Source organism: Amycolatopsis mediterranei (assembly GCF_026017845.1).
GTDB lineage: Bacteria > Actinomycetota > Actinomycetes > Mycobacteriales > Pseudonocardiaceae > Amycolatopsis > Amycolatopsis mediterranei.
The window spans coordinates 8,977,712-9,034,159 of record NZ_CP100416.1 but is presented as its reverse complement, the minus strand read 5'-3'; the positions used below and the strand labels follow the sequence as shown (position 1 = coordinate 9,034,159).

Below are 56,448 nucleotides of genomic sequence, written 5' to 3'. Positions count from 1 at the left end.
CTCCATCGACGGTCAGCCACGGATCGGCCCGGAGCACCTCCAAGACCTGCCAAACGGCTTGCCGCCAGTAGGCGAATTCGAAATGGGCGATCCGTTGGAACGGTTCACCTTCGAGCCGGGCGAGTGCTCGCCAGAACGCCGTGACGCCGAAAAAGGCATACACACCTTGGAAAACGCCGCCGACCGGTCGAGGGTCGTCGCGCCAGGCGGTGTAAAACCGTTCGGTGGGGTCGTCCCCGTGCAGCTGCCGCAGGTGCATCAACCCGCTGAGCCGGTTGTGCTGGAACTCGTGCACCAGTGACGCGGCAAGCGACGCGCCGTCGGCGGGGCGGGAAATGACGGCGCTGCCGAAGGCCTCTCCACTCGACGCACTGGTGGTGCGGAACGGCTGCATCGGCCGCGGCACGAGAGAACTGAACCCGATCGGGAACGCGTCCGCCGTGTCGGGCAGGCAGCGGACGATCAGCCGCCAGGCCTCGTCGAGCAGGTGCCTCCAGTTCTCCAGCTCGTCCGCCGGAAGGCGTTGAGGGAGCACGGGTTCGAAGGAACCACGGTACGGATCGAGGTCGTCGAGGCATAGGGACAGCACGCGGTCACCGGAAACAGCCGTCACTTGGCGCAAACCCCACCAGCCGGGTCCGTCCGTCGCCGGGTCGGCAGGCACCCGGACGATCTGACGGCCGTTGTCCAGTTCCAGGACGGTCCCAGTCCGGCGCACCTCGGCAACCATGTAGGTTTCCGGTGGTTCCGGGTAGCGGAAGTCCCGGCCCGTGGCTAAGCCGCGGTTGTCGCGACATTCGGAGCCGTCCTGGAACCGGGCCACCCCGAGGCCGGGGAGCATCGCGGTGCTGGCCCAGACCGGGATGGTTGCGGTGAAGTCGAGGCCGGCGCGGATCGCCGCCGCGGCCGCGAGGGCGTGCAGGTGGCCGGTGTGCGTCCAGAGCGGGCAGACACCGGTGATCTGCCTACGCAGCAACCGGATCGTATAACCCGCCCACGTGCCGGTGTACGGGTGGCCGAGCAGGAGGTCGACGGCCTCGGGAGCCGAGTTCTGCGCCCTGGCCAGCAGGTCCCAGGCTTCGTCCGGGGGCGCGAGCGGCCCGCGCGCCACCGGATCCTTCGCGACGAGGTCGGTGATCGCGCGCACGAGAAGCAATCTCCTGCTGCGTTCCGCTTCGCGCAGCAGCCGCAGAGCGGCGATATCGCCTGTTCCGTTCGCGATGGCGTCGAAATCCGCCGTCCCGATCCGGTGGACCGGCAGTTCGCCCGGTGTCATCTGCTTCTGGCCCGCTGGCATGACGTCACAACTAGTGGTGCCAGCTGTTGTCGGCCTTCTGATCGCAGAACTGCGGAGCCGCCGATTGGTCGACCACACGGCGCAGGGCGCGTTGCAGCTCCGGGCTGTTCATGGTGCGCAGCGCGCTGAGCGGCACAGCACTCAAATCGACTAGTGGTGCGCCCGGGCTCGCGTGTTCGAGAACTGTGTTCATGTCCCATCCTCACTCACGAACGGAAAACGGCCGAGTCGCCACGTCAATGATGCCTGACCGGCGGGCCTGGCAGGAAGGGCGGAAGGTAGTGAACTGATCTGCGTTTGGGTTCAGGAGACGCCGAGGACCGTGTGCAGCAATGTCGTCAGCTCCGCCTCGAAGTGTGGCCTCGACGCGACACGGCGTGTCCGGGCCAAGTCGTTCGCGATGGTCAGCGCCGCGTGGACGGTGATCTTCGCTTCGCGTGCCGGCAGCGAAGGGCGCACCGCCGACAGCAGCGTCACCCACTGGGCGACGTAATCACGCTGAACCCGCAGCAGATCCGCCTTGTCGCGGTCGGGCATCGTCACGCGGTCCGCGGAGAACGACACCAGCAGTTCCGGCGTGTGCAGGATCGTGTGCACGTAGGACGCCGCCAAGCGCTGGAGTGCCGAGCGCTCGTCCGGGGCCTGGAGGGCCCGCTCCGCCGCCAGTGCCAGCCTGTCCGCCGCCCGGTGGCCGATGGCCACCATCAGGGCCGCCTTGCTGGGGAAGTGGCGGTACACGCTCGGGCCCGCTATGCCCGCCGCCGCTCCGATGTCCTCCATGCTCACGTCGTGGAAGCCTCGGTGGGCGAACAGGGCCGTTGCCTCCGCCAGCACCTGCTCCCGGCGGGACGGGGTGCCCAGCCGCAGGGAAGGCGGCTCGGGCACGGAAGACGGCGAGGGCAGTGTGGCGTTCAGCACATCGAGCGCCAGCTCGACCAGCAGTTGAGCGAAGCGGCGGCGGGCCACCGACGTGTGGTGGACCGACACGCTGCCGAACACCGACAGCGCTGCCCAGCAGAGCAGCTCGGCGTCTTCGGCCGGTAAATCCGGGCGCCGGGCCAGCAGAGCCTTCGACCACGCCGCCAGTGCCAGCGCCGACCGGCGGGCGATCTCGCGCTGGTCCTCCTTCGGCAGGTGCCGGCCTTCCCAGCGCCAGAGCGCCGCGATCTCACGACGTTCGACGGCCTGGGTGGCGAGCCGGCTCAGCAGGGATTCCAGCTGGTCAGACGTGGGAACCGAGTCCGAAAGCGCCGAAGCCGTCGCCTCCTCCAGATCGTCGAAGCCGCTCAGGACCACGTACGCCAGGATGGCCTGCTTGTCCGCGAAGTGCCGGTACAACGCCGGGCCCGTCACCCCCGCCGCGTCCGCGATGTCCTTGATCGACACCCCCGGGAAGCCGCGGGCGCGAAACAGCTCCGCCGCCACCGCGGCCAGCTGGGCCTTGCGGTCGCGGGGGCGCGAGCTGCGTTCGACGTCGGTCATGGTGAGTGAACGATAGCGGCTGATGGCACACCTGCAACCCATTGACACCATGGGGTTATCCGGCGATATGTTAATGGCCATTAGCCCTACTGGCCGGTATCATCGGCCACGGCACGACGACGTCCGACAGCTCGCGAGGAGATGTTCAGTGAGTAGCGAGGCCTACATCTACGAGGCGATCCGCACGCCTCGCGGCAAGAACAAGGGCGGTGCCCTGCACGGCACCAAGCCGGTCGACCTGGTGGTCGGCCTGATCAACGAACTGAAGGTCCGCCACCCGAACCTCGACCCCGCGGTGATCGACGACGTCGTACTCGGCGTCGTCTCGCCGGTCGGCGAGCAGGGCGCCGTCATCGCGCGCACCGCCGCGCTGAACGCCGGCCTGCCCGACACCGTCGCCGGCGTGCAGCTCAACCGCTTCTGCGCCTCCGGCCTGGAAGCCACCAACACCGCCGCGCAGAAGGTCCGCTCCGGCTGGGACAACCTGATCATCGCCGGTGGCGTCGAGTCGATGTCGCGGGTGCCGATGGGCTCCGACGGCGGCGCGTTGTTCATGGACCCGGCCACCGCCTACGACAACTACATCGTCCCGCAGGGCACCGGCGCCGACCTGATCGCGACCATCGAGGGCTTCTCCCGCGAGGACGTCGACCGCTGGGCCGTCCGCTCGCAGGACCGCGCCGAGGCAGCCTGGTCCGGTGGCTACTTCGCCAAGTCCGTCGTGCCGGTCAAGGACATCAACGGCGTCACGGTCCTGGACCACGACGAGCACCGTCGCCCCGGCTCCACGATCGAGGGCCTCGGCAAGCTCAAGCCCGCCTTCGCCGGCATCGGCGAGCTGGGCGGCTTCGACGCCGTGGCGCTGCAGAAGTACCACTCGGTCGAGAAGATCAACCACGTCCACACCGGTGGCAACTCCTCCGGCATCGTCGACGGCGCCGCGCTGGTGCTCGTCGGCTCCGAGCAGATCGGCAAGACCTTCGGGCTCACGCCGCGCGCCCGGATCGTGGCGACCGCGTCGATCGGCTCCGAGCCGACGATCATGCTCACCGGCCCCACGCCGGCCACCGAAAAGGTGCTGAAGACCGCGGGCCTCAAGCCCGAGGACATCGACCTGTGGGAGCTCAACGAGGCGTTCGCCTCCGTCGTGCTCAAGTGGATCAAGGACCTGCACCTCGACGAGGAGAAGGTCAACGTCAACGGCGGCGCGATCGCCATGGGCCACCCGCTCGGCGCCACCGGCGCGATGCTGGTCGGCACCGTGGTCGACGAGCTCGAACGCCGCCAGGCGCGCCGCGCCCTGGTGACCCTGTGCATCGGCGGCGGCATGGGCGTCGCGACCATCATCGAGCGGGTGTGAGGACCACAATGGCCGAGAGCAAGACCATCCGCTGGGACCAGGACTCCGACGGCATCGTCACCCTGACCCTGGACGACCCGAACCAGTCGGCGAACACGATGAACGCCGCCTTCCGCGAGTCGCTGGGCGTCACCGTCGACCGCCTGGAGGCCGAGAAGGACTCCATCACCGGCGTCGTCATCACGTCCGCCAAGAAGACGTTCTTCGCCGGCGGCGACCTGAACGACCTGATCCAGGCGAAGCCCGAGCACGCGGCCGAGCTGACCGAGGGCAGCTCCCTGATGAAGGGGCAGATGCGCCGGATCGAGCAGCTCGGCAAGCCGGTCGTCGCGGCGATCAACGGCGCCGCGCTCGGCGGTGGCCTGGAGATCGCGCTGGCGACGCACCACCGCATCGCCGCCGACGTCAAGGGCAGCCAGATCGGCTTGCCCGAGGTGACGCTGGGCCTGCTGCCCGGCGGCGGTGGCGTGGTCCGCACCGTGCGGCTGCTCGGCATCCAGAGCGCGCTGCTGAACGTCCTGCTGCAGGGCCAGCGGCACCGCCCGGCCAAGGCGCTCGAGCTCGGCCTGGTGCACGAACTCGTCGGTTCGGTTGAAGAGCTCGTTCCCGCCGCGAAGGCGTGGATCAAGGCGAACCCCGAGGGCGGCGTGCAGCCGTGGGACGTCAAGGGCTACAAGATCCCCGGCGGCACCCCGTCGAACCCGAGCTTCGCGGCCAACCTGCCGGCGTTCCCGGCGAACCTGCGCAAGCAGATCAAGGGCGCGAACATGCCGGCGCCGCGGGCGATCCTGGCCGCCGCGATCGAGGGCGCGCAGGTCGACGTCGACACCGCGCTCCAGATCGAGACGCGCTACTTCATCCACCTCGCCACCGGCCAGGTCTCGAAGAACATGACGAAGGCGTTCTTCTTCGACCTGCAGACCATCAACTCCGGCGGCTCGCGGCCCGACGGCTTCGAGAAGTACACCGCGAAGAAGGTGGGTGTGCTCGGCGCCGGGATGATGGGTGCCGCGATCGCGTACGTGTCGGCGAAGGCCGGTATCGACGTCGTCCTCAAGGACGTCTCGCTCGAGGCGGCCGAAAAGGGCAAGAGCTACGCGGTCAAGCTCGAGGAGAAGGCCCTCTCGCGCGGCAAGACCACGCAGGAGAAGTCGGACGCACTGCTGGCGAAGATCAAGCCGACCGGTGACCCGGCCGACTTCGCGGGCGTCGACTTCGTCATCGAGGCCGTCTTCGAGAGCGTCGAGCTGAAGCACAAGGTGTTCGGCGAGATCGAAAGCGTCGTCAACGCCGACGCGGTGCTGGGTTCCAACACCTCGACCCTGCCGATCACCACGCTCGCCGAGGGCGTGCAGCGGACCGAGGACTTCATCGGGATCCACTTCTTCTCGCCGGTGGACAAGATGCCGCTGGTCGAGATCATCTGCGGTGAGAAGACGTCGCCGGCCACGCTGGCCAAGGTCTTCGACTACACGCTGCAGATCAAGAAGACCCCGATCGTCGTCAACGACAGCCGCGGCTTCTTCACCTCGCGGGTGATCGGCACGTTCATCAACGAGGCCGTCGCCGCGCTGGGCGAGGGTGTCGAGCCGGCGTCGATCGAGCAGGCGGGTGCGCAGGCGGGCTACCCGGCGCCGCCGCTGCAGCTGATGGACGAGCTGACGCTGACCCTGCCGCGCAAGATCCGCAAGGAGACCCGCGAGGCGGTCGAGGCCGCGGGCGGCACGTGGAAGGCGCACGCGTCGGAGTCCGTGATCGACCGGATGGTCGAGGAGTTCGACCGCAAGGGCCGGTCGACGGGCGCGGGCTTCTACGAGTACGACGAAAACGGCAAGCGCACCGGGCTGTGGCCGGGGCTGCGTGACGCGTTCAAGTCGGGCTCGGCCGAGGTGCCGTTCGAGGACCTCAAGGAGCGGATGCTCTTCGCCGAGGCGCTCGAGACGGTCAAGTGCTTCGACGAGGGTGTGCTGACGTCGGTGGCCGACGCCAACATCGGCTCGATCTTCGGCATCGGCTTCCCGGCCTGGACGGGCGGCGTCATCCAGTACATCAACCAGTACGAGGGTGGCCTGCAGGGCTTCGTCGACCGGTCCCGCGAGCTGGCCGCCCGGTACGGCGACCACTTCGAGCCGCCGGCTTCGCTGGTGGAGAAGGCCGCCAAGGGCGAGATCTACGAATAAAGGCTGTCCGACGAAGGCCGTCACCTGTGGGTGGCGGCCTTCGTCGTGTCCGCCAATTTGTCCGCTTCCGTTCGCCCGGAAGCCACCGAACGCGGGTTAATCTCCGCCCATGCGCCGTTCCCTCACGGTGGCGCTCGCCGCCGCCCTGCTCGCCTCGACCTTGACAACGATGTCAGCAGCCGACGGCTTGAGTTCTGCCGACTTCGTCGATCCGCTCATCGGCTCCGCCGGGGACGGCAACACCTACCCCGGCGCCACCGCGCCCTTCGGCATGCTCGCCTGGAGCCCCACCAGCACCCGCGGCGACCAGACGTCCACCGGCGCCGCCAACGGCTACCAGTACGACGTCACCCGGCTCCGCGGCTTCAGCCTCACCCACGTCAACGGCGCCGGCTGCAATCCTGGCGCCGCGGGGGACGTGCCGATCCTGCCCTTCGCCGGTGCCGTCACCTCGTCGCCGACCGCCGACACCGCCGACGCCGTCTACGCGAGCAACTTCAGCCACGCCGACGAAGCCGCGACGCCCGGCCGCTACCGGCTCGGCCTGCAGAACGGCGTCACGACCGATGTCGCCGCCACCGAACGGACCGCGATCGGCACGCTGTCGTACCCGCAGGGCAAGCCGGCCAGCCTGCTCTTCCGGACGTCGAACTCGCTCAACGGCAGTGAGGACGCCGAGACGCACCTGGACGCGGCGAACCGGCGCGTGACCGGGTCCGTGCTCACCGGCGCCTTCTGCGGCCGCCGCGCGAACGGCGGCGTCAACAACCGCAAGTCCTACTACCGCCTGTACTTCACCGCGCAGTTCGACCAGCCCGTCACCGGCACCGGGACGTGGAAGGACGCGACGCTCCAGCCCGGCGGCACCGACCAGACCGGCGGCGAGGGCTACGCCACCGGCAAGGACCGCGCCGGACGCGGTTCCGGCGGCTACGTCACCTTCGCGCCCGGCAGCACGGTCACCATGCGGATCGCGATCTCCTACGTCTCCCTCGAAGGCGCGGAACGCAACCTCCGGGCCGAACAGCCGAAGAAGTCCACTGTGGACAGCCTGGCCGCCCGGACGAAGAAGGCCTGGAACGCCGAACTCGACCGGGTCCAGGTCACCGGCGGCACCGCCAACCAGCGGATCGCCTTCACCACCGCGCTCTACCACAGCCTGCAGCAGCCCAACCTCGTCAGCGACGTCGACGGCCAGTACCTCGGCATGGACCGGAAGCCGCACCGCGTCGAACACGGGCAGGACGCGCAGTACTCCAACTTCTCCGGCTGGGACCAGTACCGCGCGCAAGTGCAGCTTCTGGCACTGGCAGAGCCGCGCGTCGCCGGGAACTTCGCGCAATCGCTGTTCAACTACGCGAAGCAGAACGACGGCGTCTGGGACCGCTGGGTGCACGTCAACGGCGCGACGCACGTGATGACCGGCGACCCGTCGGCGGCGACGATCGCGACCTTCTACGCGATGGGCGTCCGCAACTTCGACTACCGCGGCGCGTTCGACTCGCTCTACAAGCAGGCGACGGTCCCGCGTCCCGAGGGCCTGCAGGACGGCGGCTGCCCCGGGCAGTGCGTCGGCCAGCGGCCCAACCTTGCGCAGTACCTGACTTCGCACTACGCGCCCAACGACGTCTGTCACTGCTGGGGCGGTGCCGCGGAGACGCTGGAAGACTCCGTCGCCGACTCCGCACTCGGACATTTCGCGGACCTGCTGGGTCGCACAAGCGAAGCCGCGGCGCTGCACGCGCGGGGCGCGTACTGGCGCAATGTCTTCAACCCGGACACCGGCTACACGCAGGCCCGCAACGTCGACGGCAGCTGGGTGACGCCGTTCGACCCGGGGAGCGACCGCGGCTTCGCGCAGGGCAGCGCGGCGGCCTACACGTGGATGGTCCCGCAGGACGTCTCCGGTCTCGCCGCCGCGATGGGCGGCAAGGCCACCGCGGTCACCCGGCTCGACGGGTTCTTCCACGACGGCGCAGGCAACTGGCTGCTGAAGGGCGGCGGCCCGCTCAAGTACGACCCGACGAACGAGCCCGACATCCACGCGCCTTGGCTGTACAACGAGCTCGGGCAGCCGTGGAAGACCCAGGAGACCGTCCGGCAGCTGGTGAACTCCGTCTACGGCACCGGTCCGTCCGGGCTGCCCGGCAACGACGACCTCGGCACGATGTCCGCCTGGTACGTCTTCGCCGCGCTCGGCGTCTACCCGCGCACGCCGGGTTCGGGCGAGCTGCTGCTGTCGAGCCCGCTGTTCCCGGGCGCCGTGATCCGGCCGGCGGGTGGCGCACCGATCCGGATCACGTCGTCGGGGAGCGGGAAGTACGTCCTGGACGTCCGCCGGGACGGCCGGCCGCAGCGCGACTGGAAGGTAGACGCGTCCTTCCTGCGCGGCGGCAGCCTGGACTTCCGCCTGTCCGAGACGCCGGCGACCTGGGCGAGTTAGGGCTCCAGCGCGAAGTGCGGGAGCCGGCGGTCCAGCCACCGCGGCAGCCACCAGGCCCTGGCCCCGAGCAGCCGCATGATCGCCGGGACGAGCAGGCAGCGGATCACCAGCGCGTCCAGCAGCACCGCGACCGCCAGGCCGAGACCGAACTGCGCCAGCATCCGGGACGGGTCCAGCAGGAACGCGCCGAACACGAGCACCATGATCGCGCCGGCCGCGGTGATCACGGCGCCCGTCGAGGCGAGGCCTTCGCGCACCGCCAGCCGCGCGTCGCCGGTTCGCCGCCACTCCTCGTGCATCCGGGAGACCAGGAACACCTCGTAGTCCATCGACAGCCCGAAGACGATCGCGAAGATCATCACCGGCACGAACGCCTCGATCGGGCCCGGCTGCGCGCCGAACCAGCCGTCGCCGAACACCAGCGTCATGACGCCGAGGGACGCGCCGATGCTCAGCAGGTTCAGCAGCGCCGCCTTGAGCGGGATCAGGATCGACCGGAACACCACCATGAGCAGCAGCGCCGACAGCCCGACGACGACCAGCACGAACAACGGCAGCCGATCCGCGACTGCGCCGGCGAAGTCCGTCGCGGCCGCGACCGAGCCGCCGACGAGGTAGTGACCCGGCAGCGTCGGCAGGACGTCGGCGCGCAGCCGCGTCACCAGTTCGGCGGTCGCTTCGTCCTGCGGTGACGTCGCCGGGAAGACCAGGACGGTCTTGCCCGTCGGCGGCAGGACCCGGGCGATGCCGGGGGTGTCCGCGAGTTTCCGTTGCAGCGCGAGGGTGTCACCGTCTTCGGTGACGATCGCGAGCGGGCCGGTGAAGCCCGGGCCGAAGCCCTCGGCCAGCAGGTCGTAGGCCTGCCGCGTGGTGGAACCGGCCGGGTCGGTGCTCGCGTCGGCGAACCCGAGGCGCATCCCGGCGGCCGGAATGGACAGTCCGATGAGGACGGTCAAGCCGATGGCGAGCGGCGCCACCGGACGTCGCTGGACGCCGTCGGCGAGCCGTCGCCACGCCTTGCCGTGCTCCTTCCGAAGAGCGTGCCGGCGGATCCCGCGTTCGACCCGCTTGCCGAACAGCGAGAGCAGCGCGGGCAGGAGCGTGACGGACGCGAGCATCGTCATCAGGACGGTGAGCGCGACGGCCAGCGCGACCCCGCGCAGCCCGCCGAGCCCGAGCGCGAGGAGGCCGAGCAGCGCGATGATCACGGTCGTCCCGGCGAACAACACCGAGCGGCCGGCGGTGTCGAGCGCCCGCCGCGCGGCCGAGTCGCGATCGTAGCCGGCGAGGATTTCGGTGCGGTAGCGGGAAAAGATCAGCAACGCGTAGTCGACGCCGACGCCGAACCCGACCAGCATCATCAGCGGCGAGGTGTAGCTCGCGATGTCGACGAAGTGCGAGACGACGGTGATCACGCCCAGTGTGCTGCCGACGGCGAACACCGCGGTGAGCACCGGCAGCCCGGCCGCGAGCAGCGAGCGGAACAGGAACACGAGGATGACCAGCGCGGCGAGCAGGCCGACACCCTCCGCGGGGCCACCGCTCTTGGCCGTCCGCTCGATCGGGTCCCCGGCGAGCGCGACCTCGACCGGGCCGGCCCGCTTCGCGGTGTCGGCGAACTTCACGATGTCGTCGTAGGGCAGGTCGGTCGAAGCCGCGTCGAAGGTGACGGTGGCGTAGCCGATCCGCCCGTCGGCCGAGAGCGTCTCGAGCGGGTCGCTCACCGAGCGCACGTGCGGCAGGGACCGGACCTCGCCGAGCATGGTGGCGATCGGCGCGCGGTTCGCGGCGAGCCCGCCGTCGGCCTTCAGCACGATCTGCGCGCTCGCGCCGGATTGGGCGGTGCTGTGGAGCAGGTCCACGACCTGCTGGGATTCGGTGCCGGGCAACGAGTTGTCGTCGTGGAACGCGCTGCCGGCGAGCTGGGCGGTGAACGTGACGCCGATGAGGACCAGCGCCCAGAGCGCGACGGCGAGCCACCGGTGGCGCTGCGCCCAGCCGGCCAGCCGCGCCAGGGCGCCGCCGGGGGTACGAGTGATGGTGTCCATGGTGGACAAGGATTCGCGAGCGGGGCCCTACCGCGCGTCGCGCAGCGGAGGACACTTCACGTCCTCCCGGTGGTGTCCCTTAAGGCCGTTCCCGTACACCCGGGGGAGTACGGGTCAGGGAGCCAGCCACCGCGGCGTCACCGCGCCGGACTCGTAGGCGAGGACGACCAGCTGCGCGCGGTCGTGCGTGCCGGTCTTGGTCATGATGCGGCTGACGTGCGTCTTCGCCGTCGCCGGGCTGAGGGTGAGCTCGCGCGCGATCTCGTCGTTCGACAGCCCCGCCGCGACCAGGGACAGCACTTCGCGCTCGCGGTCGGTGAGCCGGTCGAGCGCCGGGGACGCTGCCGGGCGGGTGCCGCGCGCGGCGAACTCGGCGATCAGCCGCCGGGTGATCGACGGCGCCAGCAGCGCGTCGCCGCGGGCGACCACGCGCACCGCGTGGATCAGCTCCTCGGGTTCGGTGTCCTTGACCAGGAACCCGCTCGCGCCGGCCCGCAGCGCACCGTAGACGTCTTCGTCGAGGTCGAACGTCGTGAGGATGACGACCCTGGTCGACACGCCCGGGTCTTCGAGGAGGTGGCGGGTGGCGGCGAGGCCGTCGAGCTCCGGCATCCGGATGTCCATCAGCACGACGTCGGGGTGGTGGTCGTGCGCGGCCTGCAGCGCCTCGCGGCCGTCGGCGGCCTCGGCCACGACCGTGATGTCGTCCTCGCCGTCCAAAATGGACCGGAAGCCGGCGCGGACGAGCCGCTGGTCGTCGACGAGCAGGACCCGGATCATCGGCCCATCATCGCACCGGCAGCCGGGCCCGCACCCGGTAACCGCCGTCTTCGCGCGGCTCCGCGGTCAGTTCGCCGCCGAGCGCCCGCGCGCGTTCGGCCATCCCGCGGATGCCGTTGCCCGCCGGGGCCGCGCCGCCGCGTCCGTCGTCGTCGACGGCCACGGTCAGCTCGTCGGCGCCGTAGCCGAGCCGGACGACGACGGTCTTCGCGCCGGCGTGCTTGGCGACGTTCGTCAGCGCCTCCTGGACCACCCGGAACGCCGCGTGCTCGACGTCCGGCGGCAGCTCCCGGGCGACGCCGTCGATCTCGGTGCGCACGGTCAGCCCCGACGCACCGACGGATTCGGCCAGCTCCGCCACCCGCTGCAGGCTCGGGCCGCCGGTCTGGCGAAGCATGCCGAGCGTCGTGCGCAACTCCTGGAGTGCGGTCTTGCTGGCGTCCTTGATGGCGCCGAGCGCTTCCTCGGCCTGCCCGGGGTCACGGCGGTGCAGCGCGGCGCCGGCCTGGACGTTGATCAGCGCGAGGTGGTGGCCGAGGACGTCGTGCAGCTCGCGGGCGATGCGCAGGCGTTCGTCGGTCGCACGCGCCCGGGCCTCGGCTTCCTTGGTGCGCTCGGCCTCGGCGCGGTAGTGCGCGACGGCGCCGCCCGCGACCAGGGCGACGAACCAGCCGGTCATCAGGAAGAACGCGAAGTTGTCGACGTGCCGCCCGGTCCGCGAGCTGATCTCGCCCGCGGTGACACCGGCCATCGCCGCGACGACGAGCAGTGCGGCGCCGCGGATCCGCCCGGCCGCGGCGGCGTTGTAGAGCGCGTAAGCGAAGGCGAGCAGGACGAGGCCGTCGGGGTCGGTCAGGGGGTAGTAGAGCGCGCAGCAGACGAGCGCGAACCCGGCGACGCTCAGCGGGTAGCGGCGCCGGAAGAAGAGGGCGGCGCAGCAAACGATCGTGAGCACCCACCCGATCGTGGCTTGGTGGGCGGGCTTGGCACCATCGTTGAGGACGGCGAAGAGCGAGCCGGCGAGCACCGCGGCGACGACCGCGAGCTCGGCCGCGTACCGCCGTAGCCAGGACATACGCCGAGTCTAGGCGGCGGGGCTTGTAACAAAGGTTCTCCGGGCGCCGACTACGCGGCATTGTTTCGTGGCGCTAAGGAGTCTCGGTGAACAAGAAACTGGCGTGGGTCTTCGCCGCGGGTTTGCTGGTCGCGGGCTGTGGCGCCGGCCCGGTACCCCAGCAGGACACCGGGCACCTCGGTGTGCTGGACGCTCCGACGTCGACCTCTTCGACGCCCGCGTATTCCGTTCCGGTCACGACCGAGGCCCCGCCCACGACGTCCGAAGCGCCCAGCGTCACCAGCGTGCCGACGACACCGCAGGCCGTCGCGCCGAAGGCGGCCGTCCCGAAGACGACGGCCCCGAAACCCGCGGCGCCGAAAACCACCGCACAGGCCGCGCCCGCGCCTGCCGAATGCGGCGCCGACTACTACCGCAACTCGGACGGCAACTGCGTCCACCGGCCCAGCGACAACCCCGCCGGCGCGACGGCCCTGTGCAAGGACGGCACCTACAGCTACAGCCAGCACCGCTCGGGCACCTGCTCCGGCCACGGAGGCGTCCGAACCTGGTTGTGACGAGAACACCATCCGGGCGGTAATCCCCCAGTGCGTAGGTACAGTGCACGAAGTTGCATGACGTGTACTAAGTACCCACTGGGGGTGTGGTGGTGTCCCGTTCCGCGCCGTCCGGCCGCGCGATCGTCGTGGTGCTCGCCTCGTGCGGGCTCGTCGCGTCGTTCATGCAGACGCTGGTCGTGCCGCTGATCCCGGTCTTCCCGCGGCTGCTGCACGTCCCGGCGGCCGACGCGTCCTGGGTGGTCACCGTCACGCTGCTGGCCGCGTCCGTGATCACCCCGGTCAGCGGGCGGCTCGGCGACCTCTACGGCAAGCGGCGGATGATCCTCGTCAGCCTCGCGCTGCTCATCGTGGGTTCGGTCGTCTCCGCGACGACCAGCGCGCTCGCGTTCCAGATCCTGGGCCGCGGGCTGCAGGGCTGCGCGATGGGCGTGATCCCGCTCGGCATCAGCATCATGCGCGACGAACTCCCGCCCGAACGCGTCGGCGGCGCGATCTCGCTGATGAGCGCGACGCTCGGGGTGGGCGGCGCCATCGGCCTGCCGGTCGCGGCCGTGGTGGCCGAGAACGCAGACTGGCACGTGCTCTTCTGGACCGCCGCCGGGCTCGGGCTGGCGTGCGCGCTGCTGATCATGACCGTGGTGCCCGAGTCGCCGCTGCGCACGCCCGCGCGGTTCGACTACTTCGGGGCGTTCGGCCTGGCCGCCGGGTTGCTCTGCCTGCTGCTGCCGGTGGTCAAGGGCGGCACGTGGGGCTGGGGCAGTGCCCGGACGCTCGGGCTGGCCGCGGCCGCCGTCGTCGTCCTGGTGGCTTGGGGCGCCTACCAGCTGCGCCGCCGCGATCCGCTGGTCGACCTGCGGGTGTCCGCCCGCCGCCCGGTGCTGTTCACGAACCTCGCCTCGATCATGGTCGGCTTCGCGCTGTACGCCATGGCGCTGTCGTTCCCGCAACTGCTGCAGGCGCCGGCGTCGACCGGCTACGGGCTGGGCCAGACGATGGTCGAGTCCGGCCTCACCCTGGCCCCGAACGGCCTGGTGATGATGCTGCTTTCGCCGGTTTCGGCACGGCTCATCGCCCGGTTCGGCCCGCGCCCGACGCTGATGAGCGGTGCGCTGGTGATCGCCGCCGGGTACGCGTTCGCGATCGTGCTGATGGACAACGCGCTGGAGCTGATCACCGCGTCGGTGATCATCGGCGCCGGTGTCGGCATCGCGTACGCGGCGATGCCCGCGCTGATCATGGGTTCGGTACCGGTCACCGAAACGGCGTCGGCGAACGGCCTGAACTCCCTGATGCGCTCGGTCGGCACGGCGATCTCCAGCGCGGTGATGGCGGCGATGCTGGCCCAGCTGACGATCAGCGTCGGCGGGCTGGCGGTGCCCTCGCTGTTCGGCTTCCGCGCGACGTTCGCGGTGGCGGCGGGCGCCGCACTGGCGGGCGCATTGCTGGCGGCGCTGGTCCCGAAGCGGCGGACCGCGCCGGAGCTGGTCGCCGCCTAGTCCTTGCGCGCCACCAGGGCCAGGCCGCCGCACTCCGCCGGGTTCGGCGGCATCTCCGCGGGGTCGTCCGGGCGCCACTCGGGGATGAACACGATGCCCGGGTCGACGATTTCGAAGCCGTCCACCAGGGCCCGCAGCTCGTCGGCCGAGCGCGGCGTCACCGGGTTAGCGCTCTTCTGGTACATCGCGACCGCGCGGGCCGTTCCGTCGCTCTGCTGCTCGTAGGTGGCCGACGACAGGGCGAGGTAGCTGCCGGGCGCGAGCGCGTCGCGGTAGGTAGCGATCAGCCGGGCCGGGTCGCGCTCGTCCGGGATGAAGTGCACGAACAGCGCCATCACCACCATCACCGGCTGGTCCAGGTCCAGCATCATCTCGGTGATGTCGTGTTCGAGGACGTCGTCGGGGAACTCGGCGTCGGCGTGCACCATGGCCGCGTTCTCGTTGTCCTCCAGCACGATCTCGCTGTGCGCCACGGCGACCGGCTCGTTGTCGACGTAGACGACCCGCGCCTTGGGGTCGACGGCCTGGGCCACCTCGTGCACGTGCCCCACGGTCGGCATGCCGGAGCCGATGTCGAGGAACTGCCGGATGCCCTGGTCCATCCCGAACCGGATGGCCCGGCGCAGCCACTGCCGGTTGAGCCGCGCCCGCTCACGCGCGTTCGGCTGCGCGGCCAGCACCTGCTCGGCGAACATCCGGTCGACGGCGTAGTTGAGCTGCCCGCCGAGGATGTAGTCGTACACGCGCGCGGCGTTGGGCTTGTCGAGGTCGATGCCCCGCCGCGCGTACTCGTCTTCGCTCATCCGCCGCTCCCCGGAGTCAGGTGTGACGCGAGAATAGCCGTCAACCGGCGCGCTGGTCCTTGCGGACCACCAGCGCGAGCTGGCTCGCCTGCTCCGGGTGGTCGCCGACCTGACCGGGGTCGTCCGGCCGCCACTCCGGGGTGAACACGATCCCCGGCGGCACGAGCTCGAAGCCGTCCACCAGCGCGCGCAGCTCGTCACGTGAGCGCGCGACGACGTCGGTGCCGCTGCTGCGGTACATCTCCGCCGCGCGCCGGACCTCTTCGCCCTGTCCCTCGAACGTGCCCGACGACAGCGCCAGGCAGCTGCCCGGGACCAGCGGGTCGAGGTAGGCGGCGATCAACCCGGCCGGATTGCGCGAGTCCGGGACGAAGTGGATGAACGCCGCCATGATCACCATCACCGGCTTGCCGAAGTCCAGCAGCCGCTCGGTCGTCGGGTGCTCGAGGACGGTGTCCGGGAACTCGGCGTCGGCCTGCACCATTTCCGCGTTGTCGTTGTCCTTCAGCACGATCTCGCTGTGCGCGACCGCGACCGGCTCGTTGTCGACGTAGACCACGCGGGCTTCCGGGTCGATCGCCTGGACGACTTCGTGCACGTGTCCCACGGTCGGCATGCCGGAGCCGATGTCGAGGAACTGGCGGATGCCCTGCTCGGCGCCGAACCGGACGGCGCGGCGCAGCCACCGCCGGTTCAGCAGGGCCAGGTCCCTGGCCTCCGGCCGCACCTCGAGGATCCGCTCGGCGAACTCCCGGTCGATGGCGTAGTTCAGCTTGCCGCCGATCAAGTAGTCGTACACGCGAGCCGCGTTCGGCTTGTCGAAGTCGATTCCGCGCTTCGCGTGCTCCTCGGTCATCGGGTGAGGATAGTCGGGTTCAGAGCAGCGGCGGCACCGCCGCATCGATGAGATGCGGGCCGGGTTCGGCGAAGGCCCGCTCGAGTTGTTCGGCGAGTTCTTCGGCGGTGGTCGCGCGCGACGCGGGTACGCCCATGCCCTCCGCGATCTTCACGAAGTCCATGTCCGGCCGGGAAAGGTCCAGCAGGTCGTTCGCCTTCGGGCCGCCCGAAGCCGCGCCGACGCGCTGCAGTTCCAGCCGCAGGATCGCGTACGCGCGGTTGTTGAGCAGCACCGTCGTGACGTTCAGGTTCTCCCGCGCCTGCGTCCACAGCGCCGAAATCGTGTACAGCGCACTGCCGTCGGACTGCAGGTTCAGCACCGGCCGGTCCGGCGCCGCGACGGCCGCCCCGGTCGCCACCGGCATGCCGTAGCCGATCGCGCCGCCGGTCAGCGTCAGGACATCGTGCCGCGGCGCGCCGGCCGTGGCCATCGGCAGCATCAGGCCGGAGGTGTTGGCCTCGTCGGCGATGATCGCGTTGTCCGGCAGCAGCGCCCCGATCACCTCGACCCAGTTCTGCGGTGTCAGCGGCCCGCTCGGCAGCGCCGGCCGAGACTCGGGAGCCAGCACGGGTTCGGTGTCCGCGGCGACCAGGTCGGCGACCTCGGTCAGCGCGCGCGTGACGTCCTGCCCGACCGACGCAAGCGTGTGCACCTGGGCGCCTTCGGGCACCAGGTCGCTCGCTTTGCCCGGGTAGGCGAAGAACGACACCGGCGCCTTCGTGCCCGCGACGACGACGTGCTTGATCCCGTCGAGCTGGTAGGCGACCTGCTCGGCGAGGTAGCCCAGCCGCTCGATCGACGGCAGCCCGGCGCCGCGCTCCAGCCGCGCCGGGAACGTCTCGACGAACACCTTGGCGCCGGTCGCGGCGCCGATCCGGCTGGCGGCGCGCAGGCCTGCTTCGCGGCACGCGCTCCCGCCGACGAGCAGCGCCACCGGCTCCCCGGTGCCGAACACCGCGGCGACGTCCTTGACGGTCGTGGCGTCGACGGCCTGCGGCACGCGCGGCGGGATCGGCGCGCAGGTCTCGCCGCCCTCGCCCCACGACGCGTCGGCGGGCAGGATCAGCGTGGCGACGCGGCCGGGCGCGTCCTGCGCGGCGGCGACCGCGGCGGCGGCGTCCGCCCCGACGTCCTTGGTGTGCTCCGAGCGGCGCACCCAGCCTTCCAGCGAGCCCGCGACGGCCTCGATGTCCGACTCCAGCGGCGCGTCGTACTGCTTGTGGTAGGTCGCGTGGTCGCCGACGACGTTGACGATCGGCGTGTTCGCGCGGCGCGCGTTGTGCAGGTTCGCCAGGCCGTTGCCCAGGCCGGGACCGAGGTGCAGCAGCGTCGCGGCGGGCTTGTCCGCGATCCGCGCGTACCCGTCGGCCGCACCGGTGACGACGCCTTCGAACAGCGCGAGCACGCCCCGCATTTCGGGGACGGTGTCCAGCGCGGCGACGAAGTGCATCTCCGACGTGCCGGGGTTGGCGAAGCACACCTCGACACCGGCGTCGACCAGCGTGCGGATCAGGGACTGGGCGCCGTTCTGCTCACTCATGCGTTTCCTTCGGGGAAGAGAACGCCGGGGTTGAGGATCCCGGCGGGGTCGAAGCTCTGCTTGATCCGGCGCATCAGCTCGATCTTCGCCGGGTCTTCGAGTTCCTGGTGGTAGTGCGCCTTGGTGCGGCCGAGGCCGTGCTCGCCGGAGATCGCACCGCCGAGTTCCATGGCGTACGCGAAGATGTCGGTGAGCAGCTGCTTCCGCTTGGCGTCGTCCTTGCAGAAGATGCCGAGGTGGACGTTGCCGTCGCCGGCGTGCCCGCAGCCGAGCGCGCCACCGCCGGCGGCCATCGCCAGCTCACGCGCCTTCGTGATGAACTGAGGCATCGCGGTCCGCGGCACGACGACGTCGATCACGTCGTCGGCGCCGACGGCCTTTGCGGTCCAGAAGGCCTTCTCGCGGGCCTCGATGAGCTTGCGCGCGGCACCGCCGTCGAGGATGTAGACATCGACCGCGCCGAGTTCGCCGAGCAGCTCGCCGACGGTCTCGACGTCCTCCTCGAGGCGGCCGGTCTCGCGGTTCTCCAGCGCCACCACGAGGTACGCCTCGCAGGTCTCGCGGATCTTGTCCGGCACGCCCAGTTCGAGCTTCTCGTTGTAGACGATCGCCGCCATCGTCAGGTTGTCGATGTACTCGAGGATGTGCGGCGCGAGCCCGCTGGAGAGGATCTCCGGCACGGCGGCCATCACCTGCCCGAAGTCGCCGAAGGGAGCGAGCACCGTGGCGCCGTGTGCCAGCCGCGGGTGCAGCTTGACGGTGATTTCGGTGGCCAGCGCGAGGGTGCCCTCGGAGCCGATGATCAGCTGCGTGAGGTCGTAGCCGGTGGAGATCTTCGACGTCTTGCCGCCGGTCCGGATGATCTCCCCGGTCGGCAGCACGGCCTGCAGGCCGAGCACGTTGTTGCGGGTCACGCCGTACTTGACCGCGCGCATCCCGCCGGCGTTGGTCCCGACGTTCCCGCCGACGCTCGCGCTCAGCTCGCCGGGGTAGACGGTGTAGCCGAGGCCGGCTTCGGCGGTCTTGGTGTCGAGCTCGGCGAGCGTCACGCCGGGCTGGACGACGGCGACGTGGTTTCCGGTGTCGACTTCGAGGACGGTGTTCATGCGCTCGAACGAGATCAGCAGCCCGTCCGCCACCGGCCGGGCCGCCCCGGACAGCCCGCTGCCGGAGCCGCGGGCGGTCACGGGGACGCGGTGTTCCGAAGCGGCCTTCAGCAGCTCCGCGACTTCTTCGGCCGTTGCCGGCTTCGCGACGTACGCAGGCTTCTGCGGCTCCGCCGTCAGCGCTTCGTCGTGCGCGTAGTCCTCCGAGATCGCTTCGCCGGTGAGCAGGTTTCTGTCCCCGACGATCTCGGCCAGCCGTGCTGCCACGTCGCCCATCGGCAGTGTCTCCTCCGCGCCGTCGCTGTGGTTACCGCAGCGTAGTACGTACCGGCGGTACGCCGCCATGAAGGATTTTCACGTTTCGGCGCGGAGGAGTCCCGCTGGTCAGTTCGCCGTGTTCAGGGCGTCTTGGAGCAGCGTCAGCGCCTGCCGGGCGACGACGTTGAACAGGCCCATGGTCGTGTCCGGCCGGGCGAACACGACCAGCAGGACGGACCCCTGCACGGGGAAGACACAGACGTGGCCGAGCGAGCCCTGGAACATCGCGCCCCGGGCCTCGCCGAGACCGGCCTGCCCGATGAACCTCGTGGCCAGCCCGACCGCGGCGGCGGACATGGCCGCCACGCTGTCGTCTTCGATCTCCTGGGTGTCGCTGGCCAGCAGCAGGCCGTCCCGGCTGGCCACCAGCAGCCCGGTGATGTTGGCCCGGTCGACCTTGTCGCGGATCTCGTCGAGGGCCTTGGCCGTGGCCTTGGCTTCGGGGTGGGCTTGCCGGATGCCTTGCCGGACCGGAAAAGCGTGGGCCGCGCCTTGCGTGCGCATCGGCAGTGGCAGGGGAGTGCCGGGTACTTCGGCGGGCATCCCCGTCACACGACCAGCTCGGCTTCGATGTTCTTCAGGTAGTGCCGAGCCAGCGCGAGGTTGGCCCGTTCCCGGTCCAGGACGAGGTACAGGAACAGCGCGGAGTCGACCTTGGCCGGCCGCAGCAGGCGGATCAGGTGGTACTGGCGGCCCAGCGTGATGAGGATGTCCTCGATCTCGTCGTTGAGCCGGAGGGCGGAGATCACCCGCAGCTTGGAGCGGACGACTTCGGTGTTGCCCGCGGCCGCGGTGTCCAGGTCCAGCCGGTCGCCGCCACCCAGTGTGCCGAGCGCCATCCCGCTTTCGTAGTCGACCAGGGCGGCCCCCACCGCGCCGGAAATGGAAAGGGCTTCCTTCAACGCCGTTTCGATGTTCATGTGGCTCGTCTTCTCCTTGGTCCCGACGCCTCGACGTGCCGACCCCAGTGGTCAGGTCCGATCACCCTAGGGTCGGCTGATGCGTTCGGATATCCCCGAACGGCCTAATCGAACTGGTCTGTTCGCGCTATCAGGTCACGCAGCGTAGACACCATGGATTTAGCTCAGGCTAAATCTCTGGCGGGTGACGACGGCCGCGGCGAAGCTTCCGGCATGACCTACGCCTTCGAAGACGGCCTTTCCGTGCACCGCTTGGGTTTCGGTGCGATGCGGTTGACCGAGTGGGACCACGTCAAGGACGGCGCCCGGTCCGTCGCGCGCCGCGCGGCCGAACTCGGCGTGACGTTCTTCGACACCGCCGACGCCTACGACCTGGGCCTGAACGAAGAGCTGCTCGCAGACGCGCTCCACCCGTACCCCGGGCTGCTCATCGCGACGAAGTGCGGGCACGCGCGCCCCAGCCGCGGCGAGTGGGTGCCGCTCGGCCGGCCCGAATACCTCCGGCAGCAGGCGGAACTCTCGTTGCGGCGCCTGCGCGTCGACCGTCTCGATCTGCTGCAGCTGCACCGGCTCGACCCGCAGGTCCCGCTCGCCGACCAGATCGGCGCGCTCGCCCGGCTGCGCGACGAGGGCAAGGTCGCCCGGATCGGGTTGTCCGAGGTCAGCGTCGCCCAGCTGGCCGAGGCGCGAGCCATCGCGCCGATCGCGAGCGTCCAGAACCGCTACAACCTGACCGATCGCGCGTCCGACGACGTCCTCGGTTACTGCGAGCGCGAGGGCATCGCGTTCGTCCCGTGGCTCCCGATCGCCCGCGGTGACCACGCCACGGCGGGTGGGGTGCTGGCCAAGGTCGCCGCCAAAGTCGGCGCGACACCCGCGCAGGTGTCCCTCGCCTGGCTGCTGCACCGGTCGCCGGTCGTGATCCCGATCCCGGGGACGTCCTCGATCCCGCATCTGGAGGAAAACTGTGCGGCCGCGGACATCGTCCTGTCCGACGCCGATTTCGAGCAGCTGACCGCGCCGGCCTGAACCCGGCCCGGCCGCGGGGAATCCGCGGCCGGGGCCCGGTTCACGCGCGTGCGAACGAGAGCGTCTCGCCCTCGACACCCCGCAGCCACAGGTCCTGGGCGGCCGCCGCCATCTCGGCCAGGCCTTCCTCGATGGTGGCGAACACGTTGCCGGGCACCCAGCCCGCGTCGCCGTTGATCAGCAGGTTGTTGCGGCCGTAGAAGATCGCCAGGTCGGTGGCGCCCTGGTCGCTGTGCGCCTCGCTGTCTTCGTCGTAGCCGTACGCCGGGTTGCCGATTTCCCAGGCCTCGAAACCGAAGTAGACGACGTCGCCGGGGATCGGCGTGATCGTCGGGTTCTCCCGGCCCGGCTTGGGTTCCGCGAACGGCGGCACGAGCGTGTAGACCTCGTTGCGCGCGTACTTCGCGTGGTAGGCGGAACCGCTCTGTGGCAACGCGTCCCAGACCGCTTTGCAGGTCCGCGGGGCCTCGTCGTCCAGCAGCCGGGCGCGGCAGGAGACGCCGCGCTTGTCGAGGGTGATCGTGATGTACCGGGCCACGCTCAGCTCCCCGTGACCGAGGCGACGACGTCGCCCCAGATCCGCAGCGCGTCGTCGACCTGCTCGGCGGTGACGACCAGCGGCGGCACCATCCGGACGACGTTCATGTACGGCCCGCAGGTGAGCAGCAGCAGCCCGCTCTTCGCCGCCGCCTGCTGGGCGGCCTGCGCGGTGGGCGTGTCCGGTTCGCCGTCGGCGGTGCTGAACTCCGAGCCGACCAGCAGCCCGAGCCCGCGCACTTCGCCGATCGACGGCGTCTTGTCCGCGATCACCCGCGCGCCTTCGAGCAGCTGGCGCCCGCGCTCGGCGGCGTTCTCGACCAGGTTCTCCTGCTGGATGACCTCGAGCGTCGCGATCGCCGCGGCGCACGAAACCGCGTTGCCGCCGTACGTCCCGCCCTGCGAGCCGGGGAACGCCTTCGCCATCAGCTCCTGCGAAGCGGCGATGCCGGACAGGGGGAAGCCGCTGGCCAGGCCCTTCGCGATGAGGACGATGTCGGGGGAGACGTCGAAGTGGTCGTGGCCCCAGAACTTCCCGGTGCGGCCGAAGCCGGTCTGGATCTCGTCGACGACGAGCAGGATGCCGTGCCGGTCGGCGCGCTCGCGCAGGCCGGCCAGGAACTCGGTGTTCGCCGGGACGTACCCGCCCTCGCCCAGCACGGGTTCGACGAAGAACGCGGCGGTCTCGTTCGGCGCGCAGACGGTCTGGAAGAGGTAGTCCAGCTCGCGCAGCGCGAACTTCGTCGCCGTCTGCTCGTCCCAGCCGTAGTGGTAGGCGTACGGGAACGGCGCGACGTGCACGCCGGTCATCAGCGGGCCGATGCCGGCGCTGAACCGCGTCCCGGACGTCGTCATGGTCGCGGCGGCGACCGTCCGGCCGTGGAAGCCACCCTGGAAGACGATGACGTTCGGGCGGTTCGTCGCCTGCCGCGAAAGCCGCAACGCCGCTTCGACGGCTTCGCTGCCCGAGTTCGCGTAGAAGAGTGAGTCGAGCCCGCCGGGCAGGACCTCGCCGAGGCGCTCGGTGAGTTCGAGGAGCGGCTTGTGCATGACCGTCGTGTACTGGCCGTGGACGAGCTTGCCGATCTGCTCCTGCGCGGCCCGCACCACGTGGGGGTGGCAGTGCCCGGTGCTCGTGACGCCGATACCGGCGGTGAAGTCGAGGTGGCGTTTGCCCTCGAGGTCATAGAGGTAAACCCCTTCACCGTGGTCGACCACGACGGGCGTTGCCTGCTTGAGCAGCGGAGAGAGCTGGGCCACAGCGTGCTCCTCGGTCGGTCCGATCTGGTTGTCGATTGTTGACAATATCCATAGCATGGCTGTCGGGACAACACGTGAGGAGCAAGTCGGGATGAGCGCGAACACCGAGTCCGGCGTCGTCGAGGCGGTCGGCAAGGAACTGTTCATCGGCGGCAAGTGGGTCGCCGCCCAGGACGGCAAGACCTTCCCGGTGGTGGACCCGGCCACCGGCAAGGAGCTTTGTCACGTCGCCGACGCCTCGCCGTCGGACGGCGTCGCGGCGCTGGACGCCGCCGTCGCGGCGCAGACCGAGTTCGCGAAGATGGCGCCCCGCGAGCGCGGCGAGATCCTGCGCCGCGCCTACGAGCTGCTGATGCGGCGCCAGGAGGAACTGGCGCTGCTGATGACCCTGGAGATGGGCAAGCCGCTCGCCGAGTCGAAGGGCGAGATCGCCTACGCCGCGGAGTTCTTCCGCTGGTTCGCCGAGGAAGCCGTCCGCATCGACGGCGGCTACGCGACCGCCCCGAACGGCGCGGGCCGGTTTCTCATCACCAAGCAGCCGGTCGGGCCGACGTTGCTGATCACGCCGTGGAACTTCCCGATGGCGATGGGCACCCGCAAGATCGGCCCGGCGATCGCCGCCGGCTGCACGGCGGTGATCAAGCCCGCCGCCCAGACGCCGCTGTCGATGCTCGCGCTGGCGGGAATCCTCGCCGAGGCGGGACTGCCCGAAGGCGTGCTCAACGTCGTCACGACCAGCGACTCCGGCGGCGTGATGGAGCCGCTGATCCGTGACGGCCGCGCCCGCAAGCTCTCCTTCACCGGCTCGACCGGGGTCGGCCGCAAGCTGCTCGAACAGTGCGCCGACAAGATCCTGCGGACGTCGATGGAGCTGGGCGGCAACGCGCCGTTCCTGGTCTTCGACGACGCGGACATGGACGCGGCCATCGAGGGCGCCATGCAGGCGAAGATGCGCAACATCGGCGAGGCGTGCACCGCGGCGAACCGGTTCTACGTGCAGCGCGGCGTCGTCGACGAGTTCGCGCGGCGGCTGACCGAACGCATGCAGGCGCTGCCGATGGGCCGCGGCACCGAGAAGGACGTCGTCGTCGGCCCGCTGATCGACGAGAAGGCCGTCGACAAGGTGACCGAGCTGGTCAAGGACGCCACCGACCGCGGCGCTCGGATCCTCACCGGCGGCTCGGGCGTCGACGGGCCGGGGCACTTCTACCCGGCCACGGTGCTCACCGACGTCCCGCAGGAGGCGCGGCTGACGCACGAGGAGATCTTCGGGCCGGTCGCCCCGATCACGCCGTTCGACACCGAAGAAGAGGCGGTGGCGAAGGCGAACGACACCGAGTTCGGGCTCGTTTCCTACCTCTTCACCAGCGACCTCAAGCGCGCCCTGCGGGTTTCGGAAGCGCTGGAAGCCGGGATGATCGGGCTCAACCAGGGCATCGTCTCGAACCCGGCGGCGCCGTTCGGCGGGATCAAGCAGTCCGGGCTCGGCCGCGAAGGCGGCTCGGTCGGCATCGACGAGTTCCTGGAGACCAAGTACATCGCGGTCGCCCTGTGACGGCCTACCGCCTGGCGAGCATCCCGGGCGACGGGATCGGCGTGGACGTCACGGTCGAGGCCCGCAAGGTCCTCGACCGGGCTTCTTCGCAATTCGGCTTTTCGGTGGAGTGGACCGAGTTCGACTGGAGCTGCGAGCGGTACGCCCGGCTCGGGGCGATGATGCCGGACGACGGGGTTGGGCAGCTCTCGGCGTTCGACGGGATCCTGCTCGGCGCGGTCGGCTTCCCGGGCGTCCCGGACCACGTTTCCCTGTGGGGCCTGCTGATCCCGCTGCGGCGGGCGTTCCAGCAGTACGTCAACCTGCGCCCGGTGCGGCTGCTGCCGGGCACGACGTCGGTGCTGGCCGGGCGGAAGGCCGAGGAGCTGGAGCTGGTCATCGTCCGCGAGAACTCCGAAGGGGAGTACTCGGCGATCGGCGGCCGGCACAACGCCGGCCGGCCCGATGAATTCGTGCTGCAGGAGTCGGTTTTCACGCGCGTCGGCGTCACGCGGATCATCCGTTACGCGTTCGAGCTGGCCCGGACGCGGTCATCGCGGGTCTGCTCGGCGACGAAGTCCAACGGCCTGATCCATTCGATGCCGTTCTGGGACGAGATCTTCGCCGAGGTCGCGGCGGAGTTCCCGGACGTCCACAGTGAACAGATGCACGTCGATGCCTTGGCGGCGCGGATGGTGCAGGCGCCCGACCGGCTCGACATCGTGGTGGCATCGAACCTCTTCGGCGACATCCTCAGCGACCTCGCGGCCGCGATCACCGGCGGGCTCGGCATGGCGCCGTCCGGCAACATCAACCCATCGGGTGAATTCCCGTCGATGTTCGAGGCGGTCCACGGGAGCGCTCCGGACATCGCGGGGCAGGGGATCGCCAACCCCGTGGCGCAGATCCTGGCGGCCGCGATGCTGGTCGAACACCTGGGCGAAACCGTTGCGGCGCAAGCGATCCGCGCCGCGGTGGACCGGGTGCTCGACGAGGGCCGGGTGCGCACGCCGGACCTCCGCGGCACGGATACCACAGAACGCCTCGGCACGGCGGTGGCCGAAGCGCTGGGCTGAGTTTTTGTCGGTGCCCTCCGGCACGGTGGTTCCCGAGCCCACCGAGGGGGAGGAGACACCGATGTGCTTCGAGTGCGAGAACCGGGACAGATCCGGGTACCTGGAAAGGCTTCGCGGCGGCGTGGCCGCCCGGGGCTGGCTGGTGCAGGGAGTCGAGGGAGCGGGGCCGTACCCGCCGTGGGCCTACACGATCGGCCTGAGCGGGTACGGCCTGCCGGAGCTGGTCGTGACCGGCCTCCCGGCCCTCGCGGCCGGCGGCCTGCTGAACAACCTGGCCGCCCAAGTCCTGCGCGGCTCACCACCCACGGCGGGCGAACGCATCCAGTTGCCCGACGGCCCGCTGGTCGAGGTCGTCGAGCTCACCGAGCCATCGGTGCACCTGGTGTTCGCGGCGGCGCTGTACGGCCCGGAAATCCGTGCGCTGCAACTGGTCCACGCGGACGCCCAGGGCCGCTTCCCCTGGTCCCCCGACTACCGCGACGGCCGCGCCGGCCAGCCAGTCCTGGGACCCCGCCATGCCCACTAACCAGCCCACCCCCGCAATGCCCGCCCAATCACGCGAGTTCCGGCTGGAGTCACGCGAGTTCCGTCCCGAGTCACGCGAGTTCCGCCCCCTCTCGCGCGTGTCGTCCACCCAGGTACGCGTGTCGTCCGCTCAGGTACGCGTGTCGTCCATCCAGGTACGCGAGTCAACCTTTGGAGTACGCGAACCGACGGTCCAGGTACGCGAACCGACCCCTCAATCACGTGTGCCGACCCCTCAATCACGCGAGTCGACCGTCCAATCACGCGTGTCGACCCTCCGATCACGCGTTCCCCGGCACCGGCGGAGCTTCCCCGTCCGTCAGGCTCGTGCCCGGCGCGAGCCGCTGGACCGCGTCCTCCATGTGGGCCTCCAGCAGCGTCAGCGCCGTCTCCTCGTCGCCGTCCCGAAGCGCCTGGATCAGCTTCGTGTGCTCCTCCACGCGCTCCTCGACCCGCTGGTACGTGCTCTGCAGCGCCGTCAGGCACATCCGCGTCTCGATCAGCAGCGTCCGGGCCATCCGCACGAGCCGCTTGCTGCCGGAGGCGTTGATGAGCGCCTCGTGGAACTTCAGGTCCGCCGTGGAGAGCGCGCCGGGGTCGTCCTCGCTCGCCGCGGTCGCCATCTCGGTGACGGTCTGCTCGAGCAGGTCCGCGATCCGGTCGCGGTCGCCGCCGCGCAGGGCGCGCAGCATGGCGGCCCGCTCGATCGCGGACCTGGCTGCGTAGATGTCGTAGACGTCGCCCGGCTCGAGGTCGATCACGAACAGCCCGCGGTGCCGTTCGCTGCGCAGCAGCCCTTCGGACACCAAGTGCTGCATGGCTTCCCGGAGCGGCCCCCGTGACACCTGGAACCGCGCGGCCAGCTCGCTCTCGCCGAGCTGGGTCCCGGGCGGGAGGGCGCCCGTCATGATCGCGTCACGCAGCTGGCGCGCGATGACGGCGGCCGTCGACTCGCGGCTCACCGGTTCGATCTCGGGCAGCATGCCCGGTGGCAGGGCCATGTCAGGCGCTCCCGCGCAGGGGCCGGAAGAGCGCGCCGAGCGAGCGGACGAGCCGGTGCCGGCCGGTCAGGCGCAGGCCCTCCCAGACCGTGACCTGGTTGGCGGTCAGCACGGGCTTGCCGAGCGCGGCCTCCACGGCGTTGATCTCGGCGAGGGTGCGCATGGCGGTGTCCGGCACGAGCACCGCGTCGGCGTCCGGGTGGTCGTGGCTCACCGCGAGCTCGAGGACGGCCTCCGGGCTCATCGCGCCGACCTCGGCCGCCGTGACGATGTCCGCGCTGGTCATCGAGACGACTTCGAGGCCGCCGGCCTCGAGGAAGTCCGCGAACAGCCGGGCGATGTCGTCCGGGTAGCTGGCGGCGACGGCGACCCGCTTGACGTCCAGGGCACGCGCGGCGTGCACGAACGCGAAGGAGGTGCTGGAGGCCGGGACACCGGCGACGGCGGCGAGGCGGTCGGCCTGGTCGCGGGCGCCCTCCCAGCCGTAGACGAAACTGCCGCTGGTGCACGCCCAGATCACCGCGGCGGGCTCGTGCTTGGCGAGGAGGGCGGCGCCGTCGGCGAGGCGGGCCTCGCTGCCGAGGTCGAGCAGCTCGGCCACCGCGTGCTTGTCGGTGCCGTAGATGTGCTCGACCGCCAGCCGGATGTCGCCCTCGTCGACGGCCATGCCGCCGAGCAGCTGCTCGGCCAGCGGGTAGTCGTCTTCGGCCGCGTGGTCGGGGTAGATGAAACCGATGGTGGTCACGGAACCTCCGAAGGGGACGCAAATTGTCGACAATCCTAGAGGGAAGGTCAAGGAAAACCTTCACGACACGTCACGAAGCCACCTCCCGGGTCCGACGATGGGGAGGTGCATCCGGCGCAGGCACGCCCACATCGTCAGCTGGTTGGCGGTGAGCACCGGCTTGCCGAGCGCGGCTTCCAGGGGCTCGATCAGGTCGTAGGTGGGGAGGTTGGTGCAGCTGACGAAGATCGCTTCGGCGTCGCCGTGGTCGGCGGCGAGGATGCGCTCGGCGATGGTCCGGTAGCTGACCTTCCAGATGCCGCCGCCCAGGCCGAGGTGGTCGCTGGCGACGGTCGCGACGTCCAGCTCGGCCAAGAAGCCGTGCAGGGCGCGGGTCAGGTCGGCGTCGTACGGCGTGAGCACCGAGACGCGGTGGAGATCGAGCTGGTGCAGCACTTCGGCCAGCGCGCCCGAGGTGGTGACGGCGTCCGGCGCGCCGGCGTTGCAGATCGCCTTGGTCAGCGAGCGCTCGTAGTCGACGCCGTTGACGAAGCTGCCGGACGTGCAGAGGTAGGCGACGACCTCGGGCTCGACGTGCAGCACGTCGCGGGTCGCGCTGGCCAGGTGGTGGCTGTCGCTGACCAGGCGGGCCATCTCCATGCTGACCGGCACGGGCTCGTACGGCGTGCGGGCGAGGTGGAGGGACACCTCCATCGGCACCCAGCGCCAGAGCTCGCGCTCCAGCGCGAGGTCGAAGGGGGCGATGACACCGATGCCGCGTTGCGCCAGCGGTCCGTCGAACGCCAGGAAGTCGAAATCCAAGGCTCAGCCTCCGGAATACGTCCGTACTTGACACGTCCGGTGCTCCGGGGGTCGTTCCTCGGATTGTTGACAATCATACGAGTGACTTTTACCGTGTCAACGTGATCGCCTCGGAACACCGGGAAGCTCCCGTCCTGGCCGTGCTCTGCGGCGAGTCCCGCCCACCGGACATGCGTGCAGTCGAATCCGGGGCGGTCGTGCTTTACACGGACGCGGCGGGTCTTGCCGAAGCGTTGCCCGGAGCGGACGCCCTCTTCGTCTACGACTTCCTCTCCACGGCCGTGCCCGGCGCGTGGCACGCGGCCGACCGGCTGCGCTGGCTGCACATCGCCAGCGCGGGGGTCGATCCCGTGCTGTTCCCCGGGCTGCGGGAGAGCGATGTGGTCCTGACGAACTCGCGAGGCGTCTTCGACGACGCCATCGCGGAGTACGTGCTGGGCGTCGTGCTCGCCTTCGCGAAGGACTTCGCGCGCTCGCACGACCTGCAGCGCGAGGGCCGCTGGCTGCACCGCGAGAGCGAGCGGATCGCCGGGCGCGAGGTGGTGGTCGTCGGCACCGGGCCGATCGGGCGGGCCATCGCGCGGCTGCTGCGCGCGGCCGGGATGCGGGTGAGCGGCGCCGGACGCCGGGAGCGCATCGGAGACCCCGACTTCGGCGTGGTGCACGAGTCGGCGCGGCTGACGGAGTTCCTGCCGCACGCCGATTACGTCGTCGCGGTCGCGCCGCTGACCGAGCACACGAAGGGCATGTTCGACGCGCGCGCGTTCGCCGCGATGAAGCCGTCGGCACGGTTCGTCAACGTGGGCCGGGGCGAGCTGGTCGTCACCTCCGACCTGGTCGCGGCGCTCGAAAGCAAGACCATCGCCGGCGCCGCGCTCGACGTCTTCGACACCGAGCCGCTGCCGGCCGAAAGCCCGCTGTGGACGCTGCCGGACGTGCTGATCTCGCCCCACATGTCCGGGGACTTCGTCGGCTGGCGGAACACGCTGGTCGAGGTGTTCACCGAAAACTTCCGCCGGTGGCGCACTGGGGAGCCGCTGCGCAATGTCGTCGACAAGACGCTCGGCTACGTGCCGTCGGGGAACCAGGGAGCCGGATGAACGACAGGATGCTGACCGCCAGCGAGCTCGTCGCCGCCTACGCGACCGGTGAGCTTTCGCCGGTCGAGGCGACGCAGAACGCCCTGCAGGCCATCGAAGCCCGGGACGGCGAGTGCAACGCTTTCTGCCTCGTCGACGCCGATCGCGCGCTGGAGCAGGCGAAGGCGTCCGAGGTCCGCTGGCGCGACGGCAACCCGATCGGGTGGCTCGACGGCGTGCCGTCGTCGATCAAGGACATGTTCCTCACCCAGGGCTGGCCGACCGTCCGGGGCTCGAAGAGCATCGATCCGGACCGGCCGTGGGACGTCGACAGCCCGGTCGCCGCGCGGATGCGCGAGGCCGGCCTGGTGCTGCTGGGCAAGACGACCACGCCCGAGATCGGCTGGAAGGGCGTCACCGACAGCCCGCTGTGCGGCATCACGCGCAACCCGGCCGACCCGTCGAAGACGGCGGGCGGGTCGAGCGGCGGCAGCGCCGCGGCCGTCGCGGCCGGGATGGGCGAGCTGTCGGTCGGCACGGACGGCGGCGGCTCGGTGCGGATCCCGGCGTCGTTCTGCGGCATCGTCGGGCTGAAGCCCACGCACGGCCGGATCCCGCTCTACCCGGCGAGCCCGTTCGGCCCGCTCTCGCACGCCGGCCCGATGGCGCGGTCGGTGGACGACACCGCGCTGCTGCTGGACGTCCTCTCGCTGCCCGACCCCCGCGACCCGGCCGCGCTGGCGCCGCCGGTGGGGTCGTTCCGCGAGGCCGTCCGGCGGGACGTGCGCGGCCTGATCGCCGCGTTCTCCCCGACGCTCGGCTACGTCGACGTGGACCCGGAGGTGGCCGCGATCGTCGCGGCCGCGGTCCGTGCGCTGGGGGACGCCGGCCTGCACGTCGAGGAGACCGACCCCGGGTTCGCCGACCCGAAGCCGGCGTTCGACGTCCTGTGGTCTTCGGGGGCGGCGAAGCTGCTGGACTCGTTCCCGCCCGGGTCCGAGGAGCGGACCGACCCCGGCCTGCGCCGGGTCTGGGAACTCGGGAAGAAGTGGTCGGCGAGCGACTACCTCGACGCGACCGCCGAGCGCGCCGCGCTGGGTATCCGGATGGGCGAGTTCCACACCCGCTACGACGTGCTGATCACGCCGACGCTGCCGATCGCGGCGTTCGAGGCCGGGCACGACGTGCCGCCGGGCAGCGGGCTGAGCGAGTGGCCGGAGTGGACGCCGTTCACGTACCCGTTCAACATGACCCAGCAGCCGGCGATCAGCGTGCCGGCCGGGTGCACGTCGGCGGGACTGCCGGTCGGCCTGCAGATCGTCGGGCCGCGGCACTCGGACGACCTCGTGCTGGCCGTGGCGAAGCTGCTGGAGGAAGTGCGGCCCTGGGCGCCCGCCTGACCACACGTGAGGGTGAAACCCGGACCGGAGCGGGGGAAGCTGTGCCACTGTCGGCCGGGTGAACGCTCAAGGCTGGCGGTACGAACGCGCCATTCCGACCGTCGACGCCACCGGGGAGCCGACGCGGGTGGTCGTCGGCCTGATCGAACAGGGCGATCGGCTGGCCGCCGCGCTGCGGGTGGACGACGGCAAGGCGGCGCTGGTCCCGCTGGAGACCGGCGGCGAGCTGCTGAAGGCGCTGCGCGAGACGCTGGAAAGCTGGTGGCGCCTCGACGGCCACCGCGACCTGACGTCCGGGCCGCGCGTGGGCCGGTAGCTTCAGCCCGGGCCGGCCGGCGGAGCGTCAGCCCGGGCCGGCCGGCACCCGGCGCACGAGCCCCCGCACCTGCGAGCTGCACAGCACCAGCGCCGTCGCGACGACGACCAGGGCCGCGCCCCCGAAGAGCGTCGCGGACCGGCCGGCGTGTTCGGCCAGCGGGCCCGCGGCGATCTGGCCGAGCGGCATCGCGACGAACGAGCCGAGCATGTCGTAGGAGTAGACGCGGGCGAGCTTGTCCGGCGGGATGTTCTCCTGCAGCGACACGTCCCATGCGACGGAGAACTGTTCGAGCGCGACGCCCGCGAGGAACATCGCGGCCAGCAGCGGCAGCAGGGACGGCTTCCAACCCAGAGCCAGCATCGGCAGCGCGCCGGCCGAGACCACCGCGACGCCGGTGAAGAGCATCCGCCGCGGTTGCCAGTGGGCGGCGAGGACGCCGCCGAGCAGCGAGCCCGCGGTCTGCATGGCCAGCGCGAACCCCCAGCCGGTGCGGCCTAAGGTGTCGTCGGCGACGAGCGGGCCGATCACCAGCAGCGCACCGGCGGTCGCCGCGTTGACGATCATGAACTGCAGCACCACCAGCCACACCCACGCCCGGGCGCGGAACTCCCGCCAGCCTTCGGCGAGCTCGGCGAGCGGACGGCTACCGGGAACGCGTTCCCCGCGCGGCAGCCGGATCCGCCGGTACGCCAGCGCGGCGCCGAGGAAGAGCAGGGAGTTCCCGGCGAGCGCCCACCCGGAGCCGGCGAAGGCGACGACCACGCCGGCCAGCCCGGCTCCGGCGATGCGGCCGGTGTTCGCCAGCAACCGGACCAGGGCGTTCGCCTGGGTGAGCTGCGATCCGGGCACGGTCGACGGCGTGAGGGCGGCGGCCGCGGGCAGCGAGATGGCCGAGACGGCACCGTTGACGAACCCGAGCCCGGCCAGCAGCGGGACCGAGGCGAATCCACAGAGGACACTCGCGGCCACCGCGGCCTGGGTGAGGGCGGCCGCGGTTTCGGTGCCCTGGAGGATGACCGATCGCGGCAGCCGGTCGGCCAGCATCCCGCCGAACAGCAGCAGAAGCACGTTGGCGAGCGAACGAGCCCCGACGACGATCCCGAGATCGACGGCGGACCCGGTGAGGTCGACCACGGCGAAGGCGAGCGCGAAGGGCGCGACGGCGTTCCCGAACTGGGCCAGGCTCCGGCCGGTGACGAGGGCGCGGAACGGAGCTTCCCGCAGCGGGGCGACGAGTGACGTGGTCACGGGCGCGGCTCCGGCTGGAGAAGACACGGCCGGCGGCGGAAGAGAGCGCTCATCGGCGCGCGGTACCCGGGAGGCACATGGCTTCAGCCAACCACCGCTGTCAACGGCTTAAAGCACGTACGTCGTGCCATCCGAAGGCAGCGAAGCAGCCGCGGCCAGCACCGCGGCGTGCTCGGCCGACGCCGGGTCCAGCACCGGGTTCGTGTTGTTGACGTGCGTGAACGCCCACCGCCGCCCGTCGATCCGGGGCAGGGTCGCCGTGATCGGCAGGTGCCCCATCGCGAGCTGGTCGGGGCCGCCCACCCCGGCCATCTCGTCCGGCGCGTAGAACGTCCCGTCCAGCAGCACGAGAGAAGCGTCCGCGACGAACGCGTCGAACCCGGCAGGCCAGCTGCGCAGGCACGGCGCGTACACCAGCACGCCGCCCGTCGCCGGGTCCGAGATCCGGTAGGCGACCACCCACGGCCCGCCGGAACCGGCCGAGGCGTACTTCGGCCGCTTGTCGCTCACCGGCAGCACCTCGACCCGCAAGCCCGGAACGTCCACAAGGGACGACCACGTCCAGCCGCCGTAGCCGTCCACGATGGCCCGGAACGGCGACAGCGCGGCCAGCACCGCCGACGGTGCCCACACCGGGAGCCCGCCCGACTCGCGCAGCATCAGCAGGCCCAGCGCGTGGTCGAGTTCGGCGTCGGTCAGCAGCACCCCGCGCAGCGGGATCTCCCGCGGCCCCGGGCCGGCCCGCAACTCCGGCGTCCCGAGGATCTGCGCCCGGATGTCCGGCGAGCAGTTCAGCAGGTACCAGCCGGCGCCGTCCGCGCTGATCGCGACGCAGTCCTGCGAGCGCGGCACGAGCCCGGACGTGCAGAGCCGGCACGCGCAATTCCACTGTGGACATCCGCCGCCCGCCGCGGTGCCCAGCAGGATCACCTTCACCGGCGCATGACCAGGTCGGCCACCGGGGGACGGGACAGGATCAGGTCGACCAGGCCGCGTCCGGGCGATCGCGAGCACACCGGGTCCGTGGCCGCGGCGTCGCCGGTGAGCAGGAACGCCTGGCAACGACAGCCACCGAAGTCGAGTTCGCGCCGGTCGCACGTGCGGCACGGCTCGCTCATCCACTCCTCGCCGCGGTAGGCGTTGAACGACGACGAGTCGTACCAGATCTCGGCCAGCGGCGTGTCCCGCACGGACGAAAGCGAAAGCGTCGAGATCGCCGACGCCGCCGGGCACGGTAGCACGGTGCCGTCCGGCGCCACCGTCAGCTGCCGCGCACCCCAGCCGTACATGCACGGCTTCGGGTACGGCTCGTGGTAGTCGGCGACGACGTAGACGATCTCCATCGTGCCCCGCAGGCGCGCGATCGCCGCGCGCACCACGGGCTCGGCCGCGGCCAGCTGCGCGGGGGTCGGCATCAGCGCGTCCCGGTTGCGCAGCGCCCAGCCGTAGTACTGCGTGTTCGCCAGTTCCAGCCGGTCCGCGCCCATCCGCTCGGCCAGCTCGATGATCCCGGCCAGCTGGTCGTGGTTGCGCCGGTGCAGCACCACGTTCAGCGACAGCGGCAGCCCGAACGCCTTCACCAAGGCGGCCGCGGCGAGCTTCCGGTCGTGCGCCTTCGCGCCGGCCAGCAGGTCGGCCCGCTCCCGGGTCGCGCTCTGCGCCGACAGCTGGACGTGTGCCAGCCCGCGTTCGACGAGGTCGTCGAGCCGCGAAGCCGTCAGGCCGAGCCCCGAAGTGACCAGGTTGACGTAGCAGCCGAGCCCGCTCGCGTGCGCGACCAGCTCGGGCAGGTCCGGCCGCAGCAACGGCTCACCGCCGGACATGTGCACCTGCAGGACACCGAGTTCACGCGCCTGGGACAGCACCGACAGCCAGTCCGAAGTGGACAGTTCGGCGTCCCGGGCGGTCAGTTCCACCGGGTTCGAGCAATAAGGACAGTGCAGCGGACAGCGGTGGGTCAGCTCGGCCAGCAGGCCCAGCGGCGGGCTCACGTCCATGCGACGACCCGCCGTTCGCCCAGCCGGGACAGCACCGCCAGGACGTCCTGCGCGACCACGCCCGAGTAGCGCCGCGAAAGCGCCGTCGTGATCTCGGTGACCGACCGGACGCCGTCGCAGAGCTCGAGCACCGCGGCCGCGGTCGTGTTCGGCACCAGGACGCCCTCGGGGAACAGCAGCACGTGCGTCTCCCTCACGTGGTCGAAGGACAGCCGCACGCCGCGGCGCAGCTGCGGAACCGACTCGGCGGTGATCACGCGGCCGCCCGTTCGACCGCGTCGAGCATCGACCACAGGACGTCGCACTTGAACGCCAGCGCGGCGATCGCGCGGTCCTGCTGTTCGCGCGTGACGCAGTGGCGGACCACGATGTCGAGGGTGTCCTTGCCTTCACCGGCGACCTTGTCGATCCGGTTGGTGAAGTAGGCGAGGTCTTCGCGCGCGATCCATGAATAATGGGCGAGCATGTCCGCCACCCGTTGCTGCATCAGGTGCCCGGCGAACATCTCGGTCAGTCCCGACGCGACGGCCTCCCACCAGGGTTTCGTCCGCGCGAAGGTCACGTAGGCGTCCACGGCGAACCGGACGCCGGGAGCGACGTGCCGTTCATCGAGAACCTCGTCGCGGTCCAGGCCGACCGCCGTGCAGAGGCGCAGCCAGCGTTCGATCCCGCCGGTGCCGGCGCTCACGCCGTCGTGGTAGACGATCCGGTCGAGCCACTGGCGGCGGATCTCCGGCAGCGGGCAGTTGCTGATGATCGCCGCGTCCTTCTGCGGCAGCACGCACTGGTAGTACCAGCGGTTCGCCGCCCAGATCCGCAGCGCGCGCTCGTCGAGCTCGCCCGCGTGCAGCCGGCGGTGGAACGGGTGCGTTCCCCAGTACCGGCCGGAAAGACCGCGCAGCGCGTCGATGAATGCGCTTTCCGGGAGTGGCTCGACCGGCATCACGTCAGTCCGCCATGCGGGCCGCGTAGGCGGTGACCTCCATCGGGGTTTCGTACTCGACGAAGTCCGGGGTCGTCCACTCCTCGATCATGTCCTGCTCCTTCTCTCCGGGGCTGATCGTCGCCACCCTAGGAGCGCGCGGAGCAGGCTGACCAGCCAGTTCGGAAAGATTCCTTCCGATGGGGGAGCCGACGTGTCGGTGAGCGGGCTACCTTACCGCAGCTTCGAGTTCCACCAAGGCCGTGTCGAGGTGTGTCAAGATCCGCTGCAGGTGCGGGACGCTGCGGCGGCAGCCGGTGACGCCGAAGTCGAGGTGGTCGCCGTTGCTGGTCAGCGTGATGTTCACGGCCTGGCCGTCGAGCAGCACCGACGCCGGGTAGATGCCGTCGAGGTGGGCGCCGTTCCAGTACATCTGCTTGCGCGGGCCGGGGACGTTCGAGATCACCAGGTTGAACGGCGGCCGCGTGTTCTTGACGACGCCCGGGATCGGCGAGACGCCGAGCTGGGCGACGTTCACCGCCGAGAGCAGCAGCGTCTGCACCGGCGTCAGCTCCGAGAACAGCCGCTTGCCGTTGCGCATCGACTGGTGGATCGTGACGAGCCGCTTGCCCGCGTCCGGCAGGTCGGTGGCCAGGTTGCACAGCAGCGCGCCGATGTTGTTGCCCGCCGCCTCGCCGGGGTCGTTCTGGCGCCGCAGCGACACCGGCACCATCGCGATGAGCGGCGCGTCCGGCAGCGCGCGCTGTTCGATGAGGTAGTCCCGCAGCGCGCCCGAGCACATCGCGAGCACGACGTCGTTGCGCGAGACCCCGGCCGCGGTCGCCACCTGGCGGACGCGGTCCAGCGGCCACTTCTGCGCCGCGAACCGCCGCGCGCCGCCGATCGGCACGTTGAGCATCGTCTTCGGCGCCTGCCCCGGCAGCGTCAGGGTGTGTTCGCCGAACGCCTCCCGCGCGACCTTCATCGCGGCGGGCGCCAGGCTCGCCAGCTGGTTGGCCGTCTTGCCCGCGGTCTGCAGGAACGACCGCGGGCGCTTCACGCGTTCTTCGCCGGGCTTGCGCCGGCTGCCCCACCACGGCGGGCAGTCCATGTCCGAGGGATCGTCCGACAGCGTGCCCTGCAGCTGGCGCAACGCCGAAACGCCGTCCATCAGCGCGTGGTGGACCTTGGTGTAGACGGCGAACCGGCCGTCGTCGAGCCCCTCGATGAGGTGGGTCTCCCAGAGCGGCCGGTGCCGGTCGAGCAGGGTGCTGTGCCAGCGTGAGGTCAGCTCCAGCAACTCGCGGACGCGGCCCGGCCGCGGCAGCGCCGAGTGCCGGAAGTGGTAGTCGAGTTCGAGCTCGGTGTCGTTCGCCCAAGCCACGTGCCCCATCGTGTTGACCGGACGGGCCGGGCGGCGCCGGAACACCGAGCGGAGGTTGTCCGATTCGAGGAGGCTGCTCCGGACATCGCGGAGGTAGTCGTCGCCGGCGCCCTCGGGTTTCTTGAACAGCTGCAGACCGCCCACGTGCATCGGATGCTCGCGCGTTTCGACGAGGAGGAACATCGAATCGGTCACGGGCATCATCGCCATGGGACATCACCTTCTCCAGCTCGGCACGCCGACTCTACGCGCTCGGCGGCCGCCGGTGGATCACGTTCTACTCTGGCGCTACTCTGGCGAGTGTGACCACCCGCGGCGCCGGGGAAACGTGCTTGCCAGCGACGGCAGGCTGCGTCGTGATCGGCGGTGGGGTGATCGGCGTCAGCTGCGCGTTCCGGCTCGCCGAAGCCGGCGCTGTGACAACCGGAGCTTCGCCCCGGGCCGGGGGCTCCGCCACCCGGAACCCCCGAAAAATTGCGGCGTGCTGCTCCTCGAGCGCGGCGCGCTGGGCGGCGGCTCGACGGCGAAGGCCGCGGGCGGCATCCGGTCGTCGTTCACCAGCCGCGTGAACGTCGAGCTCGGCCTGCGCGGGCCGGCCGCGTACCGCACTTTCTCGCGGGACTTCGGCACCGAGATCGACTTCCGCCGCGACGGCTACCTCTACCTCGTCACCGACCCGGCCGATGTGCCCGCGTTCGAACCCTGCGCCGAGTTGCAGCGCGAGTACGGCGTCCGCAGCCACCTGCTCGACCCCGGCGAAGCGAAGAAGGTGCTCCCGCTGGTGGAGACCGACGGCGTCCGGACGGCCTGGGCCGGGTTGTACGAAATGACGCCGGACCGCAACCAGATCATCGGGGAAAGCGTCCTGCTGTCGCGGTTCTTCTACGCGACCGGCTTCTCGGGACACGGCTTCCAGCTGGGCCCGGCCACCGGCGAGCTGATCCGGGACCTCTACCTGCGACGACGGCCGGCGGTGGACATCGCCGAGCTCGACGTCCGCCGGTTCGAAACCGTCGATACCGCACCGGCGGAACACAACATCGTCTAGGGGCCGATTGCCAGATCGTTCAACGATCTGGCAGTATCCGGGTCGTGGCTGTGAGTGGTGCTCGGGAGCTGGTGGACGCGCTGGAAGCGCTCGGAACGGAGATCGTCTTCGGCCTTCCGGGGGTGCACAACCTGCCACTGTGGGAGGCGCTCGGTGAAACCCGCATCAAGCTCGTCGGGGTCCGCCACGAACAGACCGCCGGGTACGCCGCCGACGGGTACGCCCGCGCCACCGGCAAGCTCGGCGTCGCGCTGGTCACCACCGGCCCCGGCGCGGCGAACACCCTCGGCGCGGTCGGCGAGGCCATGGCCTCCGCGGCCCCGGTGCTGGTCATCGCCACCGACATCCCCTCGACGCTGCGGCGGCCCGGCGTCGTCCGCGGCGTGCTGCACGAGACCTCCGATCAGCAGGCGATGTTCGCGCCGGTCACCAAGGGCGGCTTCACCGTGCGGGCCGCCGACCAGATCGGCACCACCGTCCACCGCGCCGCCCGGCTCGCCCAGCTGCCGCAGAGCGGCCCGGTCTACCTCGGCGTGCCCACCGACTACCTGCGCGAGAGCGTCCCGCACCGGCGTCCGCCCGCGCCGCACCGCAAGCCCGACGTCGACGTCCCCGACCTCGCGCGGGCCGAGGCGATGCTGTCCGACGCGCGGCACCCGCTGATCTGGGCCGGTGGTGGCGCGCTGCGGTCGGGCGCGGGTGACGCGATCGGCGCCCTCGCCGAAAAGATCGCCGCGCCGGTGATCACCACGTTCGCCGCCCGCGGGCTGCTCCCGCTCGACCACCCGTGCCTGGCGCCGAACCCGGTGCACACGCCGGAGGTCGGCGAGCTGTGGGACGAAGCCGACGTCGTGCTCGCCATCGGCACCGACTTCGACGGCCTGATGACGCAGAACTGGCGGATGCCCAAGCCGCCGCAGCTGATCGCGATCAACGTCGACGCCGACGACGCCGCCAAGAACTACCAGCCCGACCTGACGCTCGTCGGGGACGCGCGCTCGATCGTCGAGCGGCTGCTGCCGAAGCAGCGGTCCGGGCTCGACGACATCACGCTGCGGCTGGCCGGCATCGGACGGCGCGTGCGCCAGCGGATCCGCGACGAGGAACCGCAGGCCTACGACTTCCTGTCCACTTTGGACGAGGTGCTGCCGACGGACGCCGTGCTGGTCTCGGACATGTGCGTCGCCGGGTACTGGGTCGGCGGCTTCCACCGGGTGCGGGCGCCGCGCAAGCTCGCCTACCCGATGGGCTGGGGCACCCTCGGCTACGGCTTCCCGGCGTCGCTCGGCGCCGCCGCGGCCGGCACCGGGCGCGCCATCTGCATCACCGGCGACGGCGGTTTCCTCTACGCCTGCGGAGATCTGGCGACGCTCGCGCAGGAGCAGCTGCCGGTCACGGTCGTCTTGGTCGACGACGGCGGGTACGGCATGCTCCGCTACGACCAGGACCGCGAGGGCCTGCCGCACCGCGGGGTCGATTGGGACAGCCCCGACTTCGTCGGCCTGGCCCGGTCGTTCGGGGTGCACGCCGACCGCGTCTCCGGCTTCGGCCGGGCGTTCCGGCGGCTGCTCGGCGAGTTCGTCGAGTCGGACGAGCCGAACGTGCTGGTGGTGAAGGCCAAGCTGAAGCCGCCGCTCAACACCTCGCCGCGGTGGTACCGGACATGAGGATCGGCGTCGACATCGGTGGCACGTTCACCGATCTCTGCGCGGTGGACGCGACCGGGATCGTCGCCGTCGGCAAGGTTCTGACCACGCACGACGAGCCGGCCCGCGCGGTCGAGGAGGGCCTGGCCGCGCTGCTCCCGGACCTCGGCGCCGTCGAGCAGGTGGTGCACGGGACGACCCTGGTCACGAACGCCCTGATCGAGCGCACCGGCTCGCGCACCGCGCTGCTGGCCACCGCCGGCTTCCGCGACGTGCTGGAGATGCGCCGTGAGCACCGGTACGAGCTCTATGACCTGCACCTGGAACTGCCCGCGCCGCTCGTGCCCCGGCACCTGCGGTTCGACGTCCCGGAGCGGATCCTCGCCGACGGGTCCGTCCACACCGGACTCGACGAGCGGTACGTCGGCCGGCTCGGCCGGGAACTGGCCGACCGCGGGATCGAGGCCGTCGCGGTCTGCTTCCTGCACGCCTTCACGAACCCGGCGCACGAACGCCGGGTGGCCGAGATCCTCGCCGAGGTCGCACCCTCGCTGCGGGTGGCGCTGTCTTCCGACGTCGTCCCCGAGATCCGCGAGTTCGAGCGAGCCTCGACGACGGTCGCCAACGTCTACGTCCAGGACCTCACCGAACGGTACCTGCGCGACCTCGAACAGCGGCTGCGCCGGCTGGGGATCCGCCGCGCGCCGCACATCATGCTGTCCAACGGCGGACTGGCCACAGTGGACACCGCGGCCCGGCACCCGATCCGCATCCTCGAGTCCGGCCCGGCGGGCGGTGCACTGGCCGCGGCGGCGGCCGGGCCCGGCGACCTGCTCGCTTTCGACATGGGCGGCACCACGGCGAAGCTGTGCCTGATCGCGGGCGGCGCACCGCTGGTGACGCACCAGTTCGAAGTGGACCGCAAGTACCGGCTGCTGCCCGGCTCGGGGCTGCCGGTGCGGGTGCCGGTCACGGACATGATCGAGATCGGCGTCGGCGGTGGCTCGATCGCCCGGATCGACGCGCTGGGCCTGCTCACCGTCGGCCCCGATTCGGCAGCCTCCGAGCCCGGCCCGGTCTGCTACGGCCGCGGCGGCGCCGAGCCCACGGTCACCGACGCCGACCTCGTGCTCGGCTACCTCGACCCGGCCTACTTCCTCGGCGGCGGCATGCGCCTGGACGCCGAGGCCGCCAGAGCGGTGCTCCGCGAAAAGATCGCCGATCCGCTCGGGGTGAGCGTCGAAGAGGCCGCCTGGGGCATCCACACGAGCGTCAACGACGACATGGCCAACGCCGCGCGGGTGCACGCCGTGGAGCGCGGTCACGACCCGGCGAAGCTGCCGATGTACACCTTCGGCGGGGCGGGCCCGGTGCACGGCGCCGGCGTCGCGCGGGCGCTCGGGGCGCCTTCGGTCGTCGCGCCGCCGGCCGCCGGGGTGCTGAGCGCGGCCGGGTTCCTCACCGCGCCGCTGGCGTTCGACTTCGTCCGGTCGGCTCGCGCGGCCGTCCACGACCTGGCGTGGGAGCAGGCCGACGCGCTGTTCGCCGAGATGGAAGCCGAGGGCGCGGCGCTGCTGGCGAAGTCCGGGGTGGACGACGTGACGCACCACCGCGTCGCCGAGATGCGCTACGCCGGGCAAGGCTACGAGATCCGCGTCCCGGTCCACGACGGGCCATGGCCCGCAACGCTGCTCGACGAGTTCACCCGCACCTACCGCGCGCTCTACCGGCGCACCGGACCCGAGGTCGGCGTCGAGGTGCTGAACTGGCGGGTCGTCTCGAGCGGTCCGAAGCCGGAGGTCACCTTGCGGCTGACGGCGCACGGCACCGGGGGCGACGCGCGCAAGGGGACTCGCCGGGCGTACTTCCCGGCGGCGGGTGGATTTGTCGACACGGCGGTGTTCGACCGGTACCTGCTGGCGCCCGGAACCCGCGTCGACGGACCGGCCATCGTGGAGGAACGCGAGTCCACGGTGGTCGTGCCGCCCGGCGCGCACGGCGTCGTCCGGTCCGACGGCGCCTTGGCGGTGACGGTGTGAGCCCCGGCGACGCACGTGCGGCGATGGGCATTGACCCCATCGTCGTCGGGCTGTTCGGCAACCGCCTGCACTCGATCCTCGCCGAGCAGCAGAACGCGCTGGTCAACACGGCCTTCTCCGCGGTCGTGCGTGAGTCGTTCGACCTCGCCTGCGCGGTGTTCGACTCGCGCGGCGAGATGATCGGCCAGTCCGTCGGCGGGACGCCGGGGCACATCAACGCGATGGCGACCGGCATGCACCACTTCGTCGCGGCCTACCCGCCGGAGACCCTCGAACCCGGCGATGTGCTGCTCACCAACGACCCGTGGCAGACTGCGGGCCAGCTCAACGACATCACGGTGGCGACCCCGGTGTTCCGGAACGGCCGGCTGGTCGCGTGGTTCGCCTCGTGCTGCCACGCGCCGGACATCGGCGGGCGGCTGGTGTCCGCCGAGGCCCACGAGGTCTTCGAAGAGGGCCTGCGCCTGCCGATCCTGAAGTTCCTGCGCGCGGGCGAGGTCAACGCCGACCTGGAACGGCTGATCCGGGCGAACGTCCGGACACCGGAAGAGACCATCGGCGACCTGTACGCGCAGGTCGCCGGCAACGAGGTCGGCGCGGCGAGCCTGCTGCGGCTGCTGGACGAACTCGGCCTCGAGAGCCTGGACGAAGTCGCCGCCGAGCTCATGGACCGCTCGGAGCGGGCGTTGCGCGACGCGCTGCAGGCGCTGCCCGACGGCACGTACACCAACGAAATCGGCACCGACGGCTTCGACGACGAAGAGATCGTCCTGCGCGTCACGGCCACTGTGGCCGGTGACGAGATCCACCTCGACTTCGCCGGTTCCTCGCCACAAAGCCGCCGGGGGATCAACGTGGTTTTGAATTACACGCGGGCTTATGCGTCGTTCGCGGTCAAGGCGGCGATCTCGCCGGAGGTGCCGCACAACGCCGGGTCGTTCCGGCCGGTGCACGTCACCGCGCCCGAAGGCTCGGTGCTGAACTGCCTGCCTCCGGCGCCGGTCGCGTCCCGGCACCTGATCGGGCACTTCCTGCCGTCGCTGCTGATCGGCGCGCTGCCCGGCACGGCGATCGCGCCGAGCGCGGACGCGCTGTGGATGACCATCTGGCGCGGTCCGGGGTTCATGCTGAACGTCTTCCAGACCGGCGGCACGGGTGCGCGCTCGAACAAGGACGGCCTGTCCACCACCGGGTTCCCGAGCGGCCTGCGGTCGACGCCGACCGAGGTGATCGAAACCATGGCGCCGCTGGTCCAGCACGCGCGGGAACTGCGCGTGGACTCCGGTGGCGCCGGCCGGTTCCGCGGCGGCCTCGGACAGGTGACCACGATGGGCGTACTCGACGTGACTTCCTGGAGCGTCAACGGGAACGTCGACCGGGTCCGCGCCGCCGCGTCCGGGGTGGACGGTGGGGGGCCCGGTGCGCCCGGCCGGTTCGGCCTGCGCGCCGGGGTGGATCTGCCCGCCAAGAGCCGCGTGCCGCTGGCCGCCGAGTCCGTTGTGGACGTCACGCTGCCCGGTGGCGGCGGGTACGGGCCGCCGTCCGCACGGCCGGTGGCGGCGGTGCTCGCCGACGTCGTCGAGGGTTACGTCTCGAGGGAAGCGGCGCGCGAGGTGTACGGCGTCGAAGTGCGTTACCTCGGGGACCCGGACGCGCTGGTTCGGCTGCCCGAAGACTACGCGGTGGACGAAGAGCAGACAGCACGACTGAGAGCAGGGCAGTGAACATGGGTCGGTTGGCCGGCAAGGTTGCGGTGGTCTTCGGCGGCGCGCGGGGCATCGGCCTCGCCACGGTGAAGGAGTTCCTCGCCGAGGGTGCGACGGTCTTCGCCTCCGACATCCGCGAGCCCGCGGAAGCACTCGACGGCTACCGCCATTCCATAGTGGACGCCACCGACGAGGACGCCGTGGCGGCGTTCGTCGACGGGGTGGTCGCCGAGACCGGCCGCATCGACGTGCTGTTCAACAACGTCGGCATCCACCTCGGCAAGTCCCTTGTGGACACGACGCTGGCCGAGTTCGACCACATCTTCGCGCTCAACGTGCGGGCCGCCTTCCTCGGCACCCGCGCTGTGCTGCCGCACATGATCGAACAAAAGGCGGGCAGCATCATCACGACGTCGTCGAACGGCGGCGTGATGGGCCGTCCCGGCGACCCGGTGTACAACGCCACCAAGCACGCGCTGGTCGGGCTCACGAAGTCCCTCGCCGTCGCCCACGCCCACCAGGGCATCCGGGCCAACACGGTGAACCCCGGCGCGATCGACACCGACATGCTGCGCAGCACCCTCGCGTCGCCGGAAGACTTCGAGGCCAAGCAGCACCAGCTGGTCGCGAGCACGCCCGCGGCGCGGGTCGGCGAGGCCTGGGAGGTCGCGAAGGCCGTGGTGTTCCTGGCGAGCGACGAGTCCCGGTTCGTCAACGGCGTCGTGCTGCCGATCGACGGCGCGAAGGCCGCGGGGGCGATGCCGGGCAACCGGTACAGCCTCGACTTCGAACTCGGCGTCAGGTAGTGCCGTGACCGTCGATGCCTCGGGACTGGAGAGCGCGCGGCACCTGCTCGAGCGCAGCGGCACGGCCGAGCGGGTCGCCGCGATCCTGCGCCAGTACATCACCGACGGAGTCTTCGCCCCCGGTGAACGGCTGTCCGAGCCGGTGATCAGCTCGGCGCTCGGCGTCTCGCGCAACACGCTGCGCGAATCGTTCCAGCTGCTCGCCCACGAGCGGCTGGCGGTGCACGAGCTGAACCGCGGCGTGTTCGTGCGCGAGCTGACGACGGAGGACATCGAGGACCTCTACGTCGTGCGCCGCGCGACCGAATGCGGTGCCCTGCGCCGCGCGGCCGAGCTGTCCACAGTGGATCTTTCGGTGGTCGAGCAGGCGCTGCGGGACGGCCGGACGGCGGCGGCGGCCGAGGACTGGCCGTCGGTCGGCACCGCCAGCATCCACTTCCACCAGGCCCTCGCCGACCTGGCGGGCAGCGAGCGGCTGTCCGCGACGATGCGCCAGGTGCTCGCCGAGACGCGGTTGTTCTTCGTGCTGAACGAGAACACGCGCGAGTTCTACGAGCCGTTCCTGGACTGCCACGAAAAGATCCTGCGCGACCTGCGCCGCGGCCGGTTCGCCGCCGCCGAGGCCGCGCTGGACCGCTACCTGCGTGACGCCGAAGCCCGGCTGCTGGAGCTCAGTGCACCGGCGCCGGGAACCGCACCACCGGGAACACCACGCTGAAGGCGTACGGCCTGCGGATCGTGACGAGGTGGTACCGCCCGTCGGCGCCGGCCACCCAGCTGTGCCAGGCGATCGTGCGGAGGACGGAACACGCGCGGTAGCCGGTGGCGGGCGCACCGGCGGGTCCGGCCGTGGCGGCCGGTGCCGAGGCGAGCAGCACGGCGGTCACGGCGACAACGGTCCCCGCACGTCGGAAGCACACCACCCCACTCAACCCGGGGACAACCCCCGACCGGAAAGGATTCGAGCCGGTTCAAATCCGCCGCTTCGGCTGCTACCGTCGGTGAGTGTTCAAGCTGCGGGTCGACACCGAGACGGTGGCCAGAACACGGTTTTCCCCGTCGCTGGCGGCGGAGTCCCTCGCCTGGCTGAAGCTCGCCGCCGACGCCGCACGGCACCCGGTGTTCGGCGATCCCGGCCCGCTCGCCCGCGCGGCGCTTTCCCACCCGGACGTCGCCCTGCTCCTGGACCTGCTGCCGCGCCCCGGCGAGGTCTACACCCCCGACCTGCTCACCCCGCAGCCCGGCACGGCGACCCGGCACCGGGAGCTGCTCGACGAGCAGATCGCGCGGATCGAGGCGACCACGCAGGCCGAGGTCGAAACCCAGGTGCTGGCCCACACGCAGGTCCACTGGCCCCGGCCGGTGCCGCTCACCGCCCGGCGGAGCGTGGAGGCGGGGACGATGCCGCGACGCTTGGCCAACGGCCTCGCCCGGTTCTGGCGGGACGCGCTGGCCGAGGACTGGGCCGGCCTGCAGGCGGTCCTCGACCGTGACATCACCCACCGCGCGCAGGCCATCGCCCGGTACGGCGTCGGCGGGGTGCTCGGCAGCCTGCACCCCACCATCGGCTGGGCCGGCGACGCCATCACCGTCGTGAAGCCGTTCGACGGCGAGGCCGACGTCTCCGGCCGGGAGCTGGTCCTCGCCCCTGGCGTGCTCAGCTGGCCCGTCACCAGCATCCAGATCGACGTCCCCGGCCAGGTCGTCCTCCGCTACCCGGCCCACGGCGTCGGCACGAGCGCCGGCCACCGGCCGGGCCGGATCGCGCCGGTCGTCGGCGCGGCCCGGGCGGCGCTGCTGGCCGACCTCGAACCCCCGCGGTCGACCACGGAGCTCGCCGCCCGGACCGGGTACAGCCCGGGCACCGTCTCCTACCACCTGAGCGCGTTGCACCGGGCGGGCCTGGTCAGCAAGGTCCGGGACGGGCGGTACGTGCTCTACCGGCGGACCGCCCAGGCCGTCACGCTCCTCGAAGGGGACGTGTCCGGGTAGAAAGGGGGCTCGACCCCGAGCTCGAGGAGGAGCCGTCGATGCCCCCTGCTGTCCGCCCGCTGGACGGGATCAAGGTCGTCGACCTCTCCCGCATCCTCGCCGGGCCGTACTGCACCCAGCACCTCGGCGAAATGGGCGCGGACGTGGTGAAGGTCGAGCCGCCGGGCCACGGCGACGACACCCGCGGCTGGGGGCCGCCGTTCGTCGGCGACGAGGCCGTCTACTACCTGGCCGCGAACCGGAACAAGCGCGGGATCGTGCTCGACCTCAAGAGCGACCGCGGGCGCGAAGCCCTGCGTCGGCTGGTCGCGGAGGCCGACGTGCTCGTCGAGAACTTCCGTCCGGGCACCCTCGAGAAGTGGGGCATCGGGTACGACGCGCTGTCCGCGCTCAACCCGCGCCTGATCCACGTGTCGATCACCGGGTTCGGGCAGACCGGGCCGTACCGCGACCGCGCGGGGTACGACCTGGTGGCGCAGGCCCTCGGCGGCGTGATGTCGCTGACCGGCGAGCCGGACGGCGCGCCGGCGAAGGTCGGGCTGCCGGTGGCCGACCTGAACGCGGGGACGTGGGCGATCATCGGCGTGCTGATGGCGTTGCAGGCCCGGCACACGACCGGCCGCGGCCAGTACCTCGACGTGTCCCTTTTGGACAGTCAGCTGGCCTGGCACGTCTACGCAGCGGGCGCTGTGTTCTACGACGCGCCGCGGCCGCGCCGGATGGGCTCGGCGCACCCGACCATCGTCCCGTACCAGGGCTACCACGTCGCCGACGGCTGGCTGATCATCGCGGTCGGCAGCGAAAAGCTGTGGCACGCGTTCTGCGGGGTGCTCGGCCTGGACATCGCTTCCGATCCGCGGTTCGCGTCCAACGCCGCGCGCTCGGCGCACCGCGACGAGCTGAACGCGCTGCTGGAACCGGTGCTCCTGAGCCGCCCGGCGGCGGAGTGGATGAAGGCGTTCGACGGGGCGGGCATCCCGGCGGCCCCGATCAACGAGATCGACGACGTCTACGCGGACCCGTGGGCGGCCGCGCGCGACCAGGTGGTCCGGCTGCCGCACCCGACGGTGGGGACGTATGTCGGCACGGGCTTCCCGGTGAAGGCGTCGGAGACCCCGGCCCGGCCGACGTCCGCCCCGCCGACCCTGGGTCAGCACACCGCGGAAGTGCTGGCCGAGCTGGGGTACTCGGCGGAAGAGATCGCGGAGTTCCTGGACTGACCGGCCATGTTCGGGGGGCGAACTGTGCACGATGGAGTGTTCGCGCTCGCCGCTCCTGCCTGGTAGGGATGGGGGCAGGAGTGAGGAGGACCGATGTCAGCACAGCACGCCCTGTGGCACCCGTTCGCCGACATGGGCGCGGTCGACGGCGACCGGATGGTCATCACCCGAGGCGAGGGCTCGTACGTCTGGGACGACGCGGGCCGCCGGTACTTCGACGCGACGGCGTCGCTCTGGTACGCGAACTTCGGCCACGGCCGCCCGGAGATCACCGAAGCCGTCTCCCGCCAGCTGGGGGAGCTCGACTCGTGGAACCTGTTCGGCTACAACGCGAACCGGCCGGCGATCGAGCTGGCGGACCGCGTCGCGGCATTGGCGCCGGAGCCGGGATCGAAGGTGTTCTTCGGCTCGGGCGGCGGCGACGTCATCGACACGGCGGTGAAGCTCGCGCGGGCGTACTTCGCCCAGACGGGACGCCCGGAGAAGGTGCACGTGATCGGCCGGGCCCAGGGCTACCACGGAACGCACGGATTCGGCACGGCGGTGGGCGGCATCCCGGCGAACGCGGCAGGCGTCGGCCCGCAGCCACCGGAGTTTTCGCACGTCCCGTACGACGACGCGGCGGCGCTGGAGGCGGAGATCCAGCGGGTCGGCGCCGCCCGCGTGGCGGCGTTCTTCTGCGAGCCGGTGATCGGAGCGGGCGGCGTGCTGCTCCCGCCGGAGGGCTACCTCGAGGAGGTCGCGGCGATCTGCCGCCGGCACGAGGTGCTGTTCGTGGCGGACTGCGTGATCGCGGCCTGGGGCCGGCTGGGCACGTGGTTCGGGATCGATCGCTGGCCGGTGCGGCCGGACCTGATCACGACGGCCAAGGGCATCACGGGCGGGACCATCCCGCTGGGTGCGCTGGTGGTGGCTCCGCGGGTGGCGGAGCCGTTCTTCACGGGTGAGCCGGGAGCCCCGGTCTTCCGCCACGGCCCGACGTACGCGGGCCACCCGGTGGCCTGCGCGGCGGGCTTGGCGACGTTGGACATCTACGAGCGCGACGGGCTGATCCCCCGAGGCCGCGAGCTGGAGAAACCCCTGGCGGACGCGGTATCGGGCGTCAGCGGGCACGCACTGGTCGCGGAGGTCCGGGCCGGGTTGGGCTTCCTGGCGGCGGTGGAGCTGACGCCGGAGGTGCTGGACGCGGACCCGGGAGCCCCGGTGAAGCTGCAGCGGGCGTGCCGGGACGAGGGCGTGATCGTCCGGAACCTGGGCCGTGGGGTGGCGGTCTCGCCGCCGCTGGTGGCGGCCGAGCCGGAGCTGGACCTGCTGTCGGCGGCCCTGCCCAAGGCGCTGGACCGCCTGGCGGCACAGGTGTGACGTCATGAATGACTCATTCCTGGCATCCGACGCCAGGAATGAGTCATTCATGACGCTTGCGCCGGCGGCGGCCCCCCAGCCCGTCGCCGGCCCCGGCCCCCGGTCGACCTAGCCTCATCCCGGCCCCGGCCCCGGCCCCGGCCCCGGCCCCGGCCCCGGCCCCGGCCCCGGCCCCGGCGGCCCCCAGCCCGTTGCCGGCCCCCGGCCCCGGCCCGGTCAGGAGATGCAGAACTCGTTCCCCTCCGGATCCGCCATGGTCACCCAGCTGTGCGGCCCCTGCCGCCCCCGCCACAGGAACTCCGCGCCGCGCGACTTCAGCTTCTCCAGCGTGGCCTCGACGTTCTCCGCGCCCACCCAGACATCCAGGTGCACCCGGTTCTTCACCGTCTTCGCCTCGGGAACCTCCTGGAACAAGATCCGCCGTGGTGGTCCCTCCGGTGGCGAGTCCGGGTGGCGGATCCCCGCTCCCGCTTTCCAGACCAGCGAACCCCGGTAGGTCCGGGTCTCGTCCTCCGTGGCGTACCCCTTCGCGATCATCTCGCGGATGAAGTCCCCGTCCGTCGGTTCCACGGACCAGCCGAGGGTCTCGGCCCACCAGTCGGCGAGCACGTGCGGGTCGGCCGAATCCACCACTACCTGGAAGTCATGCGCCATACCGGCACATTAACCACCGAGTCCGACATTTTCCGGAGCATCGGGTCCTCGGGCACGACCGTGAAGCGCCACTTGTCCACGCCGCCGCCCATGATTTCGGCGTACCGGCGGGCACCGTCGGCGTTGGCGAACCGGACCTGCTGGCCGTTCGTCAGGTGGGTGATCTTGACCGCCACGACTACCTCCCGAAGTTGGTGGGCCGGCCCGCGGAGCTTCCCCCTCCGGGACCGGCAGGCACAGTAGAACACATGTTCGACCGGCCGCGCCACTCTCTCCCCCAACTAGGGGAGCACTCAAAGAAACCGCAGGTCAGAGCGGTCGGATCATCGCGACGCGTGGCCAGGCGTCCAGGCCCCGGGCCGCTTCCGCACGGCGGATCGAGCGCAGCCCGGCGCCGATTTCCGCCTCCGGGACGACCCGGAACCGCAGCCTCTCGTAGTACGGCGCGTTCCACGGCACGGTTTCGAACGTCGTCAGCGTCAGGGCCGTCAGCCCCCGCGAACCGGCCCATTCGGCGAGCGTCTCGATCAGCGCGCTGCCGAGCCCGCGCCGCGCGTGCGACGGCCGGACCGAGACCTGCTCGATGTGCGCGCACCCGTCGACGACTTCCGCGATCAAGTAGGCCACCGGCCGGTCGTCGTCGTCCACGCTCACCCACGCACGGCCGGCGGACTGGTACACCGCCAGCTCCGCCACCGAGCCCGGGTCGTCGTCGGCGATCGCCGCCATGCCGACGTCGCGGAAGAGCGCACCGGCTTCGCGCTCGACGTCGATGAGCGCGGGCAGGTCGTCGGGGCGCGCGAGCCGGATCACCCGGGCAGTTCTACGCGCCCGCGCGGAATTCTCACAGCGAATAAGACGCGATCGCCCGCTGGATCCGGATCGCGTACTCCTGCAGGGCGGTGATCGCCGTGTGCCGGGTCTCCTCGGTGATCCGGGCGGCCGGCCCGGCCATGCTCAGCACGGTGGGCCGCCTGCCGATCGTCTGCACCGGCACCGAACAGGCCCAGACGCCTTCGTCGAGCTCACCGGAGCTGACCGCGTACCGGTTTTCCAGCGCCCGCTTGAGTTCGTCGCGCACGCCGGTACCGCGCTGCTCGACGATCGACGCCCACCGCCGGTCGCGCTCGATCTCCGGCAGCAGCGCGAGGAGCATCTTCCCGGACGCGCCGACCCCGAGCGGCAGCGAATGCCCCGGCTCGAACGTGAACCGCATGGCGCGGTCGCACTCGACGCGGTCCGCGCACACGGCGGAGTCGCCGAACTGCTGGAACAGCATCACCGTCTCGCCGAGTTCCCGGGCCGCCTCCTCCATCGCCGGCCGCGCCAGCCGCACCATGTCGTTCGCCAGCTGGGCTGCCCGCGCCAGCGGCATCACCTGGCTGGTCAGGTGGTAGTGCCCGGCCCGGCCCTCCTCGAGCAGCTGGAGTTCCTTGAGCAGGGCCACGTACCGGTAGGTCGTCGCCACCGGGGTGCCGATCGTCGCGGCCAGCTCGGCGACGCTCGCCTCCCACCGGCGCTCCGAAAAGGCCAGCAGCAGCTGGAGGACCTTGCGGGAGCTGCTGGCACCGGGGGTGCGTCGGGGGGAAGTGGTGGCGGAACCGTCGACGGTACTGACGGCAGGCGTCATCGTGACCTCTCGGTGAGACAAAAACGACCTTCGCTATCACACGGGGTGAATAAATTACCACGTAGTGTGAAAGGAAGGCCAGCAATGGCCCCGGAAAAGGGGCCATCGCCGGCAGGCGGGGGTCACATCGTGAGGAACTCGCCCGGTTTCGTCACCACGGGTGACTCCACGTAGAGCCCGCGGTACTCGTCCTGGATGCCGGAGTTGTGCACCTGCAGCGCCAGCGGGCCGACGCGCCCGGCGGTCTTGTCGGTGAACTGCAGCACTTCGACGCCCTTGCAGGTGATGGCCGTGCCGGTGAGCGGGCAGCACGCCATCCGCGCCACCCCGGTCGCGGCGTCGCCGATCAGCTCGCACTGCGCCCACTTCTTGATGTCGATGGTCGTGTGCGGCAGCTGCTTGAACAGTTTCCCGCCGCCGTCGTTGTGCCCCGGCCGGTAGTCCCAGTGCCCGCCGTTCGGCGGCTGGAACTGGATGGCGCTCAGCGCGTCGCGGATCGGCTCGGTGGTGCCCCAGATCAGCACGGTCGGTTTGTGGTTGCCCTTGACCTGCCGGACATTGAATATCCACCGAAACGTACCGACCTGCTGTTTGTTGTAGTACAACCAGCCGCGCGCGGTGCCATTGCCGTGGATGACGCCGTTTTTCGCCGACCACAGCCCGGTTTTCGACGAAGTCCACGCGCTGAGGTCCGTGCCGTCGAACATCGAGACCAGATTCGGGTCGCCGTAAGGGTTTTCCGCGACAACGGCCGCGGCCGGCGCCGCCGCGCCGGTCGACATCACGAAGATCGCCGCGGCCAGCACACCGAAGAGCTTCCGGAACATTCCTGCCGTCCTCTCGTGAACGCGAATCGAGGGTTCGGACGGCGGATTTTCACGTTAGGAGCCGCGCGGGTGGACCGTCAACCGCGGTCCCGGTCAGCGGTGAGGAACGGCGTCAGCAGGCCGGGGAGGGCCCGGTCGGCCAGCGCCAGCCCGGCCGCCTCGCCGACGTCGAGCACCTGGTACTTGCCCTTGCCCGCGGCGACCGGCGCGATCAGCGTGACCAGGCCGGCCCGGCGCTGGAAGTACGAGCGCTCGACGACGATCCCGGTCAGCCCGTCGCAGCGGACCGCCGCCGTGCCGCGGTCCAGCGAACCCGACCGCGTCACCAGGTAGCGGCCGGTGAGCGCGTGGCCGAGGCCGCGGTAGCGGTCCCAGCCGACGAGCGCGGCGAACGGCACCAGCACGAGCGCGGCCTGCCACGGCCAGTCCGGCAGCGCGCCGAGCCACGCCAGGCCGTAGAGCGCCGCGGCCAGCAGCAGCACGCCGAGAACCGCCCGCGAAAGCCGCCGGTACAGCGCCCGGCGCGGGTGCCGCACCAGCGGCGTCGCGACCGGGTCCTCGCCCAGCACCTCGGCGACGACTTCATGCGTACGCACCAGGGGCGCCGGCGGCAGCAGCAGGCTGCCGCCCTTGTCCGCGCTCTTGCCTTCCCGCAGGCCGGCGGCGATGGCGACGCAGCGGGCGCCGCCGGCCAGCCGCAGCGGCAGCGGCTCGCGGATTTCGGCGCCCCGCAGGCGGTCCTCCTCGATCGACACCGACCGCGTGGTGATCAGCCCGCGCCGGACGTGCAGCGTGCCGGCGGGCTCGCGGGTGAGCCGGAAGTTCCAGAACGACAGCACGTAGCCGCCGATCGAAAGCAGCGAGACGAGCACCAGCAGCCCGACGGCGGCGACCACCAGGCTCAGCCACACCGGGGTGTCGGCGAAGTGCCCGACGACGGCCTGGACCAGGGAGAACTGGACCGGGTCGAAGTGCAGTTCGTGCGCGAAGTGGTAGACCGTGCCGACGACCGCGCCGACCACGGCGAGCCCGGACAGCGTGAACGGCGCGTACCGCAGCCACCGCTTGTCGACCGCGGCGATCAGCTGCTCCGGCGGCGCGGCGGCCTCCGTCGCCGCGGCCACGGCCTCGGTCTTGCGGTGCAGCAGGAGCGTCCGCAGCCGCTGGGCCTCGGCGGTGGTGACGGCGTCGAGGACGAGCTCGTCCTTGCCCGGCCCCTTGCCGTGCGAGTGCCGCCCGGTGCCGATCCGCGCGGCGGCCAGGGAGAACAGCCGGTGTTTCGGCTCGGAGGTGACGTCGACCGTGCGGATCCGGTCACGCGGGATCGCCCGCTGCTTGCGCTGCAGCAGCCCGGTGCGCCACTCGACCTGCGACTCGGTGATCCGGTAGCGCGAGGTCAGCACGTGCGAGACACCGGTGAACACGGCGATCGCGGTGAACACGAGGCCGATCCACTGCCACGGTTCGCCGTGGCCGAACAGCAGCGCGCCCAGCAGCACCGGCAGCGACTTCACCAGGTCGAGCACGGGCCGGATGAGCAGCATGCGCCGGTCGAGGTGGTGCCACGGCGCGTCCTGGGTGCCCTCGGCGGGCGGGGTGACGGCGGGTTCGGTGCTCTCCGCCGCTTCCGTGGGGGTCACGTCGCGTCCCCGCGCACGGCCTGGGTCGTCTTCGTCAGCTCTTCGGCCAGCGCGAGCGCGCGGTCGTGGGCCAGGCCCGCGATGCGCAGCGGGCCCGCCGCGGACGCCGTCGTCACGGTGATCTTCGCCAGCCCGAACAGCTGCTCGAACGGGTCGCGCTCGATGTCGACGGTCTGGATCCGCGAGACCGGCGCGATCCGCCACTCCTGCTTCAGCCAGCCGGACTGCGTGTAGACGGCCTCGCCGGTGACCTCCCAGCGGTGCACGCGGTAGCGCCACTGGGGCATCACGATCAGGTGGAGGGGACCGAGCACGCAGGAGATCGCGAGCGTCACGGTCAGGAACGACGGGGGATCGTCGCTGGTCACCACGATGAGCGTCTGCACGCCGATCAGGATGATCCACAGGATCGAGGCGGTCACCGTCCAGTAGCCGATGGCCCGGCGGCTGACCCGGTGCGCCGGCGGCCGCAGCCGCCACGCCGTGTTCGTGGTGTGTTCGCTCACCGCTCAAGCGTGCCCGATCGGTGACTTGCGCGCCCACGACACTTGTCACGATGCCGATCCGGTCCGGTCTCGATAGCGGGGCGTTACGATCGGCGACACCGTCGGAGGAATGGAATCGCCGTCGGGCTGTGTTGTGCTTGACGGATGCACGTGTCGGAGAGCAGGAGGATCCGGTGGGACTCGATCCCGACGACCTGTACGAGGTGGACTCGGACGTCCCCGACCTGACCGGGGCGGTGCTGCTGCACCACTTCGAAGGGTTCATGGACGCCGGATCGGCGGGCCGTCTGCTGGCCGAGCACCTGCTCGGCGGCGAGCACCGGGTGGTCGCCCGCTTCGACGTCGACCGGCTCATCGACTACCGCTCGCGGCGGCCGACGATGACCTACGCGGTCGACCACTGGGAGGACTACGACGCGCCCGAGCTGGTGGTGCACCTGCTGCACGACACCGACGGCATCCCGTTCCTGCTGCTGTCGGGCCCCGAGCCGGACCACGACTGGGAGCGGTTCAGCGCGGCGGTCCGGAACCTGATCGAGCGCTGGGGCGTCCGGCTGACCGCCGGCTTCCACGGCATCCCGATGGGCGCGCCGCACACCCGCCCGCTCGGCGTCACCGCGCACGCGACTCGCAAGGACCTCATCGGCGACAACCAGCCGCTGCCGAACCGGCTGCAGGTGCCGGGCAGCCTCGCCGCGCTGCTGGAGTACCGGCTCGGCGAGTGGGGCCACGACGCGATGGGCTTCGCCGCGCACGTGCCGCACTACCTCGCCCAGTCGACGTACCCGGCGGCGTCGCTGATCGTGCTCGACGCGCTGAGCCGGGCGACCGGGCTGAGCCTGCCCGAGGGCGAGCTGCGCGCGGCCGCGGACCTGGCCGACGCCGAGATCAACCGGCAGGTCGCGGAGTCCGACGAGATCGCCGACGTCGTCCGCGCCCTGGAGCGCCAGTACGACACGTTCATCGAGGCCTCCGACCGGGGCAGCCTGCTCGCGGAGTCGGTCGAGCACATGCCGACGGCGGAGGAGCTCGGCTCGCAGTTCGAGCGGTTCCTCGCCGAGCAGAACGGTGGCGACGGACCCGAGCGCTGATGACCCGCTACGACGAGATCGGCGTCGGTTACGCGCGGGGGAGGCGGACCGACCCGCGCTGGCTCACGCCGGTGCTGTCGGCGCTGGGTTCGGCGGCTTCGGTGCTGGACGTCGGTTCGGGGACGGGCTCGTACGAGCCGCCTTCCCGGCACGTCGTCGCGGTCGAGCCGTCGGCGGAGATGATCCGGCAACGTCGTCCCGGGGCCGCGCCGGTGGTGCGGGCGGTCGCGGAGGCGCTGCCGTTCGGTTCTGCGGCGTTCGACGCCGCGCTGGCGGTGCTGACCGTGCACCACTGGGGTGACTGGCGCCGCGGGCTGGCCGAGCTGCGCCGGGTCTCGCGCCGCCAGGTCGTCCTGGCCTACGACACCGCGCTGCACAACGACTTCTGGCTGGTGCGGGAGTACGTGCCGGAGGTGGCTTCGCTCGAGCGTTCGCGGCCTTCGGCGCCGGAGATCGCGGAGTTCCTCGGGGCGTCTTCGGTGCTTCCGTTGCCGGTGCCGTGGGACTTCACCGACGGCGTCTTCCCGGCGTTCTGGCGCCGGCCGGAGGCCTACCTCGACCCCGCGGTCCGCCAGTCGTGTTCGGCGCTGGCCCAGACCGCCCCGGAGGCGGTTTCCCGCGGCATGGCCCGGCTGCGGGCGGACCTGGAGTCCGGCCGCTGGCACGCGGACCACGCGGAGCTGCTGGACCTGCCGGAGTGGGACGCGGGCTTCCGGCTGATCGTGGCGTAGCAGCTCACCATTCGCTGTGCGCCGGCTTGCCGACGGCTTTCGACGTGCCCCGGAATTCGTCCTGGCCCGGGATGGCCGGCAGCCGCGCGGTGAACTCCTCGATCGTCGCCACCGCTTCCTCGCCCGCCGCCGTCAGCCGCCGAACCACCGCCCGTGTTCGCGCGGGTGGGGCTGCTTGGCGACCAGGCCCGCCTCGACGAGCCGGGTCACCACGGCGGTCACCGCCGATTCGCGCTGACCTTCGCCGCGGGCTTCCGGCCCAACGGGTCCGAGCTGACCACTCCCGCCCCGGCCGGCTCCCCGCCCTCCCAGGCAGGGTTCCGGCAAAGTCTTTTGGCCTGGTTGCAGGGCGGGCACGGCCCTCGTTGATCATGTGATTGTCTAGGT

Annotated in this window: 56 protein-coding genes (1 of these 56 running past the window's edge); 23 read left to right on the top strand and 33 right to left on the bottom strand. The window is 71.2% G+C overall.

From position 1 onward, the window contains the following. From ISP_RS40815 to ISP_RS40805, 3 genes are all read right to left on the bottom strand, one after another. Window positions 1-1,297, bottom strand: the 5' portion of a protein-coding gene (locus tag ISP_RS40815) for an HEXXH motif domain-containing protein (protein WP_230468586.1). 617 nt of this gene lie to the left of the window's left edge; 1,297 of the gene's 1,914 nt are visible here — the first part of the coding sequence; it begins with the start codon at window positions 1,295-1,297; the stop codon falls past the left edge of the window. A gap of 10 nt (window positions 1,298-1,307) precedes the next feature. Next, window positions 1,308-1,490, bottom strand: coding sequence for an FxSxx-COOH cyclophane-containing RiPP peptide (gene fxsA, locus ISP_RS40810; protein WP_080582951.1), 183 nt, complete (start codon window positions 1,488-1,490; stop codon window positions 1,308-1,310). Window positions 1,491-1,600: 110 nt separating this feature from the next. Beyond that, complete coding sequence (locus tag ISP_RS40805; RefSeq protein WP_013229637.1) at window positions 1,601-2,779, bottom strand: TetR/AcrR family transcriptional regulator; 1,179 nt, start codon at window positions 2,777-2,779, stop codon at window positions 1,601-1,603. 148 nt (window positions 2,780-2,927) lie between these two features. Here ISP_RS40805 and ISP_RS40800 point away from each other — a divergent pair, with 148 nt between their 5' ends. From ISP_RS40800 to ISP_RS40790, 3 genes are all read left to right on the top strand, one after another. Then, window positions 2,928-4,139, top strand: coding sequence for an acetyl-CoA C-acetyltransferase (locus ISP_RS40800; protein WP_013229636.1), 1,212 nt, complete (start codon window positions 2,928-2,930; stop codon window positions 4,137-4,139). 8 nt (window positions 4,140-4,147) lie between these two features. Next, on the top strand, window positions 4,148-6,319 hold the full coding sequence (locus ISP_RS40795) for a 3-hydroxyacyl-CoA dehydrogenase NAD-binding domain-containing protein (RefSeq protein ID WP_013229635.1): 2,172 nt from the start codon (window positions 4,148-4,150) through the stop codon (window positions 6,317-6,319). Between the two features lie 109 nt (window positions 6,320-6,428). Beyond that, on the top strand, window positions 6,429-8,762 hold the full coding sequence (locus tag ISP_RS40790) for a GH92 family glycosyl hydrolase (RefSeq protein WP_013229634.1): 2,334 nt from the start codon (window positions 6,429-6,431) through the stop codon (window positions 8,760-8,762). Here the strand turns inward: ISP_RS40790 and ISP_RS40785 are convergent. The 3 genes from ISP_RS40785 to ISP_RS40775 all read right to left on the bottom strand — a co-directional run bounded on the left by ISP_RS40785 (window position 8,759) and on the right by ISP_RS40775 (window position 12,665). After that, window positions 8,759-10,810: an MMPL family transporter gene (locus ISP_RS40785; protein ID WP_013229633.1), complete on the bottom strand. Its 2,052-nt coding sequence runs from the start codon at window positions 10,808-10,810 to the stop codon at window positions 8,759-8,761. The two genes, ISP_RS40790 and ISP_RS40785, sit on opposite strands and share 4 nt — an antisense overlap. Before the next feature lie 114 nt (window positions 10,811-10,924). Further along, entirely contained in the window at window positions 10,925-11,590 is a 666-nt protein-coding gene (locus tag ISP_RS40780; RefSeq protein ID WP_013229632.1) for a response regulator, read from the bottom strand. Window positions 11,591-11,597: 7 nt separating this feature from the next. Next, window positions 11,598-12,665 carry a sensor histidine kinase gene (locus ISP_RS40775; RefSeq protein WP_013229631.1) on the bottom strand — a complete coding sequence of 356 codons (1,068 nt, stop codon included), beginning with the start codon at window positions 12,663-12,665 and terminating at the stop codon, window positions 11,598-11,600. Between the two features lie 86 nt (window positions 12,666-12,751). Here ISP_RS40775 and ISP_RS40770 point away from each other — a divergent pair, with 86 nt between their 5' ends. Both ISP_RS40770 and ISP_RS40765 read left to right on the top strand, forming a co-directional pair. Next, complete coding sequence (locus ISP_RS40770; RefSeq protein ID WP_013229630.1) at window positions 12,752-13,222, top strand: DUF3761 domain-containing protein; 471 nt, start codon at window positions 12,752-12,754, stop codon at window positions 13,220-13,222. An 86-nt stretch (window positions 13,223-13,308) separates the two neighbouring features. Further along, window positions 13,309-14,721 (top strand): MFS transporter, encoded by a 1,413-nt coding sequence (locus ISP_RS40765; RefSeq protein ID WP_013229629.1) that lies wholly within the window; start codon window positions 13,309-13,311, stop codon window positions 14,719-14,721. Here ISP_RS40765 and ISP_RS40760 read toward each other — a convergent pair. The 6 genes from ISP_RS40760 to ISP_RS40735 all read right to left on the bottom strand — a co-directional run bounded on the left by ISP_RS40760 (window position 14,718) and on the right by ISP_RS40735 (window position 20,306). Next, window positions 14,718-15,524 carry an SAM-dependent methyltransferase gene (locus tag ISP_RS40760; RefSeq protein WP_013229628.1) on the bottom strand — a complete coding sequence of 269 codons (807 nt, stop codon included), beginning with the start codon at window positions 15,522-15,524 and terminating at the stop codon, window positions 14,718-14,720. The two genes, ISP_RS40765 and ISP_RS40760, sit on opposite strands and share 4 nt — an antisense overlap. A 40-nt stretch (window positions 15,525-15,564) precedes the next feature. Then, window positions 15,565-16,380, bottom strand: a complete 816-nt coding sequence (locus ISP_RS40755) for an SAM-dependent methyltransferase (RefSeq protein ID WP_013229627.1) — start codon at window positions 16,378-16,380, stop codon at window positions 15,565-15,567. Between the two features lie 19 nt (window positions 16,381-16,399). Next, window positions 16,400-17,962, bottom strand: a complete 1,563-nt coding sequence (locus tag ISP_RS40750) for an acetolactate synthase large subunit (protein WP_013229626.1) — start codon at window positions 17,960-17,962, stop codon at window positions 16,400-16,402. After that, entirely contained in the window at window positions 17,959-19,344 is a 1,386-nt protein-coding gene (locus tag ISP_RS40745; protein WP_013229625.1) for an FAD-binding oxidoreductase, read from the bottom strand. The genes ISP_RS40750 and ISP_RS40745 overlap by 4 nt, the downstream gene beginning before the upstream one ends. Window positions 19,345-19,452: 108 nt before the next feature. Continuing rightward, window positions 19,453-19,929 (bottom strand): roadblock/LC7 domain-containing protein, encoded by a 477-nt coding sequence (locus ISP_RS40740; protein ID WP_013229624.1) that lies wholly within the window; start codon window positions 19,927-19,929, stop codon window positions 19,453-19,455. A gap of 5 nt (window positions 19,930-19,934) precedes the next feature. Continuing rightward, on the bottom strand, window positions 19,935-20,306 hold the full coding sequence (locus ISP_RS40735; protein WP_013229623.1) for a hypothetical protein: 372 nt from the start codon (window positions 20,304-20,306) through the stop codon (window positions 19,935-19,937). Window positions 20,307-20,519: 213 nt separating this feature from the next. On the opposite strand from ISP_RS40735, the gene ISP_RS40730 reads away from it, so the two are divergent. Continuing rightward, complete coding sequence (locus ISP_RS40730; RefSeq protein WP_013229622.1) at window positions 20,520-21,335, top strand: aldo/keto reductase; 816 nt, start codon at window positions 20,520-20,522, stop codon at window positions 21,333-21,335. A gap of 40 nt (window positions 21,336-21,375) precedes the next feature. Here the strand turns inward: ISP_RS40730 and ISP_RS40725 are convergent, their stop codons facing one another. Continuing rightward, on the bottom strand, window positions 21,376-21,873 hold the full coding sequence (locus ISP_RS40725) for a DUF3830 family protein (RefSeq protein WP_013229621.1): 498 nt from the start codon (window positions 21,871-21,873) through the stop codon (window positions 21,376-21,378). Between the two features lie 2 nt (window positions 21,874-21,875). Continuing rightward, the gene (locus ISP_RS40720; protein ID WP_013229620.1) at window positions 21,876-23,132 is read right to left on the bottom strand and encodes an aspartate aminotransferase family protein; all 1,257 of its coding nucleotides are present in this window, start codon (window positions 23,130-23,132) and stop codon (window positions 21,876-21,878) included. A 91-nt stretch (window positions 23,133-23,223) separates the two neighbouring features. Here ISP_RS40720 and ISP_RS40715 point away from each other — a divergent pair, with 91 nt between their 5' ends. The 3 genes from ISP_RS40715 (at window position 23,224) to ISP_RS40705 (ending at window position 26,268) form a co-directional block, all read left to right on the top strand. Beyond that, window positions 23,224-24,687 carry an NAD-dependent succinate-semialdehyde dehydrogenase gene (locus ISP_RS40715; protein WP_013229619.1) on the top strand — a complete coding sequence of 488 codons (1,464 nt, stop codon included), beginning with the start codon at window positions 23,224-23,226 and terminating at the stop codon, window positions 24,685-24,687. Further along, on the top strand, window positions 24,684-25,742 hold the full coding sequence (locus ISP_RS40710; RefSeq protein ID WP_013229618.1) for a tartrate dehydrogenase: 1,059 nt from the start codon (window positions 24,684-24,686) through the stop codon (window positions 25,740-25,742). The genes ISP_RS40715 and ISP_RS40710 overlap by 4 nt, the downstream gene beginning before the upstream one ends. 61 nt (window positions 25,743-25,803) lie before the next feature. Further along, a complete protein-coding gene (locus ISP_RS40705) occupies window positions 25,804-26,268 on the top strand; it encodes a DUF4262 domain-containing protein (protein ID WP_013229617.1) in 465 nt (154 codons plus the stop codon). Between the two features lie 280 nt (window positions 26,269-26,548). Here ISP_RS40705 and ISP_RS40700 read toward each other — a convergent pair whose 3' ends face one another. From ISP_RS40700 to ISP_RS40690, 3 genes are read right to left on the bottom strand one after another with little or no spacing between them, the layout of a single operon-like run. Then, entirely contained in the window at window positions 26,549-27,268 is a 720-nt protein-coding gene (locus ISP_RS40700) for a GntR family transcriptional regulator (protein ID WP_013229616.1), read from the bottom strand. A 1-nt stretch (window position 27,269) separates the two neighbouring features. Further along, the gene (locus tag ISP_RS40695) at window positions 27,270-28,013 is read right to left on the bottom strand and encodes an arylmalonate decarboxylase (RefSeq protein ID WP_013229615.1); all 744 of its coding nucleotides are present in this window, start codon (window positions 28,011-28,013) and stop codon (window positions 27,270-27,272) included. A 60-nt stretch (window positions 28,014-28,073) separates the two neighbouring features. Next, the gene (locus ISP_RS40690; protein WP_013229614.1) at window positions 28,074-28,814 is read right to left on the bottom strand and encodes an arylmalonate decarboxylase; all 741 of its coding nucleotides are present in this window, start codon (window positions 28,812-28,814) and stop codon (window positions 28,074-28,076) included. Between the two features lie 101 nt (window positions 28,815-28,915). On the opposite strand from ISP_RS40690, the gene ISP_RS40685 reads away from it, so the two are divergent. From ISP_RS40685 to ISP_RS40675, 3 genes are read left to right on the top strand one after another with little or no spacing between them, the layout of a single operon-like run. Next, a complete protein-coding gene (locus tag ISP_RS40685) occupies window positions 28,916-29,914 on the top strand; it encodes a D-2-hydroxyacid dehydrogenase (protein WP_013229613.1) in 999 nt (332 codons plus the stop codon). Then, the gene (locus ISP_RS40680) at window positions 29,911-31,293 is read left to right on the top strand and encodes an amidase (protein ID WP_013229612.1); all 1,383 of its coding nucleotides are present in this window, start codon (window positions 29,911-29,913) and stop codon (window positions 31,291-31,293) included. Before ISP_RS40685 ends, ISP_RS40680 begins: the two co-directional genes overlap by 4 nt. A gap of 58 nt (window positions 31,294-31,351) precedes the next feature. Next, window positions 31,352-31,609, top strand: coding sequence for a hypothetical protein (locus ISP_RS40675; RefSeq protein WP_013229611.1), 258 nt, complete (start codon window positions 31,352-31,354; stop codon window positions 31,607-31,609). A gap of 27 nt (window positions 31,610-31,636) precedes the next feature. On the opposite strand, the gene ISP_RS40670 is transcribed toward ISP_RS40675, so the two are convergent. From ISP_RS40670 to ISP_RS40640, 7 genes are all read right to left on the bottom strand, one after another. Continuing rightward, the gene (locus tag ISP_RS40670; RefSeq protein WP_013229610.1) at window positions 31,637-32,860 is read right to left on the bottom strand and encodes an MFS transporter; all 1,224 of its coding nucleotides are present in this window, start codon (window positions 32,858-32,860) and stop codon (window positions 31,637-31,639) included. Between the two features lie 108 nt (window positions 32,861-32,968). Further along, window positions 32,969-33,796, bottom strand: a complete 828-nt coding sequence (pqqB, locus tag ISP_RS40665; RefSeq protein WP_013229609.1) for a pyrroloquinoline quinone biosynthesis protein PqqB — start codon at window positions 33,794-33,796, stop codon at window positions 32,969-32,971. Beyond that, window positions 33,793-34,857 (bottom strand): pyrroloquinoline quinone biosynthesis protein PqqE, encoded by a 1,065-nt coding sequence (gene pqqE / locus ISP_RS40660; protein ID WP_013229608.1) that lies wholly within the window; start codon window positions 34,855-34,857, stop codon window positions 33,793-33,795. The genes pqqB and pqqE overlap by 4 nt, the downstream gene beginning before the upstream one ends. Next, the gene (pqqD, locus tag ISP_RS40655; protein ID WP_013229607.1) at window positions 34,848-35,114 is read right to left on the bottom strand and encodes a pyrroloquinoline quinone biosynthesis peptide chaperone PqqD; all 267 of its coding nucleotides are present in this window, start codon (window positions 35,112-35,114) and stop codon (window positions 34,848-34,850) included. The genes pqqE and pqqD overlap by 10 nt, the downstream gene beginning before the upstream one ends. Then, window positions 35,111-35,800, bottom strand: coding sequence for a pyrroloquinoline-quinone synthase PqqC (gene pqqC, locus ISP_RS40650; protein ID WP_014467700.1), 690 nt, complete (start codon window positions 35,798-35,800; stop codon window positions 35,111-35,113). Before pqqC ends, pqqD begins: the two co-directional genes overlap by 4 nt. A 4-nt stretch (window positions 35,801-35,804) precedes the next feature. After that, a complete protein-coding gene (gene pqqA, locus ISP_RS40645) occupies window positions 35,805-35,891 on the bottom strand; it encodes a pyrroloquinoline quinone precursor peptide PqqA (protein ID WP_034284891.1) in 87 nt (28 codons plus the stop codon). 117 nt (window positions 35,892-36,008) lie between these two features. Beyond that, complete coding sequence (locus tag ISP_RS40640; RefSeq protein WP_013229605.1) at window positions 36,009-37,373, bottom strand: WS/DGAT/MGAT family O-acyltransferase; 1,365 nt, start codon at window positions 37,371-37,373, stop codon at window positions 36,009-36,011. A gap of 271 nt (window positions 37,374-37,644) precedes the next feature. Here ISP_RS40640 and ISP_RS40635 point away from each other — a divergent pair, with 271 nt between their 5' ends. The 6 genes from ISP_RS40635 (at window position 37,645) to ISP_RS40610 (ending at window position 45,126) form a co-directional block, all read left to right on the top strand. After that, complete coding sequence (locus ISP_RS40635) at window positions 37,645-38,211, top strand: NAD(P)/FAD-dependent oxidoreductase (RefSeq protein ID WP_013229604.1); 567 nt, start codon at window positions 37,645-37,647, stop codon at window positions 38,209-38,211. A 71-nt stretch (window positions 38,212-38,282) separates the two neighbouring features. Further along, window positions 38,283-39,878, top strand: coding sequence for a thiamine pyrophosphate-binding protein (locus ISP_RS40630; RefSeq protein ID WP_013229603.1), 1,596 nt, complete (start codon window positions 38,283-38,285; stop codon window positions 39,876-39,878). Then, window positions 39,875-41,896 carry a hydantoinase/oxoprolinase family protein gene (locus ISP_RS40625; protein ID WP_013229602.1) on the top strand — a complete coding sequence of 674 codons (2,022 nt, stop codon included), beginning with the start codon at window positions 39,875-39,877 and terminating at the stop codon, window positions 41,894-41,896. The genes ISP_RS40630 and ISP_RS40625 overlap by 4 nt, the downstream gene beginning before the upstream one ends. Before the next feature lie 23 nt (window positions 41,897-41,919). Further along, window positions 41,920-43,620 (top strand): hydantoinase B/oxoprolinase family protein, encoded by a 1,701-nt coding sequence (locus ISP_RS40620; protein ID WP_013229601.1) that lies wholly within the window; start codon window positions 41,920-41,922, stop codon window positions 43,618-43,620. A gap of 2 nt (window positions 43,621-43,622) precedes the next feature. Continuing rightward, window positions 43,623-44,408 carry an SDR family NAD(P)-dependent oxidoreductase gene (locus ISP_RS40615; protein WP_034284907.1) on the top strand — a complete coding sequence of 262 codons (786 nt, stop codon included), beginning with the start codon at window positions 43,623-43,625 and terminating at the stop codon, window positions 44,406-44,408. 4 nt (window positions 44,409-44,412) lie between these two features. Then, complete coding sequence (locus tag ISP_RS40610) at window positions 44,413-45,126, top strand: GntR family transcriptional regulator (RefSeq protein ID WP_013229599.1); 714 nt, start codon at window positions 44,413-44,415, stop codon at window positions 45,124-45,126. Here ISP_RS40610 and ISP_RS40605 read toward each other — a convergent pair. Then, window positions 45,080-45,295, bottom strand: coding sequence for a hypothetical protein (locus ISP_RS40605; protein WP_013229598.1), 216 nt, complete (start codon window positions 45,293-45,295; stop codon window positions 45,080-45,082). The genes ISP_RS40610 and ISP_RS40605 overlap by 47 nt on opposite strands. 118 nt (window positions 45,296-45,413) lie before the next feature. Here ISP_RS40605 and ISP_RS40600 point away from each other — a divergent pair, with 118 nt between their 5' ends. The 3 genes from ISP_RS40600 (at window position 45,414) to ISP_RS40590 (ending at window position 48,982) form a co-directional block, all read left to right on the top strand. After that, a complete protein-coding gene (locus ISP_RS40600; RefSeq protein ID WP_013229597.1) occupies window positions 45,414-46,400 on the top strand; it encodes a DUF5937 family protein in 987 nt (328 codons plus the stop codon). A 38-nt stretch (window positions 46,401-46,438) separates the two neighbouring features. Continuing rightward, window positions 46,439-47,620: a CaiB/BaiF CoA transferase family protein gene (locus ISP_RS40595; RefSeq protein WP_013229596.1), complete on the top strand. Its 1,182-nt coding sequence runs from the start codon at window positions 46,439-46,441 to the stop codon at window positions 47,618-47,620. A 93-nt stretch (window positions 47,621-47,713) separates the two neighbouring features. Next, complete coding sequence (locus ISP_RS40590) at window positions 47,714-48,982, top strand: aminotransferase family protein (protein WP_013229595.1); 1,269 nt, start codon at window positions 47,714-47,716, stop codon at window positions 48,980-48,982. 216 nt (window positions 48,983-49,198) lie between these two features. Here ISP_RS40590 and ISP_RS40585 read toward each other — a convergent pair whose 3' ends face one another. From ISP_RS40585 to ISP_RS40555, 7 genes are all read right to left on the bottom strand, one after another. Continuing rightward, window positions 49,199-49,615, bottom strand: coding sequence for a VOC family protein (locus ISP_RS40585; RefSeq protein WP_013229594.1), 417 nt, complete (start codon window positions 49,613-49,615; stop codon window positions 49,199-49,201). Further along, window positions 49,615-49,812 carry a hypothetical protein gene (locus tag ISP_RS40580; protein ID WP_004561810.1) on the bottom strand — a complete coding sequence of 66 codons (198 nt, stop codon included), beginning with the start codon at window positions 49,810-49,812 and terminating at the stop codon, window positions 49,615-49,617. Before ISP_RS40580 ends, ISP_RS40585 begins: the two co-directional genes overlap by 1 nt. A gap of 133 nt (window positions 49,813-49,945) precedes the next feature. Further along, a complete protein-coding gene (locus tag ISP_RS40575; RefSeq protein WP_013229593.1) occupies window positions 49,946-50,449 on the bottom strand; it encodes a GNAT family N-acetyltransferase in 504 nt (167 codons plus the stop codon). A 31-nt stretch (window positions 50,450-50,480) separates the two neighbouring features. Further along, window positions 50,481-51,266, bottom strand: a complete 786-nt coding sequence (locus ISP_RS40570) for an IclR family transcriptional regulator (protein WP_013229592.1) — start codon at window positions 51,264-51,266, stop codon at window positions 50,481-50,483. A 122-nt stretch (window positions 51,267-51,388) separates the two neighbouring features. Further along, complete coding sequence (locus ISP_RS40565; protein ID WP_013229591.1) at window positions 51,389-52,093, bottom strand: 3-keto-alpha-glucoside-1,2-lyase-like domain-containing protein; 705 nt, start codon at window positions 52,091-52,093, stop codon at window positions 51,389-51,391. Window positions 52,094-52,170: 77 nt separating this feature from the next. After that, a complete protein-coding gene (locus tag ISP_RS40560; protein ID WP_013229590.1) occupies window positions 52,171-53,733 on the bottom strand; it encodes a PH domain-containing protein in 1,563 nt (520 codons plus the stop codon). After that, a complete protein-coding gene (locus ISP_RS40555) occupies window positions 53,730-54,239 on the bottom strand; it encodes a PH domain-containing protein (protein ID WP_013229589.1) in 510 nt (169 codons plus the stop codon). Before ISP_RS40555 ends, ISP_RS40560 begins: the two co-directional genes overlap by 4 nt. A 173-nt stretch (window positions 54,240-54,412) precedes the next feature. Between ISP_RS40555 and ISP_RS40550 the strand changes: the two genes are divergently transcribed. Next, window positions 54,413-55,330 (top strand): proteasome assembly chaperone family protein, encoded by a 918-nt coding sequence (locus ISP_RS40550; RefSeq protein ID WP_013229588.1) that lies wholly within the window; start codon window positions 54,413-54,415, stop codon window positions 55,328-55,330. Next, window positions 55,330-56,061: a class I SAM-dependent methyltransferase gene (locus ISP_RS40545; protein ID WP_013229587.1), complete on the top strand. Its 732-nt coding sequence runs from the start codon at window positions 55,330-55,332 to the stop codon at window positions 56,059-56,061. Before ISP_RS40550 ends, ISP_RS40545 begins: the two co-directional genes overlap by 1 nt. Window positions 56,062-56,065: 4 nt before the next feature. On the opposite strand, the gene ISP_RS40540 is transcribed toward ISP_RS40545, so the two are convergent. After that, window positions 56,066-56,209, bottom strand: a complete 144-nt coding sequence (locus ISP_RS40540) for a hypothetical protein (protein ID WP_014467699.1) — start codon at window positions 56,207-56,209, stop codon at window positions 56,066-56,068. Window positions 56,210-56,448: the final 239 nt, after the last annotated feature.

Excerpts from the sequence above, each read along its gene's own strand:
- fxsA (WP_080582951.1), bottom strand. The coding sequence starts at position 1,490 with ATGAACACAGTTCTCGAACACGCGAGCCCGGGCGCACCACTAGTCGAT.
- ISP_RS40805 (WP_013229637.1), bottom strand. The coding sequence starts at position 2,779 with ATGACCGACGTCGAACGCAGCTCGCGCCCCCGCGACCGCAAGGCCCAG.
- ISP_RS40795 (WP_013229635.1), top strand. The coding sequence starts at position 4,148 with ATGGCCGAGAGCAAGACCATCCGCTGGGACCAGGACTCCGACGGCATC.
- ISP_RS40790 (WP_013229634.1), top strand. The coding sequence starts at position 6,429 with ATGCGCCGTTCCCTCACGGTGGCGCTCGCCGCCGCCCTGCTCGCCTCG.
- ISP_RS40785 (WP_013229633.1), bottom strand. The coding sequence starts at position 10,810 with ATGGACACCATCACTCGTACCCCCGGCGGCGCCCTGGCGCGGCTGGCC.
- ISP_RS40780 (WP_013229632.1), bottom strand. The coding sequence starts at position 11,590 with ATGATCCGGGTCCTGCTCGTCGACGACCAGCGGCTCGTCCGCGCCGGC.
- ISP_RS40775 (WP_013229631.1), bottom strand. The coding sequence starts at position 12,665 with ATGTCCTGGCTACGGCGGTACGCGGCCGAGCTCGCGGTCGTCGCCGCG.
- ISP_RS40760 (WP_013229628.1), bottom strand. The coding sequence starts at position 15,524 with ATGAGCGAAGACGAGTACGCGCGGCGGGGCATCGACCTCGACAAGCCC.
- ISP_RS40755 (WP_013229627.1), bottom strand. The coding sequence starts at position 16,380 with ATGACCGAGGAGCACGCGAAGCGCGGAATCGACTTCGACAAGCCGAAC.
- ISP_RS40750 (WP_013229626.1), bottom strand. The coding sequence starts at position 17,962 with ATGAGTGAGCAGAACGGCGCCCAGTCCCTGATCCGCACGCTGGTCGAC.
- ISP_RS40745 (WP_013229625.1), bottom strand. The coding sequence starts at position 19,344 with ATGGGCGACGTGGCAGCACGGCTGGCCGAGATCGTCGGGGACAGAAAC.
- ISP_RS40740 (WP_013229624.1), bottom strand. The coding sequence starts at position 19,929 with ATGCCCGCCGAAGTACCCGGCACTCCCCTGCCACTGCCGATGCGCACG.
- ISP_RS40735 (WP_013229623.1), bottom strand. The coding sequence starts at position 20,306 with ATGAACATCGAAACGGCGTTGAAGGAAGCCCTTTCCATTTCCGGCGCG.
- ISP_RS40730 (WP_013229622.1), top strand. The coding sequence starts at position 20,520 with ATGACCTACGCCTTCGAAGACGGCCTTTCCGTGCACCGCTTGGGTTTC.
- ISP_RS40715 (WP_013229619.1), top strand. The coding sequence starts at position 23,224 with ATGAGCGCGAACACCGAGTCCGGCGTCGTCGAGGCGGTCGGCAAGGAA.
- ISP_RS40705 (WP_013229617.1), top strand. The coding sequence starts at position 25,804 with ATGTGCTTCGAGTGCGAGAACCGGGACAGATCCGGGTACCTGGAAAGG.
- ISP_RS40700 (WP_013229616.1), bottom strand. The coding sequence starts at position 27,268 with ATGGCCCTGCCACCGGGCATGCTGCCCGAGATCGAACCGGTGAGCCGC.
- ISP_RS40680 (WP_013229612.1), top strand. The coding sequence starts at position 29,911 with ATGAACGACAGGATGCTGACCGCCAGCGAGCTCGTCGCCGCCTACGCG.
- pqqE (WP_013229608.1), bottom strand. The coding sequence starts at position 34,857 with ATGGACGTGAGCCCGCCGCTGGGCCTGCTGGCCGAGCTGACCCACCGC.
- pqqC (WP_014467700.1), bottom strand. The coding sequence starts at position 35,800 with ATGCCGGTCGAGCCACTCCCGGAAAGCGCATTCATCGACGCGCTGCGC.
- pqqA (WP_034284891.1), bottom strand. The coding sequence starts at position 35,891 with ATGATCGAGGAGTGGACGACCCCGGACTTCGTCGAGTACGAAACCCCG.
- ISP_RS40640 (WP_013229605.1), bottom strand. The coding sequence starts at position 37,373 with ATGGCGATGATGCCCGTGACCGATTCGATGTTCCTCCTCGTCGAAACG.
- ISP_RS40625 (WP_013229602.1), top strand. The coding sequence starts at position 39,875 with ATGAGGATCGGCGTCGACATCGGTGGCACGTTCACCGATCTCTGCGCG.
- ISP_RS40620 (WP_013229601.1), top strand. The coding sequence starts at position 41,920 with ATGGGCATTGACCCCATCGTCGTCGGGCTGTTCGGCAACCGCCTGCAC.
- ISP_RS40615 (WP_034284907.1), top strand. The coding sequence starts at position 43,623 with ATGGGTCGGTTGGCCGGCAAGGTTGCGGTGGTCTTCGGCGGCGCGCGG.
- ISP_RS40595 (WP_013229596.1), top strand. The coding sequence starts at position 46,439 with ATGCCCCCTGCTGTCCGCCCGCTGGACGGGATCAAGGTCGTCGACCTC.
- ISP_RS40590 (WP_013229595.1), top strand. The coding sequence starts at position 47,714 with ATGTCAGCACAGCACGCCCTGTGGCACCCGTTCGCCGACATGGGCGCG.
- ISP_RS40570 (WP_013229592.1), bottom strand. The coding sequence starts at position 51,266 with ATGACGCCTGCCGTCAGTACCGTCGACGGTTCCGCCACCACTTCCCCC.
- ISP_RS40565 (WP_013229591.1), bottom strand. The coding sequence starts at position 52,093 with ATGTTCCGGAAGCTCTTCGGTGTGCTGGCCGCGGCGATCTTCGTGATG.
- ISP_RS40545 (WP_013229587.1), top strand. The coding sequence starts at position 55,330 with ATGACCCGCTACGACGAGATCGGCGTCGGTTACGCGCGGGGGAGGCGG.